This window comes from Martinezella paranaensis (assembly GCF_014200235.1).
GTDB classification, from domain to species: domain Bacteria; phylum Pseudomonadota; class Alphaproteobacteria; order Rhizobiales; family Rhizobiaceae; genus Rhizobium; species Rhizobium paranaense.
In genome coordinates this window covers 1-57,671 of record NZ_JACHBI010000016.1, presented here as the reverse complement: position 1 = coordinate 57,671, position 57,671 = coordinate 1, and the positions used below count along the sequence as shown (strand labels likewise).

Sequence of the window (57,671 nt, the reverse complement as noted above, 5' to 3'; positions counted from 1 at the left end):
AGACCGTCGATTGCCACAACCGCGAGAAAGCGATTTTCGACCTTTGGCGTCAGACCATGCTCGAGTTCGGCCGTCGCGATCCAATCGAGATACATGGGAGCATCCGGCAACCGGATCGGATGGTTTTCGCCGGTGACGCAAAAGCGAACGAATTGCAGCAGTTCGTCATAGCGAGCGAGCCGCTCCCCTCCCCTCTCGGCAGCCTCGCGCGTTTCCATGCGCCGGATCGACAGGGTGTTGGCAAAATACTGCTCGATCTCGCGCACGGCGTTCTTAAAGATGAAGAGCACCGTGTCGGCATAGGTCTTCTTGCGGCTTTCCTCGTCCGAATAGATGTATTTGCTGAGTGCTGTCTTCTTGGATTCAAGCGGCCGATAGGTGAGGACGAGCGCGTGCTTGCTTTCGAAATGCCCCTGCCCGCGCGCGAAATGCGCCCGCCGCTCGGCGTCAATCGCTCGCGTGACCGCATCGGGAAAGTGGCACCGATCTTCCGACGGATAGTCGAATGTCGGGATGCGAACGGCTTCGACCTGGATCATCCAGCCGCTCCCAAGCCGCGACAGGATTGTATTGATCTGCCGCGCCAGGTCGTTGCGCTCCAAGTCCGTGGCGCTCTCCGAGTCCGGCCCGGCAAAATACCAGCCGGCCATCAGGCTTCCGTCTTTTAACAGGAGCACGCCATTGTCGACGAGGCCGGCATAGGGGACGAGATCCGCAAAGGACGGGCCGGTAGCCCGGAAGCGTTTGAGCGCGACCATGCCTTCTCCTCAATACCGGCGCCAGGGCGAGGAGGTCGCCTTATAGTAATGCTTGTAGGAGATATGGCGGACATAGACCTGTCGCATCAGCGGATCCGCCTTTGCAATCACCCTCAAAAGCCCAACGACGACGATCCAGACGGCGACGCCGAAGAGCGCGGAATAGATCGTCAGGACGACGAAGATGAGGATGACTGCGGCAAGACCGGTAATAAGCACCAGCTCCCGGTCCGCGCCCATCAGCAGGTTCGGACGCGACAGCGCCCGATGAATGCGGTTGCGTTGCAGGCCAGACAGGGACTCAGCCATGAGCCCCCTCCCCTTCTCCGCTTTGATTGATCGAGGTGGTCTGCTCGTCGGGCAGTCCGATCGAGGCACCGGTCGCGCCAAAAAGGCCGACGATGTTGGTGGCGCCAAGCAGGATGCCCGCGACGAGCACGATGTACATCAGCCGCCGCGCGAAATCGTTGAGCTCACCACCGAATATCAGCATGCCGCCGGCGATCGCGACCGCCGCAAGTGCGATGGCGCCGGCTACCGGCCCTGTGATCGACTCCTGAATTTGCTGCAAAGGTCCTTCCCAGGGAAGACTGCCGCCGGAACTGGCGAGCGCCGGCGAGACCGAGGCAAGAACGATGGGTGCCGCAAGGAGTGTGACGGCGATGAATGCTTTTCTACGCGACATGGCGCGCCTCCTGTTCTTCCGTGAGCTGGTCGGATTCGACTTCATATTGGCCGCCCGCGAAGCGCTCGATCTGGATGACGTCGCGAACGCGCCGCCCGCGTGGCGTCCGCTCGATCGAGACGATGAGATCGACCGCTTCCCCGATCACTTCATGCATCGGCTGCTGGCTGGCTTCGGCGGTCAGTTGCTCCAGGCGGCGTAGCGCCGACATAGCCGTGTTGGAATGGATGGTGGCCACCCCTCCGGGATGGCCCGTGTTCCATGCTTTCAGCAACGTCAGCGCAGCGCCGTCGCGGACCTCGCCGACGACGATCCGGTCCGGACGCAGCCGCATGGTGCTCTTCAAGAGCCGCGCCATGTCGACGGTATCGCTGGTATGCAGAAGAACGGCGTTCTCGGCAGCGCACTGAATCTCGGCGGTGTCTTCCAGGATGACGAGGCGGTCTTCCGGGGCAGACTTGACGATTTCATCGATGACGGCGTTTGTGAGCGTCGTCTTGCCGGAACCGGTGCCGCCGGAGATGATGATATTGAGCCGCGATGAAATCGCGCTGCGAATGGTCGAGGCCTGGTGTTCGGTCATCACGCCGGAGCGCACATAATCGTCGAGCGGGATCAGGCGCGAGGCACGACGGCGAATTGTGAAAGCCGGCTTGGCGACGACCGGAGGCAACAATCCTTCGAAGCGATGACCGCCGATCGGCAACTCGCCGGAGATGATCGGCTGCTCGGTGTCGACCTCGGACTGAAGAGCATGCGCCACCGTTCCGATCACCATTTCCGCGGCCGCGGGGGACATTTCGCCGGCCGGCGCCACGCCGTGGCCGAGCCGTTCGATGAAAAGTTTTCCATCGGGATTGAGCATGATTTCGACGACCGTTGAGTCGTCCAACGCGACGCAAAGCTGATCGCCGAGCGCTTCCTGGAGTTTGCGGACAAGTCGAGGATGAGAGCGAAGCTGGTTCACGGCGTTTCTTCCTTACGCTGCTTGGCTGACGGTGCTGAGTTCGGAACGGTAGTTGGAAGGCCGGAGTCGTAGGAATGTGTCGGCATTCGCCGGAAGGACCCCGGCGACAGCCATGGTCACTCCGATCCTTTTCGGCTCTGCCAGCCGCTGCAGGGGCCAGCCGACACGCGCGAGGATTCGCTCGAACCGGAGATCGGTTACGGTGACGATCTCGGTGTAGCCATTCGCCATGCACCACTCGATGATTCCCGCGAACATGGTCAGGGTCGCCTCATGGACGGAACCGTCTCCCCTCCCCTCCTCAAAGGTCGTATCGACGCAGAAGCGGGAGCTCTCGATCATCGCGGTGTGTGCATTCAGCTGGCCATCCGGAAGAAGCGACGGAAAGATGTTCTTCACCATCGTCGCGCCAAGAGCCGGGAGCAGCCTTGCGCAACCGGTCACAGTGCCATCGTCGGAAATTGCGAGGATGTAGCTCGGTAGAAGAGCGTCGAAGGCGTCCGCCTCTTGGCCGTCGACGACCTTGACCTCCCAGCCAAGGCGCTCGGCGAAAACGCGGGCACGTAGTTGATGATGGCGGTGGAGCAGCTGAGCTTCGTAAACATTTCGCGGCTGGGAAATCGCGAGAATCTGCATGAATTTCTCCGTCGTCGTTGGTCGGCGGGGAAATCAGCACGGATCAGAATCGAGCGGTAGTTGTAGGATCCTACAAGGTCGTTTGAGGTGAGTCGTAGGACGAAATCATCGTGGAGCGGGATGAAACGGCTCGAATTACGAGTGGCGTCTACAGTGGCACCTTGTAGGATTCACAGTAGAACGCATCGTGATCGGAGTTCTCGTCAAACTCGCCAAAGATCTGAATTTGCAAGAGAAAGTGGGCCAGTGACCGCAATGCGTTGCGAAGGGAAGGAGTCCCGTTAAGGTTTTGTTAACCCTATTTCTCTTGCGAGACTCGCAGAATCGTGCGTTATCATGAGACGGAAATAGCGCGTCTTACGCCGAGAAACCGTCTGAAACTGGGGCCAAAGTGAACGTGATTGACAGACAAATCAATCTAGCATCGACTTCCGCGCACATCACACAGCGCGCGGAAGCACTGTCTGCCAGGTTGCGGGCTGTAGGGGAACGAGCCTTTCCTCCCATGGCTCAAAAATCCCTGCGTTCCTTTACCTCCGGAGAGGTCGCCGATATCGTTGGTGTTTCGGATGGCTATTTGCGACAGCTATCCCTCGATGGCCTCGGCCCGTCGCCAGATCTTGGAAACGCCGGGCGGCGCTCCTACACGTTGGAACAGATCAACGAGCTACGCCAATATCTAGCTGGAGCAAGACCGAAAGAGGCGAGCAGATTTTGGCCGCGCCGGCGCGCCGGTGAAAAGCTTCAAGTTATCACGGTCGCCAACTTCAAGGGCGGTTCCGCAAAGACGACGACGTCGGTCTACCTTGCTCAAGGCCTCGCCTTGCAGGGGTATCGAGTTTTGGCGATTGACCTCGATCCACAGGCGTCTCTCTCAGCTATGTTCGGCTATCAGCCGGAATTCGATGTGGCAGAGAACGCGACTCTGTATGGCGCTATTCGATATGACGACCAGCGGGTGACGATGAAAGATATCGTTCGGTCGACCTACTTTACTGGAATCAGCATTGTCCCCGGAAACCTCGAACTCATGGAGTTCGAGCACCAAACTCCGCGCTACATGCTACAGAACCGTGGCCGGCCGGAGGACTTGTTTTTCCGTCGTGTCGCCGGCGCGATTAGCCAAGTCGAGGACGATTTCGACGTCGTCGTTGTGGACTGCCCTCCACAGCTCGGGTTCTTGACGATGGGCGCGTTGAATGCTGCGACTGGAATGATCGTCACTGTTCACCCTCAAATGGTGGATGTGGCCTCTATGAGCCAGTTTCTCCTCATGACATCGGATCTTGTTTCGGTCATCGAAGAGGCGGGCGGTCGGCTCGACTACGATTTCCTGAGATTCCTCGTCACGAGACATGATCCACGCGACGTTCCCGAACAGGAGATCGTAGGGTTGCTGCGCGACGTTTTCGCGGGAGATGTAATGGCGGCGTCCGCCTGGAAATCGACTGCCATTGCAAATGCGGGGCTGACGAAGCAATCCCTCTATGAGCTCTCGCGGGGTGCGGTAGGGCGGTCGACATATGATCGGGCGATGGAATCGATCAGCGCGGTTAACCAGGAAGTGATCGAGTTGATCAACAAGGTTTGGAGCCGATGAATTTGTGTCACTCACATATAATTCAGAGACTTAACGTGTTGTCAGCTGACTACATTGTGTCGCTGAACCGGCTGTTGGGATAGGAGGCGTATCATGAGTAAGCGCACACAGTCCATCCGTTCCCTCTTCGCCGGGGGAAGCGATCAGGTAACTTCCGAAGAGACGCGGCAACCAGTGCAGCGAGTGGCGTCGGGCGCAGTTCGTTCATTGAAGGATACGTTCTCCGAGGTAGAAAGAGACTACGAAGAACTCAAGCAGCAGATGGCCAACGGGGAGTTCCCGGTTGATCTTGATCCAGCTCTCATCGATCCGTCCCCGTTTGCCGACCGGTTCCTAGATCAGGATATTGCTGCGGTTGAAGCTCTCAAAACTTCGATCAGGGACCATGGACAAGAGATTCCGGTCCTTGTTCGACCGCACCCATCCGCGCCTGGTCGATATCAGATTGCCTATGGCCATCGTCGAGTGCGCGCTACATCCGAACTCAGCATAAAGGTGAAAGCTTATGTCCGCGATTTAGACGACAATCGCCTCGTCGTCGCTCAAGGTATCGAGAATTCAGCTCGTGAAGATCTTACATTCATCGAGCGCGCTTCGTTTGCTCTAAAACTCGAAGAAGGCGGCTTCCAGCGCGCACTTATCCAAACAGCACTGTCTATTGACCGGCAGGAAGTTCACAAACTCATTACCGTCGCCCGGGCAGTCCCAGCTTGGTTGATCAATTCCATCGGCCGCGCGCCGAAAATCGGTCGACCGAGATGGCAGGAACTTGCGGACCTCTTGAAGATCGATGGCACGGAGAAGAAGGTTCGCAAGACGACCGAAGACAAATCATTCGCCCATAGAGACACGGACGATCGTTTCATGGCGATACTGAGAGCGTCGAAAGCGGCAGATGCGAAGAAACTGTCCGCATCCCCTCCCCGGTTGATCGCCAAGTCGTCTGATGGGCTTGAAATCGCAACATTCGCCCTTGGCGCCAGGCGCTGCAAAATCGAAATGAACAGAGATCGGGACGAGGCTTTTGCCAAGTTTATTATGGAGCAGCTCCCCGAGCTCTACGAGAACTTCAGGAAGGATAATCCTGCGTCTGAAGGGTAATTGACGATAGCAACCGGAAAAGAAAAAGGCCCCCAAACGTCGCCGTCGTGGAAGCCTCTCTCAATGGTCTAAGCAGCCTGAGAATCGCATTTCCATGAATCGCAGTCAAGAGTCTTTGGCACCGTTTTGGTGAGCGGATTTCTTTTGTCTATTGAAAGGTGAAAGAAATGCAGAGTGGAAATGTGACGACGCCCTTTGGGCGGCGGCCAATGACGCTTGCCTTGGTGACAGCGCAGTTCAAAGCAGCAGACATCAGGCAAGGAAAATCGATCGACAAGTGGAAGATCTATCGCGATGCGTGCGATGCCCGATCGCTGCTTGGTTTGCGGGATCGCGCGCTCGCAGTGCTGAACGCGCTGTTGTCGTTCTATCCCGAAACTGAGCTCAAGGAAGATGCGAACCTTATCGTGTTTCCGTCCAATGCTCAGTTGATCGCACGGGCAAACGGTATCGCCGGGACGACGCTTCGCGAGAACCTGGCCCTCTTGGTGGATGCTGGTCTCATCCAACGGAATGACAGCCCGAATGGCAAGCGTTATGCCCGCAAGGGCTCAGACGGTTCCATCGAGACCGCTTACGGCTTCAGTCTTGCACCACTTCTAGCCCGTTCGGAAGAACTTGCTGACATGGCTCAGCAGGTCGCAGAGGCCAATCGGCAGATCAAGATCGTCAAAGAGCGCATCACAATAGCTCGGCGGGATATCCGGAAATTGATCTCCGCGGCATTGGAAGATCGCGTTCCCGGGGATTGGGCCAAGGTTGAAGAGCTTTATGTCGAGACCATGTCGCGGCTCCGCCGGGCAAAAATGGCGGATGAATTGACCGCAATCAGCGATGAACTCGATATGCTGAGGGAAGAAGTCCTCAATCTATTGGAAACCCACATCAATCTTAAAAAATCCGACACCAATGGCAACGAATTCCGACAGCACATACAGAATTCAAATACCGAATCCAGCTATGAACTTGAACCTAGCTCTGAAAATGAGCAGGGCGCAAAGCCGAGCAAAAATCGTGAGCGGAAGGCCGAACCCATAAAGTCATTCCCACTTGGGATGGTGCTGAGAGCGTGCCCGGAGATTTCCATGTACGGTCCGGCGGGGTGCGTCGAGAGCTGGCGGGACTTGATGACGGCAGCCGTCGTGGTGCGATCAATGTTGGGCGTGAGCCCGTCGGCTTACCAGGACGCGTGCGAAGCAATGGGCCCGGAAAATGCGGCAGCGACGATGGCGGCGATATTAGAGCGGACAGGGCACATCACATCGGCAGGCGGATATCTTCGTGATCTGACCTCAAGGGCAAAGAGGGGAGAGTTTTCGCTTGGGCCGATGCTGATGGCATTGCTTCGAAGCGGAGGCTCCGCAACAACTCAGGTAGCCAGTTGACGGAGAGCGACTTTACCCCGTCGAGGGTGGTGATTGTTGTTATGGTGACCGCTAAGGATTGTTGTCAGCTGACTACGGGTTAACTCATTGAAATAACAGTGAGCCCACCGGCAAACACTGAGATCAATAGATCCTTCTATGAGGCCGGCGTGCTGCCGCGAGCGGTATTGAATCCTGAGAACTCTCATTGGGCGTCGCGGCTCCAATCCCTGCAAAAGGCAGGCTAGGTGCCCTTTTGGGAGTTGAGCTAGCGGAGCGTCGGAGTGGTCGTCATTGCTAGTTCGCCAGTCCCATATCAGTCAGCCCAGGCAGCAAATCTCTTGCCAATCCACGAGCGCTCGGTTGGAACACACCGTGGTAGGAAAATGTCAAAGTTTATTGACTAGGGAGCTTCGCAAACTGAGGCACTCCTATGACGAAATACCAAGCCATGTCAGCCGTGCAAACTCTTTTGACGGAGAAGATTTTCGCCTTCTGCCAAGCATTTATCGAAGCATCTCGGACGATGTTTATCGACGTCGACGGCAAGCTGGTTCACCCCGGCGAGTTTGGAGTCTATCGAGAAGCGGTTGCCAGGGAGTTCATTCGAACGTTTGTCCCAAAGCGGCTAGAGATTGAATCTGGCTTCGTCATCAGCAGCGATGGCAAGATTAGCAGCCAGTGCGATCTTATCATTTACGATTCCAGCGTCGCACCGCTCTTGCAGAATGAAAACCGGCAACGATTCTTTCCAATTGAGACAGTCGTTGCCGTAGGGGAGATTAAGTCGGTGATGTCTGAGGGTGACTTGTACAGAGCTCTCCGAAAGTTGGCGGCCATCAAGTCTATCCGCGATGGCATGTCCGGACCAAGTTACGTCTATTCCCGGAAGACTGGTAAGGGCGCCGATCGGTTTCGGCCAGCGCACCATGAACTCGATCAAATCGTGACTTTTTTGATCTGCGAAAAGTTTGATTTCTCTTTGGGCGACGAGCAGCTCAAAAGAATCGCAAGCTGCTACAACTCAGAAGCACCTAGGCAACCTGCTAATCTCCGGCACAATCTTATTCTAAGCATCTGTGACGGCTTGATGACTTATGTCTTGCCTGAAGGACATCCGGCGACGTCTCTGGACTTGCCAATAACCTATCCCTTTCCGATAAGGGACCTTCCAACCCCCGACGCAGAGGGTGCCCGGCGCTTGGACAATTGCTTTGTTGGTCCGGCGCTGGAGGCACCAGAGCATATCAAATCATTCGCATCTCTACTACACACAGCGGTCACGGCTGTATCGAGCTTCTTTCCCGATATGGCCAGGTACGTCAAATCCGAGGGGGACTCCGTCAGAGCAAGATTTCCTTCGCCTCTATGAGGCCCGTCCGCGTTACGGGGGTCGGTGGAAGGCAGCTGATGGAACTGAGAAGTATTCTGGCGGAAATCACGAGAGGAGGCGCGCCGCCCGTCCGCTTCTCCGCGCAGCGTTGTTGTAATAGTCTGATGCCTGTTGAACGGACCGATGGCGTGATTGCTCCATGGCCTCGGGAAGCGAGATACCCCGGCTCGCCGCCTCCGTCAGATAGCCCGACCGCAATCCGTGCGCCGAAAACTCCTCAACCTCCAGCCCCGCCATTTTGACCCGCTGCTTGACGATATCATTGACCGCCTTCGGATCGAGCGCCCGCCGGCTGACATGGCCCCAGCGATCGATCGCCCGAAACACACTGCCGCTGTCTATCCTCGCGGCCGCCAGCCAGGCATTCAACGCCTCCACCGGCCGGCCGGTCAGATAGACGATCTCGTCCTGGTTGGCGCCGGAATTCTTGGTGCGGCCGAGATGGATCGACAGCGAGGGGAGGGGGCTGCCGTCCTCCGCCTTCACCGGCGGCTCGATTGTCAGTTGCTCCTTGCGCAGGCCGGCGACTTCACTGCGGCGGCGGCCGCCGGAGGCGAAGGCGACCATCAGGATGGCGCGATCGCGCAGATCGCGCAGGCTGTCGCCACCGCAAGTAGCCAGCAGCTTGGCCAGGATGTCGCCGGTGACCGCCTTGGCGCTCTTCCGGCGGCGCGTCCGGGGGACGGCGCGTACGGCGAAACGAATGGCGGATTTCAGGGCCGGGGAGGTGAAGGCGCCGTCGAGGCCGCGCCATTTGGTCAGCGTCGACCAATTGGCGAGCCGCCGGCGCACCGTGTCCGGCGCGTGCGGTCCCGACGTTCGCAGAAAACCGGTGTCCCTCAGGACCTGGCTGATCTCGGCGGGCATACCGTGCTCGGGATCGGTCTCGCGCCGGGCCGGATCCCAGAGATGATGCGCGACGAACTTTAAGAGCAGCGCCTCCGGCGCCGGCCAGGGCAGGGGATTGTCGGTCGCGGCCATCGCCCAGGCCTCGAGGTAGCCGAGATCGGAGGCGAGCGCCCGCAGCGTGTTGGCGCCCATGCCTTCGTTGACCAGATGTTTGAGTGTCTCGACGTCCTGATCGGTGAGGATCTCCGCCAGCTTGTCGCGCCGGTCGATCGGCAGCACTGCCGCAATCGTGTCGAGCGTTTCCGCCCGCCGGGCGATAGCGTCTGGCGATGTGTTCGGAGCGAGAATGTCCAAAGGTCCCTCCTGAAAAGGCAAGAATCCGGCTGCCGGAACGGCGCCGGCGATCGGTCTTTACCCGGTTTTCGCTGATTTGCGGGCTTCTGGCAATCACCTCCGATAAGCGATACTTATCGAAGGTTAGCACGCTAACAAGCAATCATACCATGTGAGGAACTGTAATATTCATATAGAGTTCCTTTAGCAAATCATTTACCGTGATATCAATGACTTACGATCTCACGAAAATCAGTATGAGCGACTTGGTGAGGCCGGCTTTTGACGCCGGTGTCGCTCTCACGCGTCTAGACGAGCGCATCGCCCGTTCTCCAGTCGGTCAGGGCTTCCTCGAACGCCAGAACTTCGCCGACGCCTGTGCCTCGCTGTGGATCGACGGCGAGCTCGTCCATCTCGAAGACCTCGTCCTACACGACGCCACAAAGGATATTCGCACGCCCACCCATGAGCTGACCATCGCCCGCGACGTGCTCCGCACCCGCCGGCGCATCGCCGCGCAGTCTCCGGACTGGGCCCTGTCCGCAGAGGGTATCCGGTCTCTGCGACAGACGTCGGACACCAATTCGGTCGGCGCCGAGGCGGTGGAGCCGGCCACCGGTGTTCGGGCTGCGGTCGCCATCGATCCGGAAGGGGAGGGGGAGGAGGGTGACGACGCCCAAGACCTGCTCGGCGTCGACTATGCTGCTATCGATGCGCTGCTCGCGCGCTCTGACGCTGCGATCGAACGAGCCAAAAAGCCCGGCCGGGCTCCGGCCGATCCGCTGGTCTATGATCTCGATTGGGACGAGGATGCCCGGCTCAACGAATGGCGGGGCGCGCTGCGCCAGGCCGAACACCTTCCGGCGGTGCTGCAGGCGATCGTCGCCCTCGATGCCTGGAACGAGCTTTCGGTCCTGCAGCATGCGCCCTGGCTCGGCCGGCTATTTGCCGCATCCATCCTGCGCCAGGCCGGCGTCACCACCGGCGCGCACCTGGCCGCCATCAACCTCGGCCTCAAAACCATTTCGGTCGATCGGCGCCGAAGTCGCGATCGTCAAACCCGGTTGCTTGCCATCGCCCACGGTTTGCTGGCGGCCGCAGAGATCGGCATGAAAGAACACGACAGGCTGACATTAGCGAAGACAATGTTCGAGCGAAAACTGGAGGGGCGCCGGACATCGTCAAAGCTGCCGGAACTGGTGGAACTGATCATGGCAAAGCCATTGGTGTCGGCCGGGATGGTGGCGAAGACGCTCGAGGTCACGCCGCAGGCAGCGCGGCGCATCGTCCAGGAACTGGGATTACGTGAGATGACGGGGAGGGGGAGGTTTCGGGCGTGGGGCGTCCTGTAGTTAGCCATTCAAGATGCTTGAAACGCACAGCCACAGCAATTTGAAGTTTGCCAAAGATCAGGGTCTGTGTACAACCTAAACTTTCGCCTTTGCGGTGCACCTCCCGCCAGCTACAAAACAAGAACAGTGGCCTTCTCACAATGGGTGCATCGAGTGAAAATCACATCGTTATTTAGATGGTGCACGTCAGTGGTTTCACAAAAAGCCAAAGATATGCCATCTAAGTACGTGGATCTTGCTCCAACTGACGAGGCTGACGAGCATGGCATTTACGCGGATGCGTTGATGGTCGCGACCAGCAATCCGAATGTCTCCAACATTGCGCTGACTGGCCCGTACGGATCTGGAAAAAGCAGCATCATCAAAACTTTCCGTCGGAGGTATAACAGACCAGTCCTTCAAATTTCGCTTGCCGCTTTTCTACCTGAGGCCGATGGGTCCGTAACGACCAACGAAAGCCAAGCAACATGCCCTAAAAAAGGCAATGTCAGCAAGCAGGAGATCGAACGGAGCATTCTCCAGCAGATGCTCTACGGCGCGGATTCCAACAGTTTACCCCTTTCGCGTTTCAAACGCATCCAGACACCCAGATGGTGGTCAAAGTTCACGTCGCTGTTCATCATGGCTGGAATGTTTTCTTGCTGGCACCTATTCATCAAACGAGATGCCGTCCTGAGCGGTGAGTTTTTCAAGCCCGTCGCCTTTGAAAACTGGTTCAATTTCGCAACGACCTCAGTTGGATTTCTCTTTATCTGGCTTGCCTTCCACCAGATATACATAAAAAGTCTCGGCCTCTCTCTCAAAAGTATTTCTCTCAAAGATATTGAGATAACGCCCGAGACAGCGAAAGAAGAGTCGATCCTCAACAGGCACTTGGACGAGATCATTTATTTCTTCCAAGCGACCAAGTACGACCTGGTCATCATAGAGGATCTTGATCGGTTCAATAACCCTGAGATTTTCGTAACGCTTCGGGAAATCAACAGCCTGGTAAACGCCAACGCTGGAGTTAAGCGACCAATCCGCTTCCTCTACGCCCTTCGCGATAATATGTTTGTAAACACGGATAGAACCAAGTTTTTCGAATTTATTGTTCCCGTTATTCCGATCATCAATAGCTCAAACTCCATCGACAAGGTAATCGAACAGGGGCAGCGATTGTCCTTGGATGAACGGCTAGACAGGCAGTTTCTTCGTGAGGTGTCTCGCTATCTTAGCGACCTGAGATTGATCCATAATATTTTCAATGAATACACCGTCTATGTTACAAATTTGGAAACTGACGGCGAGAACATTCTCGATACAAACAAACTACTTGCCATCCTGATTTATAAGAATGTACTGCCGAGCGATTTCGAAAATCTACATCGCGAAAAGGGAAAACTAGCTGAGATCCTCAGCCGCCACGATTCATATGTGATAAGTGCTCAGGCCCAATACAAAGCACAAATTTCTCAATTAGAAAATCAAATCAGCGATGCTGAAAGGCTTGTACCGAGCGATCTCGAAGAGCTTCGTAAGATCTACGCTATGGCTCTGATCGCGAAACTTCCGCAAGGTTACACATCGGTAACGAGACCGAGCGGTGAAAGCGTCCCATTCTCTGGCCTGACGGCGCATCCAGATTTCGAGGAGATCATCGAGCAGGACCATATCACAGTGCTAAACGTAAATTACAACAACCGCCAGAATGTCAACGTCAAAGGGTTTCAGAGTTCGGTAAGTGAAGTTCTCACATACAGAGATCGAAAGGCGCTGATCGAGCGCAAGTCTGCCGATTTCAGAGCCACTGCAGCCAGAAGCGTTAGAGAACTTAGACTGAAAATCGCTGCTTTACGCACGGCAAAATTCAACGAGCTGGTTCGCGCAAATTCGGGAGACATCGAAGAGTTATTCGACGCTTTCGGTGAAAATAGCGAGCTTGTAAGGTTTCTGGTGCTCGAAGGATTCCTGGACGACACGTACTATCAATATACTTCTTTGTTCCATCGTGGCCGGCTTTCGCCCTCAGACAATAAGTTTCTCATCCAGATCCGGAGCTTCAAGACTCCGGATCCTGAATTTCAGATCGATAACCCGACCGAAGTCATCGCGGCCATGCGTGACGATGATTTTCGCCAGAAATTTGTGTTGAACGTCACGTTGGTTGACTGCTTGCTTGGTAATTCTGGCCAATACCGTAGCCAAATCGTGAAGCTTATCGACTATGTCTCATCGAACTTTGATGAATGTGCACCCTTCTTTTCGGCATACTATCAAACCGGCCAACGTAACAGCGAGTTCCTGACAACCCTCGTAAATCGATGGCCAGGGTTTGTAGCCGCCGCAGTTGCGGGTCCACAGAACGCGGTTCATGTTGCACGCCTGATCGCGCATCTGCCTGCGAAAGTGCTCGAAACGCTGCCTCGTAAAACTACCGAAATCTCTGACTATTTGGCTTCGAACCTTGCTTCGGTTCTCGCTCTCCAAGTCGATTTCGAACCGAGCCGATTGGCCGTCTTTCAGTTTGAGACCGAAGATCTTGGCAGCGTTGGACCCTATCCGGCGGCCGTCCGAGTGTTGAGCGATCACGGCCTTTACACGATCACCGCGGAGAACGTCGGTTTCATATTTCGTAACGTATTGGGATCCGGCAGTACGGCGGACTTGGAGATCAAGCACTACTCAACCGTCTTGCGGGAGGGATACGCTCCGTTGATCGACAAGGTCCATAGTGATTTTGACCGCTACCTCAAAGGCGTACTTCTTCGGCCAAGCAACTCGGAGGAGGATGTTTTAGTGATCCTAGATGTGCTTAACCACGAAGAAATAGGATCGGAGTTTTTGGCGCAGTTCCTTGAGCAGCAGCGAGCGAAGCTACCGACGCTAGAGCGGGTCCCGAGCCGACTTCGATCTGCCGTATTCCTTTTATCAAGAATCGAACCATCTTGGGAAAACTGCTTAACTTTTCTATCAAGCGAAGAATTCGATGCTCAAATACTCACTGCCTACCTGGAGAGGACCGAAGTCAGGTCGATATTGTCGCAGGTACCTGTCGGTGGAGAGAATGAAGCTCGTCCCGTTCGTCTCTTCCTGTTCAATAACGATGATTTCGACATCGACTCCTATCGAGCCTATATCCGAAGACTTCCAAGGAAATTCGACCAATTCTCCGAGACTGTTCGTGAAGAAAAGCTGCGTGTTCTCGTTGAAGAGGAGGCCGTCACCTTCTCTGAAAAAGCATTTTCATTTCTTGCTGGAAAGGAAGCGCTACAGGTTCTATTCGTGGCGAAGAATATCGACAGCTTCCTGGCCAATGAAGACAAATATTCGGTAAACGATGATTTCCGTGAGAAACTCCTCGATTCAGGTATTGGTGATGAGCAGAAGCTCAAAGTCATCCACAAAATGGACCTGACCGCACTAGGCGTCTCGGCACATCGTGCTTCACTCGTCGGCCGTATTATACATCGCACAGACGCAAATGTGAGCAACCTGCCGGCAGAAGCTGCTTGCGCGATGGTCGTAAACCTTGAGCCCGTCGAGATCCAAGTCGCAATGTTCAATAGATGCCAAAAGCTGATGTCTGACGAGCAGGTCAGAGCCGTGATCCAGCAGTTGCCGAAGCCATATTCGGAAATCGAGCCAGGCTGGCGACAGCCGACAATACCAAACACACCAGAAAACCAGGAGCTTGTACGATGGCTGCAGTCGCGCTCGATCATTTCATCATCGAAGGTGACAGTCTCCTTCTTTTCCGACGCCGAAATTCGAATATTTAATTTCAGGAAATAGTGGTGATGATGGTGCTGCCGTGACAAGTTGACGTTCGAACTTGTTTGATCACCTGGCCTAGGTAGGCGAGGACGATCCGATCTCTCATTTCGCCCAAACGACACCTTTCACAATGAGCACCAAGAACAAAAATCAAGGTACAAAGACCTCCCATCGCAGGCCCCCTGAAGCGGAGCTGGAAGCGATGATGTCCGAGGCGTTAGGGAGAGCCTTTCCGTCTGTTCCGCGACGCGATTTTCGCCATCAGGAGCGCTTCTCGGTAACGGTCGGGCATGACACGTTCGAGGTGGATGGTTTACGCGATTGGCGCGCCGTCGGTCGTGCGGACATCATTCTGCTCCATCAGGATCGACCGCTCGCCGTCGTTGAATTGAAACGCGCCGGACTGGACCTGACCGACGATGATCGCAAACAGGGCCAAAGCTACGCCAACCAGCTGACTCCGCGTCCGCCGCTAGTGATCGTCACCAACGGGAGCGATTGCGGTCTTTTCGACAGTTCGACAGGCGCGCCGTGGGTGCCGGGGACAACCGAAGGCGAGATCGTTACCAAGCTCTTCGAGAATGCGGCGAAGATCGCGGCCGCTAATTTGGATTGGGCGATCGAGGTCCTGATGGGGCCGGACGCAGGCGTGTGGCCGAGTGCGGTCCGTGCGCGAACGCGTCACGTGCTCGATCAAATGACCGGGACCGCATCGGCGCACGCCAAGCCGTTTGTCACCGATTTCCTGATTCCGCGGGTCGCGACTGTCTCCGTCAAGCGGGCTTTCGATGCGGGGCAATTGACCCTTTTGATCACGGGAGCGCCGCTTAGCGGAAAAAGCCACATCCTGCGAGAATTTGCAGAGCGTATGGCGACCTCGGAAACGTACGCTGTTTTTCTGGTCCGCGGTGGGCGTGGAGGGGCAGGCCTCTTCCAGCGAATCGCAAATACGCTATCCGCCGCGCTCGAGTGGGCTGTGACAGCAGATGACATCCGTCAATGGCTCAGGCGCCTCTCGCGCAGCGTTGGCGACCCTGTGCTTGTCCTTGCGATTGACGGAGTCGTTCCGGACTCACCGGTTGCAAATGACATGGAAGAACTTTCTGAGTCGGGCTTCGGTCCGCGATTGCGGCTTCTGGCCACGACCGACGACGTTGGCGGCTTGCTCTCCGGCTCGAACGGCCGCGATGTTTCCGCGCTGGGGGAGGCTGCCCAAACTATCCAGGTTGACGTGTTGAGCCAGATAGAGTTTCAGAAGGCGCAAGAGGTTCTCGCGGCCCACCGGATCGGTTTCCTGAAAGGAGCAGATTTCGCCGGCGAATACCGCGCTCCCTGGCTGCTTCGGACGCTGCTCGCCGATATTAGCCAGGATAGCCGACACACAGACCATGGCGTAGTGCTGTCCTCGATGTTGGGTATTTGGTTCATCGACGCCGTGAGAAAGCGCTTTGCGGGACTAGGGGAAGCGGCTCACGGCTTTCGCCTTCTTGCGCGCGACTTCGTCGCCGATGTGGCACGAACCTCGAGCGAGCTCGCCTTAGAAATGTCGCACGGGTTTGTAGTGCGGCGCGATGCTTTGCAGCAGCCGACACGTGACGTCATCGACAGCCTCGCTTCGCAGGGATGGTTGCGCAGCTATCGCCATGCTGGCGGTGAAGATGTGATTGCGCCCCGCGCACCAGACCTATTTCTGAGTGAGGTAGCTTACGCGATTTCGGAGGAATTGGAACGGAAGGTTGCGGCGGATCCACGAGCTGCCGGCCACTGGTTGGCAGATCGCCTTGAGGGTGTCTTCCTTGGAGACCTCATCGGGGCCCAAGCCATTCGCGATATGGCCACAAGGCAGGGCGCCTTCTCCAGCGGTCTGCTCGTTGGGCTGTATGACCGAACGCCCCGAGCGAGGCCCTTCAAGCGGGGCATGGTCGCATTTCAAAAGCCGGATGGGACGCTGCAGGATCTTCGCATCAACGGCGACGGCACGGTAACGCTGCTGGACGCGGCGAGACAGCCGCAAGGTGAACCGATTGATCTTGAAGGAGAACTACCGCGGACCTATGGGCCGATGGCAGGGTGGATGATCCTCGCTCAGTTGGCCTATCTTCCTGCCTCGGTCGGGGACGATGATCGACCGCTGGTTGGTGGCTCGTTGCTGCTTGAGATTGGAACCTGCCCATTTCCGTTGATGCGAGCGGCCCGCGACCCGGTCGGGCATCTCGTCCACGATATCGCCGGGCACGGGTCGGTGCTTTGCGTAGAAAACGGAGTCGTCGAACCTGCGACATCGGCAATGCAACAGTTCTTTACGGCACAATGGAAGGACGGCGCCTCGTGGTTTGATGAGGCATTGTCCCGCAAATCACTGCCCCTTTTGAATCGCATTTTGATTGCGTTGCGCCAGGCTCGCCATGTTTCCACCGGAGCCAGGAAGGAATGGGCGAACAAGATACTCAAAGAACGCATCGATCCGGCGATATCGGCCATTCTGAAGCAGGACAAGCCTTTGTCAAAGCGTACTCGAGGGAAGGAGCGAAAGAGCACTCGTCAAAAATAAGCGAGCGCTTTGCTCGTCTCATCGCACAGGATCCTGGGACGCTCGCGATCTGGAATGGCGCGACGTCGAACGAACGATCGCGGAGATATTCGACGGGCTCGGATTTAAGGTGACCTTGACGCCCGGCAGCAGGGACGGCGGCAAAGATGTCATCCTCGAATGCGAGTTCGCAGGCAAGCAGGCAACCTATTACGTCGAGATCATGCATTGGCGGTCGTCTGCGCGCGTCGGGACCGACGCTGTGGAGAAGCTGCTCAAGGTGATCGTCCGGGAAGAGAAGGCTGGAAGTCTCTTCTTGTCGACTTACGGCTTCACCGAAATGCGTTCGAGCAGTTGACAACGATCGACCGACAAAAGCTGCGATTTGGCGATCAGGACTGGATCGTCACGCTCTGCCGCACCAATGTGAAGGCAAAGGCCGGGATCTGGTCCCCGCCGAGGAATTTGACTGAGGTGATCTTCGACGACTGACGTTCATGCCGCTCAGTCGTGCGTGGCATCCGGCGGAAGCGAAGCCGCTGCCATCTTCGCCTCCAGCCGTGCAGCTTTCTCTGGTGTGTCGATATATTGCGAAAGCACCGGTCGAGGGCCGAAGACATTGCGACAGACGATCTGGACCTCCTTGGCGCCGCGTCGGCGCACCTCCGTCGTGATGGTGGGCACGAGCGCGGCGTGGGCACGTATCAGGTCGTCGCTTGATCGGTCCTGGCCGATCGTCATCCGGTAGGAAAACTGCGCGATGGTCCGGTTGATCTGCCGCACCTTCCGGCTATCCGAGATGTCGCGGTGACAGGAGATCATGTTCACCGGCCCTCGCTTGCTCGAGCCACACACCAGCATGCGGGCGGAAACCGGGAAGATCAGCTCAACCTCGTCTGAATGCTTGTAGGGGATTCGCGCGTGAAGCGATTGACGCGGGTCGTAGCTGCACACAGGATTGTCCGAAGTCAGGAACGGCGTGGCAGTGTTGTTATGCAGCACTTCGAAACCAAGCCGGAAGCAGAGGTCTCCGAAATCTTTGAACTCGCCCTGCATTGCCAAGAGCGTTTCATGAGGATTGATGCCTATTGGCACTGTGTCGAACTGACCAGCGTAGCGCTCCAACTCCGGAGGGAGTGCGCCGATTTCTTCGGCGATCTTGTGTTCGCTGCGGAGCTTGGCCTCCAGCATCAACGCGTGTCGGTCGCGCGTTGCAGGAACGCGGGCGCGCATGATTGTTTGCATGCCCAGGACATTGAAGGAGATTGCGGATGACAATCGGCGCTCCGTGAGAGCCCTAAGCGTCTCCGGCCACACGGTTTCGATGGTATTCCACAAGTCCTCAAAACGGTGGTTTTCCTGACCTCCCTCGGGCAGCTTCTGTGAATAATAGTCTCGCTCGAAGCCGATCGCCCTCGGCTTCATGGGAAGAGGATCTCCGGGCGTTTCGCAAAGGTAGACCTGAACCCGGCCGTCATCGGCGGCAAAGCCGTCCATGTAGACTGCCGAGATGAAATGGTGCCGGCGATTGTTGCGATTGGTATCGCCGCCGGACGGGTTGAGCATGCTGAACGGACGCACATCGCCGTCGGCGGGAACGGCGCCCCACTGGCCGAAATATTTTGGCTCCTTGGCCATTTGCTACACCGTCCACAAATCGTCGGGGCCGAGATAGCTCAAGTTGAGCTGGGCGACATTCAAAGCCACGCTCGCTCGTACGAGGCCACGCCGAGTTGGATTGAGGGGGTGCTGCAGCAGGCCGATCGCGTGTCCGTCCGGCGCCAGAACAAGTGGCTGGCCGTTCCGGTGGAAGAGGCTGACTGGCGTGCCTGCGGGGGCTGGCGTGGCGAACCACTGGACATTTCCAAGATAGTCTCGGCGTGCCCAGGTCCGGTTATCCGACGGTGCAAAATCCCGGATGAACTCCAGCCATATCGCACGCGTCTCAGCCGTCGGCCAGTCGGGCTGGAACGACCAGGCCGCGAGGTCGGGTGAGCGCAACCAAGCGCGCAATTCCGCCCCGGTCGTAAAGGTTGAAGCTGTGTCGGTGACGACTTTGATGGCAGCCAGCCGCGAGTTGAAGCCTGCCTGGATCAGGATTGATGCGGCACGGTTCATCGTGCCGGTCTCGACAGCCGGTACGGCCAAGCCGAGCTCATGGTCGTCCAAAGCAAGTGAAAATATGCCGACAACATCGCCATTGGCAGCGGCACGGACGCGCAGGGCCTCCATAGCCCAGGGCAAGCGATAAACCAGGCCGCCCTCAATGAACTGCAAGGCATCAGCTTCCTGACCGGCGACTATCGCGGCTAGCGGCTGCCCGAGCAGCCAGCACCTGAGAATATCGCGCCAATTGTCGGGGAATGGGTCCGGCGCGAACGGATAGAAACCGAACACGCGTTCTGCGATGCCCGTGATCGCGGCGATGGCCGCCTCATCGTCGGATACAGCGAGAGCCGCGTTGGCCAGAATAAGCAGGTTATTGGCCTCGGGCGCAATTGCATCAAGCGCGTGCCCGGCCTCGAGACCGAGCCCGGCCAGAAAGTAGCCACGCCGTCTAACGGCGGTCGAATTCGCCCAGATATAGCGGCTTCGTGTGAGGAGCGTGGTGCGATAGGCGGCGCGGGAAGCATCGTCGACGCGGAGCAGGCGACGATGCCAGAGCGAAGATTGAAGAATGTTGTCGAGTGCCACCTCGATCTGGTCATCGGGCACGTCGGCTTCGCCGATGAGACTGAGAATGGCGGTATCGAGCGTCGCCATATGACGCTCCCATTCCTTCAGCGCCCGCTCACGCTTGTCAGCCTTTTCGTTGGCAACCTCCGGAAAGGTCCAAGCCGCGGCATTGTTGACCACATAATCGATCAAGTGGTCGAGGTTGCCGCCGATCCGGGCGTGCATGCGGCTAAGCAGGGAGAAGATCAGCTGGATGAGCCCGCTTTCCATCTCGCGGGCACCGAGATCCTCAATCAGTCCGACCCATTCATTTTGCTTTTTGTTCTTCGTATCCTCAAAGATAGGATGGATGACTAGGCCTTCGACATCGACATATGCGCGGCCGGCGCGGCCGATGACGTTCTTAAATTCAGAGACCTTGATCTTCTCACCGTGGCGATAGAGCGAGTGCATGACGACGGCGGTTGCCGACAGATTGAGGCCCTGGGCCAGCGTCGGCGATGAGATCGTGATCTTGAGCACGCCGTCACGTAGTAGACGTTCGACTTCCTTGCGATAGGCGGTCGGCAAGGCTCCGTGGTGCAGCGCCACGCCCAGTCGCAGACATTTCAGGATGTCGCTGTGCGGGCCAAGCCATTCTTCACCAAGCGCTATCGCGGTTTGCAACATGGCTGGATCGACGGTGAGCAGGGAGGCGAGCGCGCCGCGTAAGTGTAGGTCGACGAGGACCTTGGCAAATGGTTCGACACTCCGGCGCTCCGGGCAGTAGATCAGAACGGTCTGGCCGTCGATGACGAGACGCCAGGCGGTAGCAAGGCTTAACTCCTGCTGGTTATCCGGGAAGAGCCGTGTGCGGAGCTTTTTTGGTGGCACAAACAGCGGCGGCGCGGCGCCGGTGAGAAACCGCGGCACGAAGGGCTTTTCCTCGCCGACACGAAGATTGAGGCGCGCCGTCGGCGAACTCCAGGTCACTTCGCCGAAGCGCAGGCGTGTTGGACGCCAGTCGTGCTTGATAGGGCCGCCGGCCTGATCGCGTCGCAGCCACGCCGAGAAGTCCTCCATTTGATCGCCGTCAGGAAGAATCGCCGAAAGGCAGACAATGCGGCGCTGATCGGCGTCCGGGCGACGCAGGAGGCGCTGAATCTGAACCTCGTATCGAACCTCGCGCTCGCCAGGCCCGATCATATGGCCCTCGTCGAACACGAGCAGACCGACATCGTCGAGTAGCGACGGGTCGTTTCTCAAGGCAAAGTCGAGCTTTTCAGGAGTCGCTACGACGATATCGCGCTCGCGGATGGCATCCTCGTCGAAGCCAGACACGCCAATGCTGCCATAAAGGGCGGAGATCGTCTTGCCGAGCGGTCCAAACGTACGCTGGAGCGTGGTTTCCGTCTGCGCCGATAGGGCACGAAGCGGTGTCACGAACATGACCCGCCGACCGGCGGCCAAACATCTCAGAATGGACAATTCGGCGATGCGGGTCTTGCCGGCGCTGGTCGGCAGCGAGACGACGAGATTGTCGGTCTGATCGACAGCACGCGAGGCCGCCTCGCTCTGCGAAGGCCAGAGGTCGAGCTCGGCCCTCGGGCGGCGAGCGAGCAAGGCGACGAAGAGCTCGCGAAGGCCTGGCCATGAAGGTGCAGCGCCGCCGGCGGGCAGTAGCGGAATTCTTTCGTGGAAGGTGTTCGACCAGAGATCGGAAAGCAGATGGATCGCTACCCGATGCACCCACCATTGCGGCAAAAGGTTCAATTCCGCGCAGATTGCGAGACTCTCACGAAGTTGGGCGATTGCGTTGTCAAGAAGCGCACGCTCGCCGCGATCCAGTGCGAGAAGGAACATCGCGAAGGCGCCAAAAAACGTGTCTGTCAGCGCCAGATCCAGGCCTTCGAAGAGGAAGTCTTGGCCATCACGGTCCTCCGCATCGGCGGCCGGCTCGGCGAGGCGTTGCTGAAAGAGCGCAGAGATGGTTGCGTCCGAGCCTCGGCCGTCGAGACGGAAGGCGTAGACTCGTGCCCTCAACTCGGTGATGTCACGTCGCATCAAAAGCGCGAGTGCCTGCTCGATCGGGGAAAAATTCTCCTCGGCTGCAACGACCGTGAGGAGTGAATAGGCTCGAGCTGATAAATGCGCGAGGTGATAGCTTGCGGCTGCCATGACGAAATGGAAGTCGCGATCCGCCTCGGTGCGGTTGCCTTTCGCCATAACCGCTTCAAGCGCGGTTGCCGCCTGCTCAAATGCGATACGTGCTTGGTTTGGATCGCCGCCAAGTTCGAGCAGGCGCAGTCCCAGCCCAAGCAAGCCGTAGGCGTAACTATGGAGATCGAAGCTGAGCTGGGGCGAGAAGGCGGGGGCATCAGGAGGTAAAACACCGTCACGCCATATCATGGCGCGCGCCTGGCCTCGCGCGATGAGTCTGCCGCGAAAGCCGGTCGTTGCCGCGTCCGTGATGGCCGCTATGATTGCTTCAGGGCTGGTTGGCATCGGCAATTACCTGAGCGTATACGGCCCCAACGAAGGCGGCATGGCCGTCTACATGTAGACCGATGCCCCATTGACCAATCGGACCAGGATAAGCCTGAAGAGCCTGTGTCAGCAGTACCTGTGGGGAGTTTCCTGAGAAAGTGAAGAGGAGATGCTTGACGCTCTCGGGTGGAATTCCGTGCCGATAAAGCGCATCGTCAATCGCATCAACGAGCGGCATGTCAGTGCCCAATTCCATGAGCCTGGCCGAGATGTAGGATAGAGAATGCGATGATGGCAGGCCGCCATCCTTGTCGAGGCCTGAACGCGCCTCTTCAAGTGTCTTGGTGCGAAGGGCAGCGCGGCTCTTCGCTTCCGTTTTCAGGAAGCGAAGGCGTTGTGTCGCCGGGTCAAGGAGCATCCCGATGACGTCATCGCCGCGCATTGCCATATCGCGGTGATCTCCCCAACGTAGGCGTTTAATGGGCGCGCGGTAGCCGCTGTGCGCGTTGATCCATTCGGTTGCGTAGATCTCGCCGAGGTCGCCCGATCGTATCTGAGAAGTTTGCGGTAGTAGGTCGTTGATCAACTTTGCCGCCCCGACCTTGCCCAATCGCGCCAGCGCTCTCGCGATCCGTTCTTCAGCGGCATAGTGAGTAGGCACAGCGGTAGCCGTCACCTGGATGCCGGTGGGAGTGTCCGCCGGCCGGCCCGTCATGACGCGGACGTGATGATTGCCGAGGGGAGTGTCCGAAGCGTCGCACCAATCGTTGAATTGTACCATGCGCTTTCTCGTCAGGTCGGGAAGAGGTCGCGAACACGAAGGAAGGGCATGCCGGTTTCGGCGGCCCTGCGCACCTTGCGCTCCAGAACCTGGTTGAGCGGAATCTCGCGATCGAGCATCTCGTAGAGATCGAGCCCATCCATGCAGATGACTCGCTTGCCGCGTCCGAAGGCGGCAAGGCCATCCTCGGTGAAACCGCTGTTGCTCACGAACAGACCGCGGGTCCATGCGGCCTTTTGTTCGATCTTGCAGTGGAAGGTATGCAGCTCGGCCACGCCGATTGGCTGGCCGTGCCATTTGGCCTCAAGGAGATAGGTCTCGCTTCCGAGCTGAAAGCTGCCGTCGATCTGTTCGCCGCGCAGGCGAAAGGGCTCTTGGGCAGCGAGGCCGAAGGCGTCGAATAGGCCTTTGAGAAATCCCTCGAATGCGTAGCCTCGTGCATGTGGCGCAAGCGCGGTGACCTGAAGCAGATCCGTTTTGATCTTCGTGACCGCCTGTCGATCAACAGCGGCAGTCTGCGGGCTCGCTTTGGCGCGTTGGGGCGAAACGCCGCCTGAGAGGCGGTTGATTAGTGCTTGATAGCGCGTTTCCGCATTGGCGACTGGGTCGGCTCCGCCTGAGCGAGTGAGATATTCGCCACGATGCTCCCAAAGTGCCTCCAATGCGCGCACGGCGGTCGCGTCATCGCAGGTTTGGAGGAAGTAGCGCAGGCGCTTGCCCTTCGAGCCGCCGTTGACCGCGTATTGCGGGTCGTCGATGTTGACCTTGAGCTCGGAGGTGAAAAACTCGGCGAAACTGGTGTCGGAAAAATCCAGCACAAAGCCCGGACCGCGGACAAAATCGACGAGGTCGTCAACAAGACGCAGGTCTATGGATCGAATCGAACTAATAAATCTTCCTCCCCCAGCGGCCACCCTCGCGCTATTTGTTTATCTTTTCTTGCAGCGATGCAATCTTCGCAAGTATGTCTTCGAATGATGGCGGTGCCTCATCGAACATCATCGGCGCCATGGCTCGGTAATCGGCACGCAAGTCCCTGACCCGAGCTTCATCAGGCATTAAGCGCAGCGTTCCCGGCTGTGCAGTATCGTAGTTGGCCCAACCAGAACGGAAAAAGGTCGTCTTATGCTTAGCCACCTGCGCCAAGAGATCGAAGTCGGTTGCGGCGGCCTTGCCTTCCTCCGTATCAAGGAGCATGGCGAGATCGTAATAGTGCCGCGAGAAATATTGCGGCGTGGGCGAATCCGCTGGACGGTGCGCTTCCGCATGGAGTGCGGTCGCCTTTTCCCAGAAAGTACGCCGCGCTGATAGCACCGTCACGGTAGTGTCAGGATGATCGAAGAAGTCGGGATAATCCTCAGCCGCATAAGGGCGAACGACTTTCTCTTCCGTTGGCCAAGGATCGCCCCGCGCGCCAAGTTCAAGCTTCACGCGCGGCGTAATGTAGGCCATGCCTTCATATTCGGTATCAGGGAGTGCCGCTGGATAATGGAAGTTGACCGTTTGGGCGTCGCCGGGATCGATCTCTAGCTTCCACTCTCCGCTGGTCGGCTCACCGATCTGTTCCACGATCGCGGCGCGAAGAGCTGGGAGCAGTTTTTCTGCAATGTGACGTTCGACGTCACCAACCAGATCGTCGATCAGCCGTGCAGCCTTCTTCTTGCTGATACCTTCCTTCTCGGGATCGCGGTCGCCGGTGTATCCGAGCTCGGCGCGATCAAATGACAGGTCGATGTCCTCAGAGAAACGGCGGATAGCGTCAAACGCTTTGGAAAGCGACGTCCCTCCCTTGAAGACGAGCGAGGCTGTCGCGCCCTTGGGGAGGCCGAAAAGCCGCCTCAGGCTCCAGCAGACCCAGAAGTCCTTCTCGATGATTGTGTTGGCAACGCCCCGACGCGCGCCGGTCTCCCCAAAGAGGGCGGCGCGGTCGTCGGTTGAAAGCAGGGCGACCTTATCCATCGATATCGGCCGCCGCGTTTGCGATCGAGACAAGTGTCGGGCGCATCCAGGCGGGCGCCTGAATAGCGGTCGAGGCTAGTGTCTTCTTGTCGCTTGGCGACAGCCTGCGCGCCGCGATTTCCACGACGTCGGCGGCCCGAACAGGTCCAACATGGCGAAGCGCTTGAACCACCGTACCGGCAGGACTGCCCGGAGCGATCAGATGCTTGGGCGAAGCATGACGAAGATCGACGACGCGCTTCCCGAGCACGACGCGTCGCGATGGGCCATCGGTGAGATAGGTGCTCTGGGCGGGGACCTGTGTCGAAAGGCCGAGCGCGTTCGCCGCCCGTGCGCCAGCAATCTGTACCCGCGAGCCGGTCTCACGAGCAAGCGCCTGGGCTACATCATCGGGAGCAGGCGAAAGGGCGCCGAGCTGTGGATGCAGCTTGGGATAATCGTACAGCCCGCGAGCAAGGCGGCGAAGTTGACCACCCTTGACCAGTCGGGAAAGGGCCTGGTCAACCGATGAGCGGACGGCGACGGAGAGAAAGTCGCTTGGCGTGAAGACACTACCGCGTCCCCTGGCGCGGACACGCTTCATGACCCGGTCGGGAACAGATGTGACGGCTGTCTTCATGTGTCAGAAAATAAGACATCTTTTTCTGACATGCAAGAGGGCATTACGGCAGCTGCAGTTAGCGCGATTATCAGCCTGCCCTGACTCTCGGAGTTGCTCACGCGGAGAGTTTCGCGGGTAGGCCTGGCAGAGGTCAGCACTCAAATCAAAGGGGCATTACAGGGTAAAATTCAACGAATTCACATACGCCCAAACGCCGATGCTTTGGACGGTGGCGGGAGCGGAGCGGCCACGACGGTGCTAGCCGTCCAAAATTTTATCGCGAGTGGAGATGCAAAGAGCCGCTAAGCTGTTGTGAACAAGCGAAATTTGCCTGAGTAATCGCACAACCATCTTGTGCAAAGCTCGGTATAGCGTAACCATAAGAGTTCGACCGTGTGGGGGCGAGTGGAAGCTAAAGCGGGGGTGACAGTTGAACGCCGAGATAAAACCGACGAAGCATAGCGCTCCAGGGCAGTATCTCGGGTTTGCACTGCAGCCTGTCCGAGCTTTCTATCATCTTCTCACCGCGCCCAAAGGCGCAAAGGTTGCTCTTGAGTTGCAGGATGACGTTTCGGTCCACTACGTCGACGGGAGCGTTTGTCTTGAGCAGACAAAAAGCGCCCTAAAACAAAATCCGATTGCGGACTGGGACGAAGATCTTTGGAAGGCCTTCGATAATTGGCGCGTTATGCTCGATGCTGGACAGTGTGTAGCGACCTCGACCAAATTCCGGCTTTACGTGACGCCTGCCAAAAAGGGTGCCTTCGCCGAGGCTCTTTCCGCCGCCAAATCCGACGAAGAGGTCGAGGCCGCGCTCCATGCCATCAGGACGAAGCTTGATAAGAAGAAGAATCCTCCAGCGAGTGCCGCCAAGGTAAACGCACTTCTCGATGCGCCGGAGGGAGATCGCCACGGTCTGGTTCGGAATTTTGAATTGGAAGCCGATGCTAACGATCCGCTGGAAAGCATCAGGGATCGTCTTCGGCCGTCGGTCGCTGAGGCCAATATCGACATCATCGTCCGCTCCGGTATCGGTCAGGCCAAACAGGCGATGGATCGACTGATCCAGCAGGGCGAAAAGCCAATCCTCGACGCTGACGCGTTTCGCCGCGATTTCCACGCCTTCATTCGCCAGAACAACCTGCCCGGTCTGCTCGCGTCGTTCAGCGAGTCGCCCGACGACAGCTTGATCGCCGGCATCGCTGCGGCGCGCCCGGTCTTTGTGCGGCAGCTTGAACTCATCGAGGCCACCGAAGAGGACCGCCTCCGCGCCGTAAGCGACTACCTTCGCGCCTCAGCTGACAAAGCGGATTGGGCAGAACGCGGCGAGATTTTCTCCGGCAGTCTGGACGGTTGGGACGAGGATCTCGTCAAGAAGCACGGCATGACGAAGGGCGATGTCGCCGACCTGCACGGCGAAAAGTCCGCTGCTGTCCAGGGCAGGCTGCTCTATCGTCAGTGCGCTCAGCACATCGCTCCTCTTGAGGGCCGAGCGGTTCCCAGCCATTTCGTCCACGGGAGCTTCAACGATCTTGCCGATCGCCGCGTCCTTGGCTGGCACGGCGATTACGTGACGCTGCTGGAGGATGGCGGCGAATGACGGCCTTATCACCACTCAGGCTCAACGAACTCGATATCGTACAGAACCCCGCGATCGGCGCCTATCTGATTTGGCAATTCGCGTTGGGTTATCAGGAAGACGGTGCCGCCGAGGTTCCGATTCCTCTGGCATTCCTCGTGCTGCCAATGCTGTTGCACCGGCAGACGTTCGATGAGGTGGCATCGACGCGCAAAGCATCTGGCCTGCCGCTGTTTGCTGCGAAATTCGACAAGGAGCGGGAAATTTTGATGGGCATCCACGGACGCGCGATGCAACTGCGACCGCTTAGCCTTCAGTCGATCGGGGTGGCAGCGACGTCGAAGCTCGTGCGGATCGACTACGACACCGCGCAGTTCCACGGATATCCATTGGACTTGCTCGACGTCGCCAAACCAAAATTGCCTGAACGCTTAAAGGGCTTCGCGTCGGCAGCTGACAAGGTTGGCTATTGGTTCTCGAAACTCGGTCTGGCGCAGGTTGCCTCCACACTCAGGGTGGATTTCTAATGTATTTTCAACTGCGCAAGCTCATCCTTTGGCCGCGACACGATGCCGAACCTCGCATTGTCGAGTTTCATCCGGGAGTCGTGAACGTCATCAGCGGCGCCTCGAAAACCGGCAAGTCCGCTGTGATCCCCATTATCGATTACTGCCTTGCATCCGATAAGTGCGCCATTCCCGTCGGAGTCATCCGAGAAAACTGTGGTTGGTTTGGCGTTCTTATCGATACGGTCGAAGGGCAGAAGCTGCTCGCGCGTCGAGAACCCGGCGATAAGCAGAGCACCAGCGACATGGTGATGATCGAGGCGGCCGAGATCGAGATTCCGAGGCGGATCGAGGACAAAGGCACTACAACTCAAGTCGTTAAAGCCACGCTTAACCGGCTTGCGGGGCTGACCAACCTCGATTTCGAACCGGAGGCAGATTCGAACTTCAAGTCTCGGCCGAGCTTCCGCGACCTTATGGCTTTCACCTTCCAGCCGCAAAATATCGTGGCCAATCCAGACGTGATGTTTTTCAAGGCCGACACGACCGAGCATCGTGAGAAGCTCAAGACCATCTTTCCCTACATCCTGCAGGCAGTGACAGCGGACGTCCTGCAGGCCCGGTCTGAGCTGGACCGCTTAACTCGCATCTTGCGCCGACGCGAGAACGATCTGAGGGCTCTGGTGTCCGCCGCCAACGCATGGCGAATGGAGGCACAATCATGGCTTCGGCAGGCCGTCGAATTCGGTCTGTTGCAGCCTGATCAGATCATCCCGACTGACTGGTCGGAAATCGTCGATTTGCTCCGCAGCGTCGTTGAGGCCAACGGGGACGCCGCACATCCAACACTTGCAGGTGTAGACACTGCGCTTGATCGGCTTCAAGCGCTGCGAGCCGAGGAGACCTTGGTCGCGGCTGAATTGACCCGGCATCGTCAGCGTCTGAGCGAATTGCGCCGTCTTGTGGAAAGCAGCGACATCTATGGCAGCTCGCTGCGCATTCAGCGCGATCGCCTCGCGCTGTCTGATTGGCTGCAAAAGCTCTCGGAGGACGGTGACACTGGCGAACCGGTCGCACTCCTATCGGATGGGGGCAAACAAAAAATTCATCAGCTAACGGACGCGCTCGCCTCTATCGAGGTTCGGCTTCGGACGCATCCAAGCGTGTCAGACACCCTGGACCGCGAAACGCTTCGCCTGCGTGCAGCGGCCGAAACGCAGCTCGTCCGCCTGAACGAGATCCGTCGCGAGATAGGGGTCCTCGAGCGCGACTCAAAGGCGGCCAAGCAGGCGATCGACCGGTTTGACCGCATGGAGCGTTTTCTTGGTCGGCTTGAACAGGCACTCGAGCTGTACGATCGCACGGACCAGTCTGCCGGCCTTCGACAGGAGATAGACGCGCTCAAGGCGCAAATCGCCGAGCTCCAACGCAAGGTCTCCGAGACCGAAATCGCGCGGAAGCTGCGCAACGCCGTCGACAGTATCGAGGCTACGACGGGACGTTTGATACCGCGCTTGGATGCGGAATGGCCCGATGCGCCAGTGCGACTTATGATCCCCGATCTCACCGTCAAGGTGATCCGTGGCACGCGCGACGACTACCTCTGGGAAATCGGTAGCGGCGCCAACTGGCTTGCCTATCATGTCGCGCTAACGCTTGCCCTCCAGATATTTTTCCTGGACCTTCCACATCATCCCGTCCCGGGTCTTCTGATTTACGATCAACCTAGTCAGGTCTATTTTCCGCGGCGAACCGCCGGGGATAGCAAGGCCGATCCTGTCGCTTGGCGCGACGAAGATGTGGTCGCGGTGCGAAAGGTCTTCGCACTTCTGGGCGAGCAGGTTGCGGCTGCGCGGGATCGGTTGCAGGTCATCGTGCTGGACCACGCCGATGAGGATGTGTGGGGCGACTTGCCTAACGTCATTTTGGCTGAAGAATGGCGTGACCGCGCATTGGTGCCGTTCGACTGGCTTGAGGACGACTAATGTCAAGTCGACTTCCTCTGGCAGCGCTCGACCAGCCCGGCGACGAGCGCTAGATGGAGCCACGACGGTACTTTTTGGGCGGCTCTCGCCTGATACGTTAGGCTCATAAAGGTGTGGTGTGGACCGATCGGAGTCGAGGGGCTCACTTACCTGCCGCCTGCATTCCATAACAAAATCAAAGGCGTAGCATTCTGACGAGCCATGGGGCCATGGTTGGTGGCATATTTTTTTGAACAAACTCCGATAGTTAACTAGAGCGCGAGCAATCGAACGGGAAATAAATGCGGTTCAAATCCCTTCAAGGTGTGGACAATGGGCTTTTAAATGGCAGCTGCGATGGACGCCATTTCAATCGCGCGTCGCTTCCCGGGGTGTCGCCGCCGAGCACCCCGTCATTCAGCCGGCTGTATCGTCACTCGACAGACATCAGAAAGGCCTTGCAAGCCTGTCCTGCTGGTGGAGGGATAACACGCTTACTTGCATAGATCCGATATGTGCCTGTATAAAGCACATATTGAGGACGCCATGAACACCCGCTTCGCCGTTGCCACGCACATACTGACATTTCTGCAATCACAAGAGGGCTCGCCAGCATCTTCAGAGCTCATCGCTTCAAGCGTTAATACCAATCCGACGCTCATTCGGCGGCTTCTTTCGCAGTTGGCCAGGGCCAGTTTGACGACGTCTCAGATGGGAAGCGGCGGCGGAGCTTTACTGGCACGGCCAGGTTCCTCGATCACGCTGCTGGACGTGCACCGGGCAATCGACGAAGACCTTGTGGTTTTCCCGCTGCACCAGGAACCGAACCCTCAATGCCTAGTCGGCCGGAACATCAACAAGGTTCTAAAGGGTCGCCTTGCCTATGTCGAGCGGGCGATGGAGCGTGAACTTTCCCGCACGACCATCGCTGATCTCGCGGCCGATATCTCCGCTATCAGTTCGACGGCTTGAGCGAAAACCCGATTCTTCGTGCGCCGGGGCTTTACATTTATATGTGATCGAAATAGATACATATAATCTGTTACAGAAATGGTCACATATTATGAAAGCAAATCTCCCGGGCCGTCTCGTTCTTGCGATTGCGGCAGTACTCTCCCTCGTAGGTGGCCTGACGGCGACCGCCGGTCACGCAACGGAAACTGAAATGACTTCACAAGAAAAACAGGTCTTCGACTTCTCAAGGCTATCGAAACCGGCGCGGCCGAGCCGGTCGGCGTGATTGATCCCGCCAAGTACATTCAGCATAATCTCGCAGCCGCCGATGGCCTGAAAGGCTTCGGTGAGTTGCTGGCTGCGCTGCCCAAGGGGTCGGCCAAGGTGAACACGGTCCGAGTGTTCCAGGACGGCGATTTCGTTTTCGCTCACAGCAGCTATGATTTTATCGGACCGAAGATAGGGTTCGACATCTTTCGCTTTGAGGACGGGAAGATCGTCGAACATTGGGATAATCTTCAGGAAACGTCAGGCCCTAATCCGAGCGGACACACGATGGTCGATGGCCCGACCGGAGCCAAGGATCTGGACAAGACTGTGGTCAACAAGACGGTGGTGTCTGGTTTTGTCGATGACATTCTCGTCAACGGCCGCATGGAGAAACTCGCCGGTTATTTTGACGGAGACAACTATGTTCAGCACAATCCGCAGATCGGAGATGGACTGACGGGGCTGGGAGCCGCTCTGAAGGCGATGGCCGATGCCGGTATTTCAATGAAATACGAGAAAGTCCACCAGGTTCTGGGCAAGGGCGATTTCGTCCTGACCGTCAGCGAAGGCACATTCGCTGACAAGCCAACATCGTTCTACGACCTGTTCCGGGTTCAGAACGGCAAGATCGCCGAGCACTGGGACACGATCCAACCCATCCCAGCTAAGAGCGAATGGAAAAACCAGAACGGCAAGTTCTGACAGACGGCGCTGAAATTCCTGGAACGCGTGCGCATTCCCGAACAGGCCAACAAATACCCGATCCAGCTTTCGGGCGGCCAGCAGCAGCGCGTCGCAATTGCCAGATCGCTTTGCATGCAGCCGGCCGTCATGCTCTTCGACGAGCCGACTTCGGCACTCGACCCGGAAATGGTCTCTGAAGTACTGGAGACAATGACCGGTCTTGCCAAGGACGGCATGACGATGGTTTGCGTCACCCACGAAATGGGCTTTGCCCGGGCCGTTGCTGACCGTGTGATCTTCATGAACACAGGCCAGATCGTCGAGCAGGGGACGCCCGAGGAATTCTTCGAGAATCCGCAGCACGAGCGCACTAAACTGTTCCTCAGTCAGATTCTCAAGCATTGAAACCATGTCACGGCGCCGCTTTTCAGGGATTTTCGAAAATGTGCAGTGTGTTGCGATAACGACATCCGCGCGCCGGCCGTTGGACGAACGCGCCGGTCAGAGCTCGCGCTCCCGGATAAACCCAGTACCGCGTCACTGACCTCCGGGAACCCCATGCCGCGCGCCATTGACGAGCATCAGGACGGTGGCGAGAATTCTCACTGCAAAAAGTCTTTTGAATTTGCCGCTGAGGTGATCTGGTTGTCGTCTCCACGGATCGCCAAGTTCGGCTTATTGTCGACGCAAGCCATCCAGGCCCGCGTATTGTTCACGGTCGACAGGCGATAAGCTCTCTCGACGAGCAAGCTCGATAGCCCACGATCATCACATCAGCTGAGGCTGGCATAGTGAGGGGCGCTCAGGACGATATGGCGCTTTGGCACAGTCAAACCGATTGCCAGGTCTGCAGCCCTGCCTAATCCTGCCGCATGCGTAGAGAGAATTTTTAGCGCCGTGGCGTTATCCTCGTCGGTCAGGAGGCTTTGCGGACGGAGCGGACGGCTACCGCGGCGAAACTCTGCCGGGGTACAGCCAAAACGGGCGCGGAACTTGTTGTAGAAGACCGCAGGATTGCCAAAGCTCTTCCGCTCCATGATGGTCCTGATGGTATCGTCGGTGGTGCGTAAGTCGTTTGCGCAACTATCGAGCCGCATATTCTGCGAATAGTCTCGATAGCCAATCCCCAGGTGCCGTTTGAAGAGCCTGGACAGATGGCTGACAGTCAATCCCTCCGCCTCTGCGATCTCGTTCAGGTGCTGGCTCTCGTCCTGCCCGCCGAGCGTGTCCATGATACGCAGAATGCGGTTGCGGCTGTCGGCGCGCATCTGGGCATTCGCAGCCTCGGCATCTTCGTAAGGTATCCAGCGATAAATATAGCAGGCCAAAAGATTGGCGGCGGTCTGGCGTGACAGGTCTTCCTCGGGTCGGGTAGCCTGATCGAGAATGATGCGGGCGATTAACGACTTGATCGGCTCTACCTTGCTCATGAAGGAACGGCAATGCAGGAAGGTGCGGCATAGATACTGCCGGGCGGAAAAACCGGCAAGCCCCATGCGCTCGAAATGGCTCGTGTCAAGATGGACGCCACAGATCAATGCGTCGCGGGAAATGGATGTGGAATTGTGCGGGAGATCGCCGTTGATGACGATGAGGTCATCTTCTTTCATCTCGCATACCTGCCCATTGACGATTAGTCGGAAGCTGCCGCGCAGAAGGAAAACTATCTCCATTTCCCGGTGCCAATGGTAGGGTACGTCGGCGTAGCCATGCACGAAAGCCCGGCAGTGGGGATCGCCCGACGGGCCGTGATCTTCGAATCCGCAGCCAGTCCGTCCACGCCTGGCGTCCTGCTGCACATAAGCTACGGTCATGTGATCCTCCCTACTTTCAAAAGCACTAAATATCAAAAACTGATCTATTTCCAGAACAAGTTTCGCGGCTAGATGCGTTTCGTTTCATGTGACATCGTCAGGACATTCTATGGCGCAGCGTGGGAGCCCCAAAGGCGGGGAGGTCCTGCCGGAGCAGGCTGGCTGTGCCCGCAAAATTGGGTGGATGACCGATGACATGGAACGTTTCCGACAAGGAGTTGGCCGAGCTCGTGGAGCAGATGACGCCTGAAGAAAAGGTGACGCTGGTGAGTGGCCAGGGCTTGTGGCGCACAGCAACCAACTACCGTCTGAACATTCCGGAAATCCTTATGACCGACGGTACCTATGGCGTTCGTTATTCGATCGAGCAGATCGACGGTCCGCAGGATAACGACAGCCAGCTTGCCTCCTTCCTCAGCGTGGTCAATGCAGATCTTTCGCGCGGCGTTGAGGACGCATTCGGCTCCACCCGCCCGGCCACGTGCTTTCCCAACGGCTCCTCGTTCGGCTGCTCCTGGGATGTCGATCTGGCGTACGAGCTGGGGGAAGCGCTAGCGGCCGAGTGTCAAGCTTTCGGGGTCCATATCCTGCTCGGGCCCGGCATCAATATACGCCGCACGGCCCTGGCCGGGCGCTCCTATGAATACTATGGCGAGGATCCGGTAATTTCCGGCGATATCGCCGCCGCCGTCATCAACGGGATGCAGGACAATGGCGTCGGTGCGTCGCTGAAACATTTCGCTTGCAATAATTCCGAGGTGCAGCGCACGACGATGAGTTCGGACGTCGAGGAGCGGGCGCTTCGCGAAATCTACCTGAAGGGGTTCGAACGTGCGATCCGCAAGAGCAATCCTTGGACGGTGATGAGCTCCTACAACCGCCTGAACGGCGTTCAAACCGCCGAGAACCACTGGCTGCTGACCGAGGTTCTGCGCGACGAATGGGGATATGACGGCCTCGTCATGTCAGACTGGCACGGCATTAAGGATCGGCCGGCCTCGCTGAACGCCGGCAACGATCTCGACATGCCGGAAAGCGGCGCACGCAAGCAGGAATTGCTAGAGGCCGTAAACGACGGCCGTGTGCCGAGTGGAGCGCTCGATCAGGCCTGCCTGCGCGTCCTCAAGCTCGTGCGCACGGCCCGAAATGGCGCGTGCGAGGATGTGACGGTGGACTACAGGATGCACCATGCGCTGGCACAGCGAATGGCGGCCGAATCGACCGTTCTCCTGAAGAACGAAGGCGGGCTGCTGCCGCTGGGAGGAGCAAAGCTGAAGCGCATCGCGGTGGTCGGCCCTGCTGCGAAGGATCCGGTCATTCAGGGGTCCGGCTGCGCCACCACCCGGCCGACCGATGTTGATGTCCCTCTGGACGAAATCCGCCGGCTGGCCCCCTCCGCGGCCATCGGCTTCCATGCGGTATCCGACTTCGATGCCGGCAGCGCCTCGGAAGAGGCTGCGCTCGCCGATATCGACGCCGCCGATACCGTGCTCTTCTTTGGCAATACCGAAGTGGGCTATGACGGTGAAGGGTCGGACCGTACGCATCTCAACCTGCATGATGGCCAGGACGAACTAATCGACCGCCTGGCGCGCCGCAATGGTAAGCTTGCCGTCATCCTGGCAACCCCTGATGCGGTGGTTATGCCGTGGATCGGGCAGGTCGCTGCGGTCGTCTCAGCCTTCTTCGGGGGCCAGGGTGCAGGACGCGCGGTGGCCGATATCCTGTTCGGTGTGCAGAATCCCTGCGGCAAGCTTACCGTCACGTTCCCGGCTCACCTTGAGGATACGCCTGGCTTCCTTAGCTATCCCGGCGAAAATAATCGCCACCTCTATAGCGAGGGGATCCATGTCGGCTACCGCTCCTATGACAAGCGCAAGCTTCAGCCGCTGTTCCCCTTTGGGTTCGGCCTCAGCTATACGACCTTCGACTACGCCAATGTCGCGGTCGATCGCGACCGCATCGACGCCGACAGCACATTGACGGTGTCCGTGGAGGTGACCAACACCGGCCTGGTCGCGGGCAAGGAGATTGTGCAGGTCTATACACGCCCGCATGCGCCGCGCCTCATGCGACCGCTACGCGAGTTGAAGGGCTTTTCTAAGATTGACCTTCAACCCGGTGAAACGAAGCGCGTTTCCATCGTCATCGAGGCCCGCGACCTTCGCTACTACGATCCGGACTATCGCCGCTGGCTACTGGATGCCGGCAAGCTCAGCATCGAGGTCGCATCTTCCTCACGCGATATTCGTGGCGAATGCTTGATCTCGGTCGAGGCGGTAGCGCTGCCGCTGACCGTCCTCAGTGTCGAAAGCCAGCCCTCCGTGGTGCTGGAGCAGGAATTCGCACGCAAGCGCTTCGGCGCCTTTCTTCAAGCCCAGCTCGACCTTGATGATAATGAAACCCAGAAGATGCTGGAATATTGCAGCGGCTCCTTCCTTGGCATCTACAACACCGTCGCCTGGGTCGCGGGAGACAAGATCACCAAGAGCGACATGTCAGCGCTTCTCGACGGCATCAACCGCGATCTCGGCGTTGCCCCGGGGAGGGCCGGCTGACACTTCCGGAATGCCAGAAGCGGCACCTCTCCATCCTGTCGAAACTGGATCGACAGCACGTTTGCAGAAAAAGGGGATTGAAATGAATGTGACACGACTCTCTTCCACACTGACCCTTGTCGGCCTGCTCGCCACGGCAAGTGCAGCGCATGCCCAGACCGTTGATGTGCAGCAGTATTGGACCAGCTCCAGCGAATCCAAGGCGATGAACACAATCGCAGACGCATATAAGGCGCGCGGCGGCAAATGGATCGACAGTCCGTCGGCCGATTTCGATTCCGCCATTGCTGCCGCCACCAGCCGTATCGCCGGCGGCGAGCCGCCGTCTGCCGTCCTGATGACACCGAATGCGGCGTTGCGCGACCTTGCCGCTGCAGGCCAGCTTCGCGATTTCAACGATCTGGCGGAAACCGGCGGCTGGCAGAAGGTGATGGCGCCGCTGATCTGGGACAAGCTAAATGTCGACGGCAAGCTAGTCGCCCTGCCGGTAGGCATCCACGCAGATAACTGGATCTGGTATTCCAAGTCGCTGTTCGATGAATTGAAGCTTGAAGAACCAAAGAGCATTGACGATATGTTTGCGGTCGCAGACAAGCTCAAAGCCGCCGGCCACATCGCTTTTGCCGTCGGCGGCGAGCCTTGGCAAGAGGTCTCGATCCTCACCGATTTCATTCTTGCGCTGGGCGGGCCGGACTATTGGAACGAGCTGTTCGTTAAGCGCGATCCGGACGCGTTGAAATCCCCGATTCTGCCCAAGGCGTTCGAGCTGTACCGCAAGGTTTCGACCTATGCCGATCCGGCCAGCCCCGGGCGTTCGTGGAACGACACGACCAATCTCGTGATCACCGGCAAGGCGGGCATGCAGTTCATGGGTGACTGGGCGCGCGGCGAATTTCTCGCGGCCGGGCTGACGGCTGGGAAAGAGTTCGGCTGCTTCCTGACCCCGAGCGAAAAGCCCGCTTATGCAGTGATCGTCGATGTTTTCGCCTTCCCCCTTAACGCCGATGACGACCGCATCAAGGGCCAGACTTTTCTGGCAGAAACCGTGATGGACCCGGCCGTCGAAACCAAGATCGCCGCAGTCAAGGGATCTGTTCCGTCGCGCCTCGACGTCGATACCAGTTCGCTTGATGCTTGTGCTGCCAAGGGCGTCTCCATGCTGGCCACGCCGGGGAAGGCGGTCAACTCCGCCTATGTCGCACTTGCTGGAGACCTGAACGGCCAGTTGACTGATCTCGCCACGCAGTTCTGGACCGACCCGTCGATGCCGGCTGACACGGCGATCGAGACCTTGAGTGGCATCCTCCAGAGCCAATAAATTTGAGAAGGGCGGCGCTTCGCCGCCCATGAGGGTTTGGGGAGACCTCGGAATGACAACTTGGCTCAATCGGCAGGCCTTTAGGCCCGATATCACCGTGATGGTGTTCTTCGCCGCTATCGCATTATTTTTTTATGGATCGATTTTCTGGACCTTCTACATGTCGATGACGCGGTCGACACTGGTGCCGAGCTACGAGATCGTCGGTTTCGTCCAATATGTAAAGCTCTTCACCAACCAGCGTTGGCTAGTATCTTGCGTCAACATGGTGATTTTTGGTGTGCTCTACATCGCCGGAACACTCGCCTTCGGCATGCTGCTGGCGGTGCTAGCGGATCGCCGCATTCGCGCTGAATCGTTGTTCCGCACCATTTTTCTCTATCCGCTGACCGTTTCGTTAATCGTCACCGGTCTTTCCTGGCGCTGGCTGCTTGATCCTTCGAACGGTTTGCAGGCGCTAATGCACAGCTTCGGTTGGCAAGGTTTCACCTTCGACTGGCTGGTGCGCCCGGACAGGGCTCTCTACACACTGGTTATCGCTAGTATCTGGCATTCCGCAGGCCTCGTCATGGTTATTGTTCTTGCCGGACTTCGCGGCATAGACAACGATCTCTGGAAGGCGATCCGAATGGAAGGGATCCCGTTGTGGCGGGCCTACCTTCAGGTGATCTTCCCCGGTATGCGGCCGATCATCGCCTCTTGTGTCGTGCTTTTAATGTCGGAAGTCATTCGCGGCTACGATCTCGTTATCGCCATGACCAAGGGCGGTCCCGGCATTTCAACTGAAATGCCGGCAAAATTCGCCGTCGATTTCTATTTCGCCCGCGTCAATCTGGGGCTCGCGTCGGCCGCGTCGATTATGATGTTGTTGCTCTCGCTGCTGCTGCTTGCGCCGTATTTCTATAGCGAATTCCGGAGGCGCACATGACCCCCGTGTTGGCCCGCTCCAAACCTTTTACGCCGCACGCCGCCCGAATCGGCCTTTATACTTTCCTGATCGTCTCGGCGATATTCTTCCTGCTGCCGCTGCTGCTGATGGTGATGAACTCGCTGAAACCGCTCGAGGAGATCCGCCAAGGTAACCTATTGGCCCTCCCGATCAAACCGAGCTTAGACGCCTGGGTGACGGCTTGGAAAGACGCCTGCACCGGTCTCGACTGCAAAGGCGTGCGGCCCGGCCTGTGGAACTCGATCAAGATAACCATCCCCGCCGTGATCATCTCCACGCTGGCGGGGGCGTTGAACGGCTACGCGCTGTCGCAATGGAAATCGCGGCATGCGAATGTGACCATGCTCCTGGTGACGGTCGGACTGTTTATTCCCTATCAGGCCATGCTGTATCCGACCGTGAAGATCCTTAGCAATGTCGGGCTGTTCCGCACATATCTCGGCATCGTCTTCGTGCACGTCATCTATGGCCTTCCTTACACAACGTTGCTATTTCGCAATTTCTACATTGGAGTGCCAGATGAGATCAGCCGCGCCGCTCGCATGGAAGGTGCAAGCTTCTTGCGAACCTTTAGATCGGTCATCTTGCCGATTTCGACTAATATTCTCGTGGTAGTGGCGATCCTGCAATTCACTGGCATCTGGAACGACTACCTGCTCGGCCTCATCTTCGCCGGCAACGACAACCTGCCGATGACGGTGCAACTTACCAATATTGTCAACAACGCGCGCGGCGCGGCCAACCCCAATGTCAACATGGCCGCGGCGCTGATCACCGCCATTCCGACGCTCGTCGTCTACTTCCTGTCCGGCCGCTATTTCGTCCGCGGCATCGCCGCCGGCGCCGTTAAGGGTTAACCATGTCTAGTATCTCTCTCCGCCAGATCAAGAAATCCTATGCCGGCCTCGACATCCTCAAATCCGTCGACCTGGAAATCGAAAAGGGCGAGTTCATCGTCATCCTCGGCCCGTCGGGCTGCGGCAAGTCTACGCTGCTCAACGTTATTGCCGGCCTTGACGATTGCGATGCCGGCCAGATCGTTATCGACGGGAACGATGTCATCGGCCTCGAACCCAGCCAGCGCGGCCTGGCAATGGTATTCCAGTCCTACGCGCTCTTCCCCGCCATGACGGTGCGCCGCAATCTCTCCTTCGGTATGAAGATCGCAGGCACCCCCAAGACACTGATCGCCGAAAAGGTGGCCTGGGTGGCAAAGCTGCTGCAGATCGAGCCGCTGCTTGAGCGCAAGCCCGGCCAGCTCTCCGGCGGCCAGCGCCAGCGCGTCGCGATCGGCCGGGCGCTGGTGCGCTCCTCCAGCATCTGCCTGTTCGATGAACCACTGTCGAACCTCGACGCCAAGCTGCGCGCTGAAACCCGTGTCGAACTTAAGCAGCTTCACGAAACTCTGAAATCTACGATGATCTACGTCACCCATGACCAGATTGAGGCCATGACCATGGCTGACCGTGTCGCCGTAATGTACAAAGGGCAGGTCGAGCAATTCGCGCATCCCCAATCGATTTATGAAAAGCCGGCCAGCCTGTTCGTGGCCGGCTTCGTCGGTTCACCTGCCATGAACTTCCTGGATGGCCGGCTGGATAGCGAGGCGCGCTTCGTAATGGGCAATACCAAAGTCGACGTCTCCGAGTACATATTTGACAAAGCCCCGGACCTCGCCGAAACGATGTTAGGCGTGCGTTGCGAGGATATCACCGTCGTTAATCGCGGCGCACCGGGCAGCCTGCCCGCGACCCTGTCCTTCATCGAATTGCTCGGTGCGGATGCCCTTGGCTGGTTCGATTGCCTCGGCAAGCGCTTCAGCGTGCGTCTTGCCGTAGCGACGGCGCGCGCAATGCCGAAGGAGGTTGGATTGAAGCTCGATATTGCCAAAGCATCACTTTTCTCCGTGGCGACGCAGCGACGGCTTTGAGCGCCAATGCATAGCCGAGGTAACTGACTGCAAGTTGGCAAAGCGCATTGCAGGTCTAGTGTGGGGCCGGCGATTGAGTTGACTCCGGCGCTGACGTTGTTGACCCTCCCTGCTTGCATGGGATGGAAATCTAGCGAGGCAAACAATTTTCACACCTCGGCAGTTCATATTCTTGCCACGCCGAGGGAGGTTCACTGGAAGAGCCCGTCATACGGGAAAGGTGATGGTGTCTCTTGACGCTGGAGCCAGCGATTGCAGCCGATAGCGATGAAAAGAGCGCTCAGGTCTCCGAACCATCACAGCGACAACTGGCTTCGCGCAGCACTGCGCGGAAGAGCCCTGACGTTTGCTCGGCGCATTCTGAGCTCGCTTCTCGGCGGCATTACCTGAAGACGGCAAGCGACACGGAGCGTGAGTACGATGCTCTTTGGCCTGTTTGCTTGGGGATCGGAGAGGCCGGTGTTTCATCTAGTTGCGCAAAACACCGCCTGCCGCTTCGATGGCGTGTGGCGTATCAACATCGATAAGGGCGCCTTCCCCGATCTCGACATCGATTACGGGCAGGCTGGAGCCCCGAATGAGCTCTCTCGCGCCCTTGTCACCGTTTAGGCTTTTCAGCTCATGGTAAATCGTGCTGGGGAAAACCACTGGATTGCCCGATTTCCCGCCGGCGACCGCGCGGATGATGCACGCAGCTTCGTGATCGCGGAACGCCGATATGATAGAGTCAAGATCTGCCCCGGTCAGAGCAGGCATGTCGGCGAGCATGATCATTATGCCGCTCGGCTGATAGGCCTCGGCAGCGGCGACACCGACGGCGATTGAGCTTGCCATGCCGGACGGAAAGGCCGGATTGTGCACGAGCGTGACAGGCAGATCGGAGATCGAGCCCGCAATATCGCGATGCCGATATCCGGTAACTACGATGACCGAATGGCTCTTACAATTGCTTGCAATTATCGCCGAGCGGCGAATGAGCGGCACGCCTTGAAATTCGGCGAGCAGCTTATGAGCGCCACTGTCACCCATTCGGCTCGATTGTCCCGCCGCGAGAAGGACGATGGCAACAGAGATCCGTTGCTCCCGCTGGCTCAATCTCCTTGTCGCCGTCTTCCGCCCTTTAGTCATCTGTAGATCGCGAGTCGGGAAGCCGCAACATCGGCAGGGAACGGCAGCGCCATGGGGTCGAACCGAACGTCGGACCAAAAATCCCCATCGGCGCCTTGATGCGCTCCAGATCATCGTTGTCGTAGCCGAGTTCTCTCAGGCGCTCGACGCGCCTTCGGTGCGGCCGGGTGGCTCCGAGCGGGCCGATGCAAAAGGCTGATGAACCGAGAGCCGCGGCTAGGGCAGGCGCCTCCTGGTCGAGATCGTGATGCAGGAACAGGACGGTCGAATAACCATCGATATTCCCGACAATGTTTCGCCCGGCATTCCCCGGTTCGCTGACGATCACGTCGACATCCGACGCCGCTGTGGCCAGGGAGAGGTCGGTAACCTCGATCATCGATTTGCCTCTTTGTTGGAGGTTGTCGTATTTCGGGACCGGTCATGCGACATCGCGCAGGCCGCCGATCAATTCGTCAAGCGGAGGCGGGCGATGCGGCCTTCGACCGGGCTTGTGCTGCGGGGATGGGCAACGGCGCGTTTCGACAGCGAGTCAGCGCACCGCCCCCTTTGTCAGAGCGTCTCATATGCTAGCTCGTTAAACATACCCCATTTTGGGCGCGGTTAAAGCCCACTCTGCAACGGACAGAAGCCCAGCAAATACCGGCTCCCACGGACCGTTCTTACTATTCCCTCGTCCAGACGGTAACCGGCCCGAAAACGCTGGACCGTTACCGGAAAGCTCTCTTCCAGATGGCAGATATTACTTGCCGAAAGGAATCATCACCACGGCTAGGTCAGCATTGAGCCGGCGGAAACGAGGCGTTCTCACTGTTTCGGTTCGTATACTGATCGGCTATATCCGCTTTATTAGCAGAGTCCCAGAGCGCGGAGCCGCCGTTTACACCAAGAACCCGCCCGGTAACGCAGTTTGCTTCATCTAACAACAGGAATGTGATCGTAGCGGGTAGAGCTCTTTGCCCCACCGGAATCGCTGATCGACATGGATCCCGGCCGAAGGCAACACATCCGAGACAACGGTTCCAGGCTACTCTAATGCCGCCGCTACCAGTCGTTGAAAGATCCTTTGAAACATTTACTGCGCTAGGCGGCCGTGAAAGGATTGGAAGGTAGTCGTCCTTCTCATTCATCCTGTCGACACCGGGAACACCCCCAGTGAGCCGGTGATCGCTGCGACGCGTTTTTATCGGCAATGGCTACGGAGCCCTTAGAAAAAGGTCATAACGAAGTGACGGGGTCTTCGTGGCGACCTTCCGTCGAAGCGAGGCCGCGCTCGACGAATTTTTCAATAAGCCACGAAGCCGCCGGGCCGATTGCATTCCTCTTCAGATGCGCCACGATCAGCGGGAAGTTCGGCATTCGATCGGATCCTTCCCAACGATCTGGCGTCAACGCGACGAGCGCTCCGCTCTCCAGATCGTTCGCTACCCTGACGCGCGGCATGCTGCCCCAGCCGATACCGGCGCGCAGTAGGTTGTGCTTCGTTTCCATGTGTGTCATGCGCCAGCGATTGATCGCATGAATTCCGTAGTCCTGGTCGCCGATTTGCTCGGCTTCACCCAAGACAAGTTGCGTATGGTCTCGCAGAACGACCGCCGGAAAATGCGAAGCGATCGTGGCGAGCGGATGGGACGGCGCCGTAACCGCCACAAGCTCTACGTGACCGCAGACCCGTCGCTCGAGATCATCCAGGTTCGGTTTGTACTCGCTCATGATCCCAATGTCGGCATCCCCTTTCCGCAGCACCTCGACGGCTGAGTCCGAGGTCTTGAGGATAATGCGAAGTTCAACGAGCGGAAAGGCTCCTCCAAACTCGGAGAGTACCTGCGATAAAAGCCCAGCTGGGACGTTGAAATCCAGTACCAGTGTCAATTGCGCTTCGACGCCCCGTGCAATCCCCTTGACCTGAATACGCCAGTCGGCAACGTCATCGACGATGCGCTTTGCCCTCGGGAAAAGTGCCCTTCCGGCGTCCGTCAACAAAGGACGGTAATGCCTTCGGTCGAAAAGCATCACGCCGCTCTGCTCTTCAAGTTTCTGAATTGCATAGGTGACGACAGATTGGGCTCGGTTTAGATGGCGTGCAGCCGCTGCGAAACTGCCCTTTTCGACAACCGTTATGAAAACCGAGAATTGGTCGAGGGTCAGCGCATCTGTCATGTGTCGCGAGCTTCTTTAAGAGGTCTTGCCGTTAGAAAACATGTCGGGCCTAACTTCTCAAGTCTAGCCGATCACAATTCTGGCCCTTGATTTCTGTCTGTCTGGAGCATCGGGTGCTGCCGCCGCTGAATTGAAGGGATGCGCTTCTTTTGCCCGGTTAGAGGTGCTTCTCGTCAACGACCGCAATCAACCGGACGCGAACCTTCTGGTTCTACAAACCGCTCGCGTAAGGACGCGGGGGAAATGAAGCAACTTTCGCGCCGACCGAACCAAGCGTAGCGACGGCGGGCAAGGAACGTGTAGACCGCGTCCCGTAACACCTTCGGCACGTATTTTAAGACAATGAGCCAGCGCCACGGCGCTTTCAGAGATGTGAAGATATGAAGCACCGCGTCGGACTTCACCAACGCACGATCTCGGTCAAGTACCATGAAACTGATTTCATACAAACGTGGATCGTGGCCCTGACGAATGGCTAGATCAGAACCTGTCTGCGACCACGCACTGATGAACTGGCACCGCGCGTCAATCTCGTGATCCAGAACAAAGCGGACGAAACGGCTACAGGCGACGCAGTCGGTATCAAAGACGATTCTGATCATAACACTGATACTCGACTGTTTCGTCTTTCAATAATATCGTCAGTTATCGCTGTGTCAGGCTGATCGCTTTCGCGCGCCTAGTCACCAGGGACGGCGTAGGCACCGCAGCCAGGGGACCGTCCCCGACACATGCCAGGCCAAAGAGACCAATGGTCCAAAACGCGGGAAACTCCCAACCTCCGTGTGGATTGTCGAAGAAGAAACCAACGCCTGCATGAACCGAGAAAATGGTTCCCAGCAGAAGTGGTATCGACACCGCCGCAACAAAGCGCGCATAAACCCCAAAGATGAGGGCCAAGCCGCCGATCAGTTCCCATGCAATCACCGGATAGGCCAGCCATCCCGGGAGACCGATCGATACAAAAAACTGCGCCGTCCCGGTGGGCGTGTAAACAAAAAGTTTTTGGGCGGAATGGGCCACGAACATGGAGCCCATAGACAGCCGCAGAGCCAGGGCTGCATAAGGGGCGGTTCTGATGTCGATCATGATAATACCTCTTTTCGAGTTACGCCTTGGCGCCTCATGCCATTCAAGCGGCGACGTATCGAACGGAAAAGAGGGAATGTTGCAAATAACACGTTCGAAAAATACGGCGGACTTTAATGCGCCTAATTCTCGTTCGGGACGAATCGACCGGGGACCGAACCGTCATAGCTAATCGGGCCAGCTGACGTATGGGACGTTAAGCCGATGGGACGAGTCTGTTCCTCGAGGAGATGGCGGATGAGACCCGCGGTGTGCACCGCAGCTAGGCGTGCGGCTCGAAACTTTGCATTTGATGCGGAATATCGTGCGCTTTTCGGGCGCTGCAGGCAGGCCATCGGTGAACTCGACTGAGGAGTGAGCAATCATGCCCGGGTTTCAACACGTTGGTTTGCCAGCTGAGTATCGTATTTCCAGAATGGCATCTTCGAGACTATCCGAGTTTTATTGACGTCAGCAAAGGTGCTCAATAGCAACCAGATCCGAGATGGCACCGGCTGTATCCGGGTGAGCCGCGCTCGGTGGTGCCTCGATGCATCCTGGCGCGGGGCTGAACATCTGGCATCCGCAAGAATGGAGAAATAATGGTTGAATACCGCACGCCGCCCGAAACCCGCATTGGTCACATCCACCTGAAGGTAGCGGATATTGATCGTAGCATTTCGTTCTATCGCGACGTTCTAGGATTCAATCTCAACTTTAATCTGGGAAGTTTTGCGTTCCTGTCAGCGGGAGGCTATCACCACCAGATTGGCCTGAACACCTGGCAAAGCAAAGGTGCCCCGCCTGCGCCGCAAAGGACGGCTGGTCTCTATCACTTTGCGATTAATTATCCGAGCCGCCGCGATCTTGCGCGTGCTTTTCAGCGGTTGATGAATAAACAGTATCCCATTGATGGGGCTGCAGACCATACGAGCCATCTGGCCATCTATATGAGCGATCCTGACGGTAACGGCATTGAACTTGCTTGGGATCGCGATCCGAGTTTTTGGGAGGGGTGGCGGCATGACTTGACTGCAGCAGACGCACAAGCACTCAACAAGCCGCTCGACCTAGGGGCGCTTCTCTTGGAAGCCGAGGAGGAGCAATCCTAGCAAGGCGGAGCGTCTGGGGTTTGGCCCCACCACGGGTTCGTGTGTGTGTTCTCTCCTCGCGGGAGACTTGAAGAAAGGATAAAATCGATGGGAAATAAAGGGCACGATATACGAACCCTTGAGACGGATGCCGGAGGCAAGTTCATCAGACAGCCTTCGAGCTTCCGAGACTGGATTACACCCACCGGTGAGCCTGGACCAGATGGCCAACATGCTTTCAAAGCAGAGGCCGGGAGCTTCCGCCTAATCGTTGCATTGAGCTGTCCCTGGGCGTCCCGCACGCTCATTGCGCGAAAGCTCAAAGGGCTGGAGCAAGTGGTTTCGGTCAGCATAGTTGAGCCTGAGCTAACAGAACGCGGATGGCACTTCGGCCCGCGTTCGGGAACGGCCGAGCACGAATTCGAAGGGGCAAGTTATCTCCGTGAGATTTACCAGAGAATTGCCCCGGACTTCTCAAAACGGGCGACTGTTCCGGTATTGTGGGACAATTTGGCCAAGACCATCGTCAATAATGAGTCCGCAGACATTCTCCGCATTTTCAACTCTGGTTTTGGCCAGTACGCGACGTCGGATTGCGACCTCTTTCCGGAGGCATTACGCGCCGAGGTCGAAGAGCTCAACAACTGGACATACCCGCTTTTTAACAACGGCGTTTACCGTGCTGGGTTCGCTACATCTCAAGAGGCTTATGAGAGCGCGGTGGCGGACGTCTTTTTAGCGCTAGACCTGCTTGAGAGACGGCTGAGCATTTCTGGCGATTTTCTATTCGGCGAGAGATTTACCGAAGCCGACATTCGGGTGTTCGTTACGCTTGTCCGTTTTGAACCGGTCTATTACAGCCTTTTCAAATGCAATGTGCGGCGGTTACAGGACTATCCATCTGTGAGCGCTTATCTGGCACGGGTGCTAACCGTTCCGGGCGTCCGCGAGACCGTGAATCTCGAGCACATAAAACGGGGCTATTACTCCATCACATCCCTAAATCCCTCAGGAATTGTACCTGTCGGGCCGCAAATTGCAGGAATTTGATTTGTTCTTACGCCGCGCAATGTCACGTGCGATTGTCAGAGCTTAGCATCATGGCATCTTGATGAAAATCGAACTCGCACTGAACCGGCGGCAGTGTAGGTACCCGAAATGCGGGTGACGGAGCTCACCGACAGGTTGTCTGAGACTGCTTCACCCTGTATGCGACGAACTGAACGCATGGCTGTGGGCTTGGTTGGCACAGGATGGGCGGTCGCCCGGCTGAGTACTTGATGCACCGGCTCGGCATGCAGGTCAGCGACGACACGATCTTGCGGCAATTGAAGTACAAGAACCCGGCGTCCATACAATAAGACTTCTGGTTGTGGCCATTGATGATCTGAGCTGGCGGAATTACTCGCGGTACGGGACGATCATTGTCGATCTTGAGCGTCATTCGCTCCTCGGTTGACATCTTGCTTTTGCTGGCCAGCATCGACTGGACAAGGTAAAGCAAAAATCCGATAACAAGGCAAACGAACGTAGCACAATTCGATCGTTGCGCAGTACCGCAGAATCCTGCCTGGAGGAATTCTTTGCGTTCACTTCCCCCGACGGAAAGACAGTGTTTCACCGGTAACGCCGCCCATTTCGCTCACGACATTGGTTCAACAGGAGAATTTCGTTGGATACCGTCACCATCGATCAGGCCGACGCTACTGAGCTCATTGGCGCCAAAACGCCGATGGTCGACCCGTTCGGACGCGCCGTCACTTATCTCCGGGTTTCGGTGACGGATCGGTGCGATTTCCGCTGCACCTATTGCATGGCGGAAAACATGACCTTTCTGCCGAAGAAGGATCTTCTGACGCTGGAGGAATTGAACCGGCTCTGCTCCGCCTTCATCGCCAAGGGTGTGCGTAAGCTGCGCCTGACTGGCGGGGAACCGCTGGTGCGCAAGAATGTCATGTTCCTGGTGCGCGAGATTGGCAAGCACGTCCATTCGGGTGCGCTCGACGAACTGACGCTGACGACCAACGGTTCGCAACTATCAAAATTCGCCGCCGAACTTGCCGATTCGGGCGTGCGGCGTATCAATGTCTCGCTCGACACGCTCCATCCCGACAAATTCAAGCAGATTACTCGCTGGGGCGAATTTTCGAAGGTCTTGGAAGGCATTGACGCGGCGCAGGCGGCGGGGATCCGTGTTAAGATCAACGCCGTGGCGCTGAAGGGCTTTAACGATCAGGACATCCCTGACATGCTGCGCTGGGCGCACGGGCGCGGCATGGATCTAACGCTGATCGAGACCATGCCGATGGGCGAGATCGACGAAGATCGCACCGACCACTACATGCCGCTCAGTGAGATGCGCGATCGGCTGGCTGACCAGTTCACCTTGTCGGATATCACATACAAGACCGGCGGTCCGGCGCGCTATGTCGAGGTCTCGGAAACCGGCGGCCGGCTCGGTCTGATTACGCCGATGACCCATAATTTTTGCGAGAGCTGCAACCGCGTCCGTCTGACCTGCACCGGCACACTTTACATGTGCCTTGGCCAAAACGACGCCGCCGACCTCCGCCTGCCGCTGCGCGCGTCGCATGGCGACTCTCTGCTCTCGCAAGCCATCGAAGAGGCGATCACCCGTAAGCCCAAGGGCCACGACTTCATCCTCGACCGCACCCGGAACAAGCCTGCAGTCGCCCGTCATATGAGCGTCACCGGCGGCTGAGACTTCCGAAGTCAGGAAGGCAGGCGTTGCAAAAATCGTCGCTTGGTCCGCGTTGGAACGCCAGAAGTCCATAGTTTTTGAGGTCAATCAAGGCAGGTGAAAACCGAGAGATTTTGTCTCGGCGCGCCTGGCTCATCCACTCTAGAGTGGTGCAGCGCGATTTCCAACTTTTCCGTCTGCTCCCGTTGAAAGCATCATATCCGGAATGGAAAGGTGCGCCAGTCGCGTCCGATAAAGCTTACTTGGAATGAGCGGGAGAAATTTGAGCAGGAGCAAACGAGGAGGGTCGGCTGTGCCGCTGATCAAAGAAGGGATCGCCAATGGCGAACGTTTCTGGGCCCATGCCTCCGAATACACCTGCCCCACCAATGATATCGAGCACCGCACGACCAAGGTAAAGGATCCATGGACCAATGGCCAGGTTGAGAGAATGAACTGAACCGTCAAGGATGCCACCGTCAGACGCTTTTACTATGAAAGCCACGATCAACTGCGCCAGCATCTTGCCGACTTCGCGCCGCTTACAATTTCGGCCGCAGGCTCAAGACCCAACGGCCTCACACCATACGAGTTCATGTGAAAGGCATGGGCTTCACAGCCCGAGCGCTTTACCCTCGACGCTCCAGCAAATGCCGAGCCCATCTAGACCACTCCCCGTAGTTCCTCAGCATAGAATTAATTAGTCAAAATGATATTTAATTGTGCTTTGACGGTATGGTCAGATCGCTTGCCGTGACAGAACCTATTAGGCGCATTAATGCGAAGAAACGGTAGCTTAGCCGTTATCCTGTGAATCCCCTCGTGTGCGCAAGGACTCGGCTTGCAGGTCGTAAAATCTAATATTGAATAATTATCTTGAAGCTCATACGCCGAATCGCTAGCCTGATGGAGTTCTGCCTGGCTGGACGACAGCTGAGGTTCAAGGTCACCGAGGCGAGGTCCCGAAGTCAGCTGGCGGGGGGCCGTGGGAGGTTATATGGCGCGTGATCCACGATACGATGTACTCTTTGAGCCAGTTAAAATCGGGCCTAAGACTACCAAGAATCGATTTTACCAAGTTCCGCATTGTACGGCACTCGGTACTTTTTCTCCGCACGCCACAGCAAGATTTCGTGAGATAAAGGCAGAGGGCGGATGGGGGGTAGTGAATACCGAACTGTGTATGATCCATCCCTCCTCGGATTCTTCCCCGAGCGGAGGTGAGCGGCTTTGGTCGGATGATGACAAGCCCGGGCTTCGGCTTATGGTAGAAGCCGTTCAAAAGCACGGCGCCCTTGCCGGATGCGAATTGACCCATCAGGGTGCTCTCGCTGGAAACCGCATGTCTCGAGAGCGCCCGATGTCTGCCTCACCCAGGCCTGCAATGGATGTACCGGCTGTCGTCCGGCAGATGGATAAGCAGGATATTGCCGACGTTAGAAAATGGCATCGCGCTGCTGCCCGGCGTGCACGCGACATCGGATTCGATATCGTGTACGTCTACGCAAGCCACATGATGGGATTGCCCGGCGACTTCATCACGGAACGTGTCAATCGGCGAACCGATGAATACGGCGGAGTAATTGCCAATCGTGCTCGACTGCTACGTGAGTTGATTGAGGATACCAAAGAAGAAATTGGGTCCGATTGTGCGGTTGCCGTCCGCTTTGGTGTTGATGAAGGCCTCGGCGATGCGGGCTATACCTGCAGTGGAGACGGGCGGCGGGTCGTCGAAATGTTGGCAGAATTGCCTGATCTTTGGGACGTTAACGTTCAGAACATCAATCTCGATGTTATGACCGCGCGCTTTGCTGATGAGGGATGGCAGGAACCGTTTACAGCCTTCGTGAAACAAGTGACAACAAAGCCGGTGGTTGCCGTCGGACGATACACGTCGCCAGATCGCATGGTGTCGCTCATTAAGAAGGGGTTGGTCGACCTGATCGGAGCGGCACGTCCGTCAATTGCAGATCCCTTTCTGCCGAAAAAGATTGAAGACGGTCGTATAGAAGATATTCGTGAATGCATAGGCTGCAACACGTGCCTGTCCATGCAGTACATGGGCGGTGGTATTCGTTGCACGCAAAATCCAACAACGGGGGAAGAATGGCGGCGAGGTTGGCATCCCGAACGCGTTCCGGGAAAGGGGTCCGATGCACGCGTGCTCGTTGTCGGCGGCGGCCCAGCAGGGCTTGAAGCAGCTCTAACGCTTGGACGGCGGGGCTATTCTGTTGCGCTCTCTGAGAGCAACACTTTCCTGGGAGGCCGGTCGGTGCTCGAATCGACACTACCAGGTTTGTCAACCTACCGGCGCGTGGCAGATTATCGAATCGGTCAGATCAACAAGTTGCCGAATATCGATGTCTATCTCGGAAGTGAAATACAATGTTCCGATGTCGACGATTTTGACTTTTCAACAATACTCGTCGCAACTGGCGCAAGGTGGGACCGGGACGGAATCGGCAAGGCAAACCGTTTTCCGGTCAAGGGCTGGGACCAGCGACACGTCATCACTCCCGATGACGTGCTTTCGGGCCAGACGATTAAAGGTCCGGTTGTTATCAATGACGATGAAGGCTACTACCTGGGAGGGGTTATCGCTGAAAAGCTCGCCAAGCAAGGTCTGGACGTTACGCTCCTTACCCCGGATCCAGAACCTTCTCCGTTACTTAAATATACGTCCGAGCGGGAGGTCGTCCACCAAGCTTTGCTCAGCCTGGATGTGAAGCTCGTCACGGCTAGACGTCTAGTTGAGGTCGGCACTGACGAGGTGGAAGCCCACTGTATCTACACCGGTAAAGAAATACGGTTGCCTGCCGCGACGGTGGTGATGATCTGTCTACGCTCACCGAACGACGGCTTACTTCGGGATCTGCGTAAAACAGTTGCAGACAACCCGCCACACTTCACCGTCCATGCGGTCGGCGACTGCTATGCGCCAGGCACAATCGCGGATGCGGTTCATTCAGGTCACCGGTTCGGTCGAGAAATTGACCAAACGCCAATCGGAGACATCAATTATTTGATCGAAAGACCTTTGGTACGAGAAGCGGATAACTGGGACCAATTCGTTGGCACGCGCTAACCACGGTGACGATTATTCGCATCGGAATGGATATATCAAAACATGGATTTCGCTGAACGCCGTCAACGAGGCAAGGTTGCTCGAGAAGCTGTGGCGGCGGCAGATGGTCTGGTTCGTTAAAACACCGTCGACTTCCGTACGCGACGCGTTGTCTGCCTCCTAATGTTGCCTGCGAGGCGGATGCGCCGGTGAGCATTGTAGCCCGTCGGCATGGCATCCAGCCAAATCAGTTGTTCGTCGGGGCAAGCTCGCGTCTCAAGACGCGCTACGACGGCCGCCGAAGAGGAGGTCGTTCCGGCTTTGGAATGCCGGGCCCTACAGAACCAGGTGAGGAGTTACAACGCCCGTGTAGCCGCGATGTCTGCGAGTATGGAAAGAGCGAGTGAGTTTGCCTCTCTTGCTGGTCCAAATATCCCGATGGGTGCCCTTATGCGCTCTAGATCGGAATCTTTCATCCCATCATCTCGAAGTCGTTCCAAACGTTTCTGGTGTGTACGGGCACTACCTAACGCACCGATATAAAAGGCGGTAGATTTTAGAGCAATTCGGAGGATCGGGCGCTCGCGCTCAAGATCATGATGAAGCAAAACAACAGCGGTGAAGTGGTCAAGCAAGCCGTCTAAGCCTCGGTCGCCATCAAAAAGCGGAAGGACATCATAAGAGCATGCTGCTGCAATCCGGGAAAGTGTCTCAGCTTCGATCCCGTTTCCAGACAAGGCGATCCTGGGCGGAGGGACGTACTTAATTAGAAAACCTTCTCCGTCCCACCCAGATTTGACCGGCGGAGCGGCAACCGTGAGCGTCTGTGAGCGTGGCGAGTATCTGAGTGCTGCCGGAACCCTTCTCGTGAGGCGGTCGAGGATGCGTTGTATCTCACTTATTCCGCTCAGGACGTGAATCGCGACTTTTATACCGCCACCGCACGGTAGTACGATGTCAAAGTATGGCGAACCTTCGCCAAGCAGTATCATACGGTCCCGGCCTTGTGAAATGGCAAGCATTGCTTCAAAAGCGACCGCCGCCTCTACACAACCGCCGGATATATAACCGCAATAGCGGCCGTCTGAGGCAACGGCGATCTGGGATCCTAGGGACCGTGCGGAACCACCGCGAATTTCGATGAGCGTTGCGAGAGCAACCCCTCCCTCTCGCAGCCAAGAAACCGCTAACGAGAGGATTTCGGCTGGATCGTCGGTCATGACTGCTCTGGTCGGCGCCGCTAAGGGCATTTCATTCGAAGGCTTGAGCATAACTGTCCCTTACAAAACCAAACTATGCGAGTCCGCGGTTCGAGGTGTGTGCAAACAGGACAGAGCGTCGAGGGACTGTCACTCGCCCTCTCTCACCCCCGTCTTCACAGTGACCGGACGGTATACTTGCGCCGCAAAGGCAAATCGCAGCAAACGATATTTCCCGGCCGCAATAGCGCGGCTTAATTGACGCCAGCTGACTTCTGGTTTCGACTAGTTGCATCCGTGTCAGACCAGGAAATCTCGTGGCCTGTCACATCCGTTTCGCAGTCTTACCTAATCTGGCCGCACGACCATGTTCTCGTTCGCTTGATGCCTCGCACGCTCAATGAGTGGATAATACACGGCTCAGCGCCCCCTTGAAGCAAAATTATTCAAAACGGGAATTATTATTGCAATGGGCGGTGTCAGCAGATCGGCAAAGCAGGCGCTGGCCGTCTGGCCGGGGAACCAGATCACTCACTCGGAATAGGTCAGTTATCTTGTGCAGAGCGGCAACTGACCCGTGTCGAGAGCCAGAAGGCCACCGATTATGTCCCAGTCCTGGCTCATAGGTCGACGCATTGTCGGCGTCTTGAATCCGCACGATCAACTTAACTGACCGGTGCTCGTAAACCAGCGGAGAGGAAGGCGACGAGGTTCTCGAGCATGGCCTCCTTACCGAGCGGCGAGACCTTTCCTTCCGTTAGGTCGCCAATACGGCCGAGGTCGTTCAGCATGAACATGTAGGTACCCACGAGAAATGCCATGCGTACGCTCAAAAGATCACGGGGTATACCAGGCATCGCAGTTTGAAGGGCGTCGATGTATCGCCGGACAGAGGCGTCGTAAACCTCACGGCGTAGGCGAAGAGCGTGCTCCTCTTGCTCGGCATGCAATCGGGCTTGGAGGCGTACAAATGAAGCGCCGTTCTCGTTGCTGTACTTCATGTCCCACTGGGGCTGCAGATAGGCCTTTACGATAGCCTCGACAGCTGGGCGCTCAGCCTCTTCCAGCACTTTGTCGAGCAGAACATGGCGGGTACCCGACAATATGCCCCCGCGCCGGCGGAAAACCTCATCGAATAGCGATTCCTTGTCTCCAAAATAGTAGCGGATAAGTCCTTGATTTACTCCCGCATTCGCCGCTATCTCGCGCGTCTTCGCCCCCGAATAACCCCGCTCCGCAAAAACGATCTCGGCGTGGTCTAGGATAGTTTCTTTGAGGTCACCATCATGCGAGGGGCGGCCAGGCCGACGGCGCTGGTGAGTTTCTTTGCGCATGCACATTCCGTGTTTTTAAATGCCTGCTTTCATTTCATGAAACACACCTGACCACAAGCCTGAGGCCTCAATTTAGGCGAGTGTAGAATTAATTCGGAATCGTTATTCCCGTCAATGTAGCGTGTTTCAGGATCATTTCCTTCATTTCTCCTATTCGTATCCCTCGCACGTCTGGGGGATGCCAAATGTATTTACTATTGTGAATAATTTTGGCAGACTGCCATAAAAGATGATCTGCGACAAACGGGACCACACTCCGGAGGTGAAGACAATGAAAGTCGATTTTACAGTTAATGGCAGCGCGCGCTCGATCGATGTCGATCCGGCTACGCCTCTGCTCTGGGTCATTCGCGATTACCTCAAGCTTAAGGGCACAAAATTCGGCTGCGGCGTCGGCGAGTGTGGTGCATGCACCGTTCATCTTAACGGCGAGGCCGTGCGTAGCTGTATAACCACCGTCGACAGTGTCGCAGGGGGATCGGTGACTTCGATCGAGGGGTTGAGTCCCAATCATTCACATCCCGTTCAACAGGCCTGGATCGAGCATGCCGTGCCCCAATGCGGCTATTGCCAGTCCGGCATGATCATGGCCGTATCCGATATTCTGGCCAAGAATCCCTCGCCCACAGATGAGGATATCGATAAGGAGCTCACCAATATCTGTCGGTGCGGCACTTATCCTCGCGTCCGCGCGGCCATTCATGCCGCCGCAGCTATGATGAAAGGAGCAGCTCAATGAGCGTCTCTGTCAATCGTCGCGCATTTCTTCTCGGCACGGGAGCACTAGCAGGGGCGGTCGTTTTCCCGATTACAAGCTCAGGCGCGCAGCCAAGTTCCGCTCTGAAGGCCGAAGGGATAGAAATTCTATCCTGGATCGTCATCAACCCAGACAATACAGTGACCTACACGATTCCGCAGACCGAAGTAGGGCAGGGTGTCACGACGACAATTCCGCAAATGCTTGCCGAAGAATTGGACTCAGACTGGGAAAAGACGAACGTGGCTTTTTACGATCCTGCCATCAGCAAGGCTCGCGGCACGCCCTATGTCTGGACCACGACGCTTGGAAGTTTGTCCGCGCACTATCTATTTGCGCCCTCGCGGCTCGCGGCAGCGCAAGTCCGCGCCATGCTTATTGAATCGGCGGCAGCACGCCTTTCCGTGCCGGCGGAAGAGCTGACGACCAGCGGGAATCAAGTGCACCATGGCAAGAGCGGCCGTGCCCTGAGGTACGCCGACGTCGCTGCAGCAGCGGTGAAGCTGACTCCTCCACCAGCTGAGAAGGTTGTATATAGGTCGGTTGCCGATCGCCGCTTTATCGGTAAGCCGATAGCCCCTCGCAGTACCGTGCCTGCAACGCGCGGAGAGATCGTATACGGTATCGATGTAGACTTGCCAGGTATGCGGTATGCCGCCGTGCAGCAATCCCCGGTCTTTGGCGGTAATCTTGTTCGCATCAAAGATGAGGCGCTCAAGGGCTTGCCGGGCCATCCTGTGATTGTCAAAATTAAAGGCGGATTCGTTGGCTACAATTCGCCAGTACCGGACGGGGAGGATCCCGATCTGTGGGCCGCTGCGGTAAACATTGATGACACCGTTGCCGTCGTCGCGGATAGTTGGTGGGAGGCTAAATCAGCCCTGGAATCACTCGAGATCGAGTGGGATGGCGGACCCCATGCTGCTCTGACATCGGAAACGTTGAAATCATCGCTTTCTAAGCAGGCAGGCGGGGAGTTGCCTGTGTTGGTTGAGACCGGTGACGTCGCCAAAAGGATGAAGGAAGCGGCGCGATCACTGACCGCTGAATATGTTTTCCCGTTCATGGATCCCGCGCCGTTGGAACCGCTCAATTGCACGGTACTAATTGAGAAAACCAAAGCGACTGTTTGGGCCGGGAGCCAATATGCCGACGATGCCCATCGTATTGCAACTGAACTCACGGGCGCGGCTCCGGAAAACGTAAAGTTCAACTTGATGCAATGCGGGGGCGGCTTTGGTCGCCGCGTCCAGAACGACTTCGTGTATCAGGCGGTTCAGGTTGGCAAAGCCATGTTGGGAACGCCAGTGAAAGTGCTGTGGAGTCGAGAGGAATGCATAAAGCGTAGCACCTACACGCCCCTCACGGTCGTCAAATTCGCGGGTGCGCTGGATGACGACGGAAACATCGATACCTGGTCATGCCGAATCGCCAGCGCACAAGCCGCGTTGCAATCCTATGGTGGAACGCATTTTCCTTTCTTTTTCCCGAACATGCAAATCGCCTACCAACGCGACAAGACCACACCCATTCCATTCGGGTGGATGAGGGGTGTGGGGTTAACGCAGCACTTGTGGATGAACTTCGGCTTTCTCGATGAGCTGGCAGTCTTGGCCGATAAGGACTCCGTCGATCTGTATAGGGCGCTGCTTGACCCATCCCTCATCCCAAAGGGCCTTGAGAATTACAACATTGCAGTCGCACGCTCCCAGACGCTCCGTCGGGTCCTGGATGCTGCCGCCGAGAAAGCTGGCTGGGGTGAGCGTGCGAAGACCGGCTCGGGCCGGGGCATAGCGGTCAGCGACACTGCTTACTATCTCGGCTACGAGTCGTCGTCCAAGGCGGCGGTGGTCGACGTAACGATCAAGGACGCATCCGTTCGTGTAAATAAGGTTGCGATAACAATCGACGCCGGCACCATCATCAATCCGGATATCGTACGGCAGCAGCTTGAAGGATGCATCTCCTACGCCTTGACGAACGCCTTCTACAGCGAGATCACCGTGGAGGATGGTCAGGTGCAGCAGAACAACTTTTATGACTACCCAATACTTCGCATTGGGCAGGTGCCCGAGATTGAAATAAACCTGTTACCAAGCGACGGCTCCCCCCAGAGCGTCGGTGAGGATGCTGTTCCCATCACGATAGCCGCACTTGTCAACGCAATCGCGGACGCCGGCGGACCGAGGATTAGGTCGCTCCCGATCAAGGAACTGACTTTAGTATAAAACCTCTCCCTCTGAAACCCAAAGAGCCGCTGCACGGCGGCTCTTCATCATAAAGGAAGATCCTTTGAAGCTATTCGCAACCGCATTTGCTGCTGCATTCTCACTGCTGCTTCCCACTGTTTTGTACGCTGCCGACTACAAAGTGGAAATGACAAACAAAGCGGCAGACGGAACAGTAATGGCTTTTGAGCCACGGCTTCTCCGCGTCCAGCCCGGCGACACAGTCACTTTTATTTTGAAGGATAAGGGGCACAATAGCGTGTCGATTAAAAATGCCATTCCCGACGGGGCCGCTCCATGGAGCGGCAAGATTAATCAGGAAATTTCAATCAAGATTGAGGTGCCTGGCGTCTACATTTACCAGTGCACCCCTCACTTTTCGATGGGCATGATTGGCGCGATCGTTGCTGGAGAACCGGTAAACTTGGCGGCCGTTAAATCGCTGCCGTTCAACGGCAAGGCGAAGAAGATCGCCACTGAGATTTTCGCGGCGATTGAAGCAGGGAAATAACTAGTCGGCCGTGAAGTATCAGCAGGTTGTTGATATTCCTGGTATATTGGAGGCTCTCGAATACTCGATATCGCAAGAAAGGTCCGGTTTTCGGTCT

At 57.2% G+C, this 57,671-nt stretch carries 46 protein-coding genes and 3 pseudogenes (1 of these 49 running past the window's edge); 29 read left to right on the top strand and 20 right to left on the bottom strand.

All coding sequences use genetic code 11. The annotated features are described in order from the left end of the window. The 5 genes in view from GGD50_RS27545 to traI are tightly spaced (at most 12 nt apart) and all read right to left on the bottom strand, a layout consistent with a single transcriptional unit that may run on beyond the window. A protein-coding gene (locus GGD50_RS27545) for a conjugal transfer protein TrbE (RefSeq protein WP_183940180.1) crosses the window boundary here: on the bottom strand, positions 1–758 show its beginning. Its footprint begins 1,699 nt before the window's first position; 758 of the gene's 2,457 nt are visible here — the first part of the coding sequence; the start codon lies at positions 756–758; its stop codon lies beyond the left edge, outside the window. A gap of 9 nt (positions 759–767) precedes the next feature. After that, a complete protein-coding gene (locus GGD50_RS27540; protein ID WP_183940178.1) occupies positions 768–1,067 on the bottom strand; it encodes a conjugal transfer protein TrbD in 300 nt (99 codons plus the stop codon). Beyond that, entirely contained in the window at positions 1,060–1,443 is a 384-nt protein-coding gene (locus GGD50_RS27535) for a TrbC/VirB2 family protein (RefSeq protein WP_183940176.1), read from the bottom strand. The genes GGD50_RS27540 and GGD50_RS27535 overlap by 8 nt, the downstream gene beginning before the upstream one ends. After that, positions 1,433–2,410, bottom strand: coding sequence for a P-type conjugative transfer ATPase TrbB (trbB, locus tag GGD50_RS27530; protein WP_183940174.1), 978 nt, complete (start codon positions 2,408–2,410; stop codon positions 1,433–1,435). Before trbB ends, GGD50_RS27535 begins: the two co-directional genes overlap by 11 nt. Positions 2,411–2,422: 12 nt before the next feature. Further along, positions 2,423–3,046, bottom strand: a complete 624-nt coding sequence (traI, locus tag GGD50_RS27525) for an acyl-homoserine-lactone synthase (RefSeq protein WP_183940172.1) — start codon at positions 3,044–3,046, stop codon at positions 2,423–2,425. A gap of 391 nt (positions 3,047–3,437) precedes the next feature. On the opposite strand from traI, the gene repA reads away from it, so the two are divergent. From repA to GGD50_RS27505, 4 genes are all read left to right on the top strand, one after another. After that, positions 3,438–4,646 (top strand): plasmid partitioning protein RepA, encoded by a 1,209-nt coding sequence (repA, locus tag GGD50_RS27520; protein WP_183940170.1) that lies wholly within the window; start codon positions 3,438–3,440, stop codon positions 4,644–4,646. Between the two features lie 93 nt (positions 4,647–4,739). Then, positions 4,740–5,747 carry a plasmid partitioning protein RepB gene (gene repB / locus GGD50_RS27515; protein ID WP_183940168.1) on the top strand — a complete coding sequence of 336 codons (1,008 nt, stop codon included), beginning with the start codon at positions 4,740–4,742 and terminating at the stop codon, positions 5,745–5,747. Positions 5,748–5,914: 167 nt separating this feature from the next. Then, entirely contained in the window at positions 5,915–7,132 is a 1,218-nt protein-coding gene (gene repC / locus GGD50_RS27510) for a plasmid replication protein RepC (RefSeq protein ID WP_183940166.1), read from the top strand. A 412-nt stretch (positions 7,133–7,544) separates the two neighbouring features. Then, a complete protein-coding gene (locus GGD50_RS27505) occupies positions 7,545–8,483 on the top strand; it encodes a DUF6602 domain-containing protein (protein WP_183940164.1) in 939 nt (312 codons plus the stop codon). Positions 8,484–8,549: 66 nt separating this feature from the next. Here GGD50_RS27505 and GGD50_RS27500 read toward each other — a convergent pair whose 3' ends face one another. Next, complete coding sequence (locus GGD50_RS27500; protein WP_183940162.1) at positions 8,550–9,707, bottom strand: site-specific integrase; 1,158 nt, start codon at positions 9,705–9,707, stop codon at positions 8,550–8,552. A gap of 200 nt (positions 9,708–9,907) precedes the next feature. On the opposite strand from GGD50_RS27500, the gene GGD50_RS27495 reads away from it, so the two are divergent. The 4 genes from GGD50_RS27495 (at position 9,908) to GGD50_RS32915 (ending at position 17,682) form a co-directional block, all read left to right on the top strand. Next, positions 9,908–11,038 (top strand): RHE_PE00001 family protein, encoded by a 1,131-nt coding sequence (locus tag GGD50_RS27495; protein WP_183940161.1) that lies wholly within the window; start codon positions 9,908–9,910, stop codon positions 11,036–11,038. 153 nt (positions 11,039–11,191) lie between these two features. Beyond that, the gene (locus GGD50_RS27490; RefSeq protein ID WP_484502674.1) at positions 11,192–14,812 is read left to right on the top strand and encodes a YobI family P-loop NTPase; all 3,621 of its coding nucleotides are present in this window, start codon (positions 11,192–11,194) and stop codon (positions 14,810–14,812) included. Positions 14,813–14,924: 112 nt separating this feature from the next. After that, on the top strand, positions 14,925–17,345 hold the full coding sequence (locus GGD50_RS32920; protein WP_246451556.1) for a type I restriction enzyme HsdR N-terminal domain-containing protein: 2,421 nt from the start codon (positions 14,925–14,927) through the stop codon (positions 17,343–17,345). A 49-nt stretch (positions 17,346–17,394) separates the two neighbouring features. Continuing rightward, positions 17,395–17,682 carry a restriction endonuclease gene (locus tag GGD50_RS32915; RefSeq protein WP_246451561.1) on the top strand — a complete coding sequence of 96 codons (288 nt, stop codon included), beginning with the start codon at positions 17,395–17,397 and terminating at the stop codon, positions 17,680–17,682. Between the two features lie 146 nt (positions 17,683–17,828). On the opposite strand, the gene GGD50_RS27480 is transcribed toward GGD50_RS32915, so the two are convergent. The 6 genes from GGD50_RS27480 to GGD50_RS27455 all read right to left on the bottom strand — a co-directional run bounded on the left by GGD50_RS27480 (position 17,829) and on the right by GGD50_RS27455 (position 25,789). After that, on the bottom strand, positions 17,829–18,962 hold the full coding sequence (locus tag GGD50_RS27480; protein WP_183940159.1) for a DUF4238 domain-containing protein: 1,134 nt from the start codon (positions 18,960–18,962) through the stop codon (positions 17,829–17,831). A 3-nt stretch (positions 18,963–18,965) separates the two neighbouring features. Continuing rightward, entirely contained in the window at positions 18,966–22,484 is a 3,519-nt protein-coding gene (locus GGD50_RS27475) for a DEAD/DEAH box helicase (protein ID WP_183940157.1), read from the bottom strand. Then, positions 22,468–23,247, bottom strand: a complete 780-nt coding sequence (locus GGD50_RS27470) for a Hachiman antiphage defense system protein HamA (protein WP_183940155.1) — start codon at positions 23,245–23,247, stop codon at positions 22,468–22,470. The genes GGD50_RS27475 and GGD50_RS27470 overlap by 17 nt, the downstream gene beginning before the upstream one ends. 11 nt (positions 23,248–23,258) lie before the next feature. Next, positions 23,259–24,065, bottom strand: a complete 807-nt coding sequence (locus GGD50_RS27465; protein ID WP_183940153.1) for a restriction endonuclease — start codon at positions 24,063–24,065, stop codon at positions 23,259–23,261. A 103-nt stretch (positions 24,066–24,168) separates the two neighbouring features. After that, the gene (locus GGD50_RS27460; protein WP_183940151.1) at positions 24,169–25,206 is read right to left on the bottom strand and encodes a nucleotidyl transferase AbiEii/AbiGii toxin family protein; all 1,038 of its coding nucleotides are present in this window, start codon (positions 25,204–25,206) and stop codon (positions 24,169–24,171) included. After that, the gene (locus GGD50_RS27455) at positions 25,199–25,789 is read right to left on the bottom strand and encodes a DUF6088 family protein (RefSeq protein WP_183940149.1); all 591 of its coding nucleotides are present in this window, start codon (positions 25,787–25,789) and stop codon (positions 25,199–25,201) included. Before GGD50_RS27455 ends, GGD50_RS27460 begins: the two co-directional genes overlap by 8 nt. Positions 25,790–26,495: 706 nt before the next feature. Between GGD50_RS27455 and GGD50_RS27450 the strand changes: the two genes are divergently transcribed. The 7 genes and pseudogenes from GGD50_RS27450 (at position 26,496) to GGD50_RS27420 (ending at position 32,496) form a co-directional block, all read left to right on the top strand. Then, the gene (locus GGD50_RS27450; RefSeq protein ID WP_153321199.1) at positions 26,496–27,407 is read left to right on the top strand and encodes an ABC-three component system protein; all 912 of its coding nucleotides are present in this window, start codon (positions 26,496–26,498) and stop codon (positions 27,405–27,407) included. Beyond that, positions 27,404–27,913 carry a three component ABC system middle component gene (locus GGD50_RS27445; protein WP_183940145.1) on the top strand — a complete coding sequence of 170 codons (510 nt, stop codon included), beginning with the start codon at positions 27,404–27,406 and terminating at the stop codon, positions 27,911–27,913. Before GGD50_RS27450 ends, GGD50_RS27445 begins: the two co-directional genes overlap by 4 nt. Before the next feature lie 290 nt (positions 27,914–28,203). Continuing rightward, positions 28,204–29,877 (top strand): DUF3732 domain-containing protein, encoded by a 1,674-nt coding sequence (locus GGD50_RS32910; RefSeq protein WP_246451554.1) that lies wholly within the window; start codon positions 28,204–28,206, stop codon positions 29,875–29,877. A gap of 525 nt (positions 29,878–30,402) precedes the next feature. Then, positions 30,403–30,828 (top strand): Rrf2 family transcriptional regulator, encoded by a 426-nt coding sequence (locus GGD50_RS27435; RefSeq protein ID WP_183940141.1) that lies wholly within the window; start codon positions 30,403–30,405, stop codon positions 30,826–30,828. 264 nt (positions 30,829–31,092) lie between these two features. Next, complete coding sequence (locus GGD50_RS33390) at positions 31,093–31,782, top strand: nuclear transport factor 2 family protein (RefSeq protein WP_210318978.1); 690 nt, start codon at positions 31,093–31,095, stop codon at positions 31,780–31,782. Beyond that, positions 31,783–32,169 (top strand): annotated as a pseudogene (locus GGD50_RS27425) (amino acid ABC transporter ATP-binding protein); the annotation flags it as partial. A gap of 153 nt (positions 32,170–32,322) precedes the next feature. Further along, positions 32,323–32,496, top strand: a complete 174-nt coding sequence (locus GGD50_RS27420) for a hypothetical protein (protein ID WP_183940139.1) — start codon at positions 32,323–32,325, stop codon at positions 32,494–32,496. 41 nt (positions 32,497–32,537) lie between these two features. On the opposite strand, the gene GGD50_RS27415 is transcribed toward GGD50_RS27420, so the two are convergent. Continuing rightward, complete coding sequence (locus tag GGD50_RS27415) at positions 32,538–33,578, bottom strand: helix-turn-helix transcriptional regulator (RefSeq protein ID WP_183940136.1); 1,041 nt, start codon at positions 33,576–33,578, stop codon at positions 32,538–32,540. Between the two features lie 191 nt (positions 33,579–33,769). Here GGD50_RS27415 and GGD50_RS27410 point away from each other — a divergent pair, with 191 nt between their 5' ends. The 5 genes from GGD50_RS27410 (at position 33,770) to GGD50_RS27390 (ending at position 40,333) form a co-directional block, all read left to right on the top strand. Beyond that, positions 33,770–36,136 carry a beta-glucosidase family protein gene (locus tag GGD50_RS27410; protein ID WP_183940134.1) on the top strand — a complete coding sequence of 789 codons (2,367 nt, stop codon included), beginning with the start codon at positions 33,770–33,772 and terminating at the stop codon, positions 36,134–36,136. 82 nt (positions 36,137–36,218) lie between these two features. Then, positions 36,219–37,454 carry an ABC transporter substrate-binding protein gene (locus GGD50_RS27405; protein ID WP_183940132.1) on the top strand — a complete coding sequence of 412 codons (1,236 nt, stop codon included), beginning with the start codon at positions 36,219–36,221 and terminating at the stop codon, positions 37,452–37,454. Between the two features lie 52 nt (positions 37,455–37,506). Beyond that, positions 37,507–38,382, top strand: a complete 876-nt coding sequence (locus GGD50_RS27400; protein WP_183940130.1) for a carbohydrate ABC transporter permease — start codon at positions 37,507–37,509, stop codon at positions 38,380–38,382. 8 nt (positions 38,383–38,390) lie between these two features. Then, positions 38,391–39,260, top strand: coding sequence for a carbohydrate ABC transporter permease (locus GGD50_RS27395; RefSeq protein WP_425503997.1), 870 nt, complete (start codon positions 38,391–38,393; stop codon positions 39,258–39,260). 2 nt (positions 39,261–39,262) lie between these two features. Continuing rightward, entirely contained in the window at positions 39,263–40,333 is a 1,071-nt protein-coding gene (locus GGD50_RS27390) for an ABC transporter ATP-binding protein (RefSeq protein WP_183940126.1), read from the top strand. A 468-nt stretch (positions 40,334–40,801) separates the two neighbouring features. Here the strand turns inward: GGD50_RS27390 and GGD50_RS27385 are convergent, their stop codons facing one another. From GGD50_RS27385 to GGD50_RS27365, 5 genes are all read right to left on the bottom strand, one after another. Beyond that, a complete protein-coding gene (locus tag GGD50_RS27385) occupies positions 40,802–41,461 on the bottom strand; it encodes a nucleotidyltransferase family protein (protein ID WP_183940124.1) in 660 nt (219 codons plus the stop codon). Beyond that, on the bottom strand, positions 41,454–41,840 hold the full coding sequence (locus GGD50_RS27380) for an XdhC family protein (RefSeq protein WP_183940122.1): 387 nt from the start codon (positions 41,838–41,840) through the stop codon (positions 41,454–41,456). Before GGD50_RS27380 ends, GGD50_RS27385 begins: the two co-directional genes overlap by 8 nt. Positions 41,841–42,679: 839 nt before the next feature. Next, positions 42,680–43,621 (bottom strand): LysR family transcriptional regulator, encoded by a 942-nt coding sequence (locus GGD50_RS27375; RefSeq protein WP_183940120.1) that lies wholly within the window; start codon positions 43,619–43,621, stop codon positions 42,680–42,682. Positions 43,622–43,794: 173 nt separating this feature from the next. After that, positions 43,795–44,223 carry a thiol-disulfide oxidoreductase DCC family protein gene (locus GGD50_RS27370; protein WP_183940118.1) on the bottom strand — a complete coding sequence of 143 codons (429 nt, stop codon included), beginning with the start codon at positions 44,221–44,223 and terminating at the stop codon, positions 43,795–43,797. 43 nt (positions 44,224–44,266) lie between these two features. Continuing rightward, entirely contained in the window at positions 44,267–44,710 is a 444-nt protein-coding gene (locus tag GGD50_RS27365) for a DoxX family protein (RefSeq protein WP_183940116.1), read from the bottom strand. A gap of 581 nt (positions 44,711–45,291) precedes the next feature. Between GGD50_RS27365 and GGD50_RS27360 the strand changes: the two genes are divergently transcribed. From GGD50_RS27360 to GGD50_RS27335, 6 genes and pseudogenes are all read left to right on the top strand, one after another. Further along, positions 45,292–45,801 carry a VOC family protein gene (locus tag GGD50_RS27360; RefSeq protein ID WP_183940114.1) on the top strand — a complete coding sequence of 170 codons (510 nt, stop codon included), beginning with the start codon at positions 45,292–45,294 and terminating at the stop codon, positions 45,799–45,801. Positions 45,802–45,888: 87 nt separating this feature from the next. Then, positions 45,889–46,830: a glutathione S-transferase family protein gene (locus GGD50_RS27355; protein ID WP_183940112.1), complete on the top strand. Its 942-nt coding sequence runs from the start codon at positions 45,889–45,891 to the stop codon at positions 46,828–46,830. Positions 46,831–47,452: 622 nt separating this feature from the next. Continuing rightward, positions 47,453–48,502, top strand: a complete 1,050-nt coding sequence (moaA, locus tag GGD50_RS27350) for a GTP 3',8-cyclase MoaA (protein ID WP_183940110.1) — start codon at positions 47,453–47,455, stop codon at positions 48,500–48,502. Between the two features lie 367 nt (positions 48,503–48,869). Continuing rightward, a pseudogene (locus tag GGD50_RS27345) lies at positions 48,870–49,079 on the top strand (integrase core domain-containing protein); the annotation flags it as partial. A gap of 399 nt (positions 49,080–49,478) precedes the next feature. Next, entirely contained in the window at positions 49,479–51,566 is a 2,088-nt protein-coding gene (locus GGD50_RS27340) for an oxidoreductase (protein WP_183940108.1), read from the top strand. Between the two features lie 170 nt (positions 51,567–51,736). After that, positions 51,737–51,897 (top strand): annotated as a pseudogene (locus GGD50_RS27335) (IS3 family transposase); the annotation flags it as partial. A 4-nt stretch (positions 51,898–51,901) separates the two neighbouring features. On the opposite strand, the gene GGD50_RS27330 reads toward GGD50_RS27335, so the two are convergent. Beyond that, on the bottom strand, positions 51,902–52,765 hold the full coding sequence (locus tag GGD50_RS27330) for an XdhC family protein (protein ID WP_246451551.1): 864 nt from the start codon (positions 52,763–52,765) through the stop codon (positions 51,902–51,904). 644 nt (positions 52,766–53,409) lie between these two features. Beyond that, positions 53,410–54,078, bottom strand: a complete 669-nt coding sequence (locus tag GGD50_RS27325) for a TetR/AcrR family transcriptional regulator (protein WP_183940104.1) — start codon at positions 54,076–54,078, stop codon at positions 53,410–53,412. A 271-nt stretch (positions 54,079–54,349) separates the two neighbouring features. Here GGD50_RS27325 and GGD50_RS27320 point away from each other — a divergent pair, with 271 nt between their 5' ends. From GGD50_RS27320 to GGD50_RS27310, 3 genes are all read left to right on the top strand, one after another. After that, the gene (locus tag GGD50_RS27320; protein ID WP_183940102.1) at positions 54,350–54,817 is read left to right on the top strand and encodes a (2Fe-2S)-binding protein; all 468 of its coding nucleotides are present in this window, start codon (positions 54,350–54,352) and stop codon (positions 54,815–54,817) included. Continuing rightward, positions 54,814–57,063: a nicotine dehydrogenase subunit alpha NdhA gene (ndhA, locus tag GGD50_RS27315; protein WP_183940100.1), complete on the top strand. Its 2,250-nt coding sequence runs from the start codon at positions 54,814–54,816 to the stop codon at positions 57,061–57,063. Before GGD50_RS27320 ends, ndhA begins: the two co-directional genes overlap by 4 nt. Before the next feature lie 103 nt (positions 57,064–57,166). Beyond that, positions 57,167–57,574 (top strand): pseudoazurin, encoded by a 408-nt coding sequence (locus GGD50_RS27310; RefSeq protein WP_343070022.1) that lies wholly within the window; start codon positions 57,167–57,169, stop codon positions 57,572–57,574. The last annotated feature ends 97 nt before the right edge of the window (positions 57,575–57,671 follow it).

Coding starts and splice junctions, on each gene's coding strand:
- GGD50_RS27420 (WP_183940139.1), top strand. CDS start 32,323: ATGCCGCGCGCCATTGACGAGCATCAGGACGGTGGCGAGAATTCTCAC.
- GGD50_RS27355 (WP_183940112.1), top strand. CDS start 45,889: ATGGGAAATAAAGGGCACGATATACGAACCCTTGAGACGGATGCCGGA.
- GGD50_RS27460 (WP_183940151.1), bottom strand. CDS start 25,206: ATGGATAAGGTCGCCCTGCTTTCAACCGACGACCGCGCCGCCCTCTTT.
- GGD50_RS27380 (WP_183940122.1), bottom strand. CDS start 41,840: ATGATCGAGGTTACCGACCTCTCCCTGGCCACAGCGGCGTCGGATGTC.
- GGD50_RS27390 (WP_183940126.1), top strand. CDS start 39,263: ATGTCTAGTATCTCTCTCCGCCAGATCAAGAAATCCTATGCCGGCCTC.
- GGD50_RS27470 (WP_183940155.1), bottom strand. CDS start 23,247: ATGGTACAATTCAACGATTGGTGCGACGCTTCGGACACTCCCCTCGGC.
- GGD50_RS27405 (WP_183940132.1), top strand. CDS start 36,219: ATGAATGTGACACGACTCTCTTCCACACTGACCCTTGTCGGCCTGCTC.
- GGD50_RS27475 (WP_183940157.1), bottom strand. CDS start 22,484: ATGCCAACCAGCCCTGAAGCAATCATAGCGGCCATCACGGACGCGGCA.
- GGD50_RS27330 (WP_246451551.1), bottom strand. CDS start 52,765: ATGACCGACGATCCAGCCGAAATCCTCTCGTTAGCGGTTTCTTGGCTG.
- GGD50_RS27535 (WP_183940176.1), bottom strand. CDS start 1,443: ATGTCGCGTAGAAAAGCATTCATCGCCGTCACACTCCTTGCGGCACCC.
- GGD50_RS27400 (WP_183940130.1), top strand. CDS start 37,507: ATGACAACTTGGCTCAATCGGCAGGCCTTTAGGCCCGATATCACCGTG.
- GGD50_RS27455 (WP_183940149.1), bottom strand. CDS start 25,789: ATGAAGCGTGTCCGCGCCAGGGGACGCGGTAGTGTCTTCACGCCAAGC.
- GGD50_RS27340 (WP_183940108.1), top strand. CDS start 49,479: ATGGCGCGTGATCCACGATACGATGTACTCTTTGAGCCAGTTAAAATC.
- GGD50_RS27325 (WP_183940104.1), bottom strand. CDS start 54,078: ATGCGCAAAGAAACTCACCAGCGCCGTCGGCCTGGCCGCCCCTCGCAT.
- GGD50_RS27320 (WP_183940102.1), top strand. CDS start 54,350: ATGAAAGTCGATTTTACAGTTAATGGCAGCGCGCGCTCGATCGATGTC.
- GGD50_RS27450 (WP_153321199.1), top strand. CDS start 26,496: ATGCTCGATGCTGGACAGTGTGTAGCGACCTCGACCAAATTCCGGCTT.
- GGD50_RS27370 (WP_183940118.1), bottom strand. CDS start 44,223: ATGATCAGAATCGTCTTTGATACCGACTGCGTCGCCTGTAGCCGTTTC.
- traI (WP_183940172.1), bottom strand. CDS start 3,046: ATGCAGATTCTCGCGATTTCCCAGCCGCGAAATGTTTACGAAGCTCAG.
- GGD50_RS27540 (WP_183940178.1), bottom strand. CDS start 1,067: ATGGCTGAGTCCCTGTCTGGCCTGCAACGCAACCGCATTCATCGGGCG.
- GGD50_RS27375 (WP_183940120.1), bottom strand. CDS start 43,621: ATGACAGATGCGCTGACCCTCGACCAATTCTCGGTTTTCATAACGGTT.
- GGD50_RS27385 (WP_183940124.1), bottom strand. CDS start 41,461: ATGACTAAAGGGCGGAAGACGGCGACAAGGAGATTGAGCCAGCGGGAG.
- GGD50_RS27505 (WP_183940164.1), top strand. CDS start 7,545: ATGACGAAATACCAAGCCATGTCAGCCGTGCAAACTCTTTTGACGGAG.
- repC (WP_183940166.1), top strand. CDS start 5,915: ATGCAGAGTGGAAATGTGACGACGCCCTTTGGGCGGCGGCCAATGACG.
- GGD50_RS27480 (WP_183940159.1), bottom strand. CDS start 18,962: ATGGCCAAGGAGCCAAAATATTTCGGCCAGTGGGGCGCCGTTCCCGCC.
- GGD50_RS27360 (WP_183940114.1), top strand. CDS start 45,292: ATGGTTGAATACCGCACGCCGCCCGAAACCCGCATTGGTCACATCCAC.
- GGD50_RS27365 (WP_183940116.1), bottom strand. CDS start 44,710: ATGATCGACATCAGAACCGCCCCTTATGCAGCCCTGGCTCTGCGGCTG.
- GGD50_RS32910 (WP_246451554.1), top strand. CDS start 28,204: ATGATCGAGGCGGCCGAGATCGAGATTCCGAGGCGGATCGAGGACAAA.
- GGD50_RS27410 (WP_183940134.1), top strand. CDS start 33,770: ATGACATGGAACGTTTCCGACAAGGAGTTGGCCGAGCTCGTGGAGCAG.
- ndhA (WP_183940100.1), top strand. CDS start 54,814: ATGAGCGTCTCTGTCAATCGTCGCGCATTTCTTCTCGGCACGGGAGCA.
- GGD50_RS27445 (WP_183940145.1), top strand. CDS start 27,404: ATGACGGCCTTATCACCACTCAGGCTCAACGAACTCGATATCGTACAG.
- GGD50_RS27435 (WP_183940141.1), top strand. CDS start 30,403: ATGAACACCCGCTTCGCCGTTGCCACGCACATACTGACATTTCTGCAA.
- GGD50_RS32920 (WP_246451556.1), top strand. CDS start 14,925: ATGAGCACCAAGAACAAAAATCAAGGTACAAAGACCTCCCATCGCAGG.
- repB (WP_183940168.1), top strand. CDS start 4,740: ATGAGTAAGCGCACACAGTCCATCCGTTCCCTCTTCGCCGGGGGAAGC.
- GGD50_RS27415 (WP_183940136.1), bottom strand. CDS start 33,578: ATGACCGTAGCTTATGTGCAGCAGGACGCCAGGCGTGGACGGACTGGC.